Origin of the sequence: Pseudomonas sp. ES4 (assembly GCF_050586665.1) — a bacterium.
Lineage (GTDB): Bacteria > Pseudomonadota > Gammaproteobacteria > Pseudomonadales > Pseudomonadaceae > Aquipseudomonas > Aquipseudomonas frederiksbergensis.
Genome location: NZ_JBOBDO010000015.1, coordinates 1 through 57,671, shown reverse-complemented (window position 1 = coordinate 57,671; position 57,671 = coordinate 1). Strand labels below are relative to the sequence as shown.

Genomic DNA, 57,671 nt, shown 5'->3' with positions numbered 1-57,671 from the left:
TGGTCAAGTAATCGTCGGCGCCCAGTTCCAGGCCGACGACCCGATCACTGAGTTCCCCCATGGCGGTGAGCATGATCACCGGTATCGCGTATCGGATCCGCAGTTGCTGGCACAGGATCAGCCCGCTGTCCCCGGGCAACATCACATCAAGAATGATCAGGTCTGGCGGCTGTCGCTCGATGGCCGCCCACAGCGACGCGCCATCGGTGGCGACTTCGACGCTGTAGCCGTGCTGCACGAAGAATTTTTTCAGGAGATCGAGGACTTCAAGGTCGTCGTCCACAATTAAAAGGCTGTTCACCAAAGGTCACTTAAGGGGCGAATGGAACCGCCATCTAAAACCATTCACGGCAGCGCGTCATATATTTCAATCCTGTAATAAAACGTCAGCGGCGCAATAAACCAGACATCTTTGCGCAAGGCTTGGGGCTCAGCATCTCGGCGAATTCCTCCCGAGAATCGCATTCATGTTGCCTTTCAATTGTGCTCCCTGGCTGACCCGCAACACCTCGATTGCCGTGCTGGCCGCCGGGTTGGCGGGTTGCAGCAGTCAGCCGCCGGCCACCGATGTGAGTTGCGCCGACATCGCCTACACGGTGTACGACCCGGCGGAACCGTTCAACCGTGGGTTTTTTGCGTTCAATCGGGTGGTCGATGACTATGCCCTGGCGCCGGTCGCTCGCGGCTACCGCTACTCGCCGGATTTTTTCCAGACCGGTGTGCATAACTTTGTGGCGAACTTCGGCGAGCCCAAGGTGTTCATCAATGACCTGCTGCAAGGCAACCCGATGCGCTCGGCCAATACCCTGGGGCGTTTCGTGCTGAACACCACGGTCGGTGTAGTGGGCTTGATCGATGTCTCCGGCATGGCCGGCATCCCGCGTCACGACGCGGACTTCGGCCAGACGTTCGGCGTGTGGGGCATCGGCAACGGGCCGATCGTCGAACTGCCGTTGCTCGGCACTTCCAACAGCCGCGACGCGGTCGGCCGGGTGCTCGGTTTTGTGGTCGATCCGTTTGGCAGCAACAGCGACACCGTGGACACATTGGCCACGATCAGCACGGTCGGCGGCTTCGTCGATGGCCGCGCAGAAGCCTTACCGCTGACCGACAGCCTGCAAAAACTGCCGGACTACTACAGCGCGTTACGCAACGTCGTCGCCGAACATCGTGCCGCTTACGTCGCCGATGGAAAACAAGGCTCGGCACAAACAACCAAACCTCAATGCACAGGAGCACCGGCCGATGGTTTCTGAAGGCAATGGCCTGATTCTGCAGCAACGGGTCACCCAGCAAGACCCGGCCACTCTGCACTGTCGGGAAATCACCCTGCGCCTGTCGGCGGACTGTCGCCATCTGGTGCTCAGCCGCTACACCGAACACTATGGCCCGGCGCAAGTGCGATGCATCGAGCGGAGCCACACGGTGTCCGTCACAGAGCTGTTTCGCTGGCTGGTGGCCAATGGCGAGACGGATGTAATGACGGCGGGCAGCGAGCAGTTGCCTTGACTGTCAGATTCGAGCCAGTTGCGTTTCATTGACATCAGCTGCGTTATCATCGCGCGCTTCTCTGTTCCAGAAACCCGGATGTCCATGTCTTTGCCGCTGCCTGACGATCATCAATCCCTGCCCCCTGTCCTGGTCGGGCCGCTGTTGCGGCGTCTGGAGCCCACGCGGCTGGTGATGTGGCTGGTGGGGTCGCGGGCGCTGTCGCTGACGTTGCGTCTGCAAGACCGCGACGCTATCCACCTCGACGCGAGTCAGTGCACGGTCATTGCGGTGGGCGCCCGGGCCTTTGTTCATTTGATCGACGTGTCACTGGACGCCGCCCTGCCCTGCGACACGTTAATCGAATACGACCTGTTGATTGACGACGCCGGCATCGCCGATTGGGCCCCGCACTTGCTGTACGCAGACGCCCGTAGCCCAAACTTCGTCCTGCGTACACGGGCCGATCATCTGTTGCACGGTTCCTGCCGCAAACCTCACCACCCGGCCACGGACGGTTTGCTGTGCGTCGATCGTTTGCTGGAGGCGGAGCCGGATGCACACAAACGCCCGGCGCTGTTGATGATGAGCGGCGATCAGGTGTATGCCGACGATGTCGCGGGGCCGATGCTGCGAGCCATCCATGCCTTGATCAAGCGGCTTGGGCTGTTCGAAGAGCACCTCGAAGGCGCAGTGGTCAGCGACAGCGCCAAACTCTACGAGCACCCCGCCAGCTACTACCATCGTGCGGATTTGTTACCGGCGCTGGAGAGCAACAAAACCCTGCGCGAGCGATTTTTCGGTGGGGCGCGTAAGCCGATTTTCACCAGCAGCAGTGCCGACAACCATCTGGTGACGTTCGCCGAAGTCATGGCCATGTACCTGCTGGTGTGGTCGCCGATTGCCTGGACATTGATCGCCCCGCAACCGCCGGTACTGACACCGGAAAGACGCGAGCGTTATGCGCTTGAGCAAACGCGCATCGATGGCTTCAAGGCCGGCCTGGGAGGCGTCGCCCGAGCGCTCGCGCACCTGCCGTGCCTGATGATTTTCGACGATCACGACATTACCGATGACTGGAATCTTTCCGCGCAATGGGAGGAAACGGCCTACGGCCATCCGTTCTCCAGGCGCATCATCGGCAATGCACTGATTGCCTACATGCTGTGCCAGGGCTGGGGCAACAACCCGGATGCGTTCGGCGCTGTGCTGAAGAAGGCCAGCGGATTGAGCGCGACCGGACATGACCGCTACCTCGACAGTGACATTCAGGACGAGTTGATTGACGAACTGCTGAGATTTCAGAACTGGCATTACGTGCTGCCCACCAGCCCGGCCATCGTCGTACTCGACACCCGCACCCGGCGCTGGCGCAGCGAGATGAACCTCAAGCAGCCTTCGGGTCTGCTGGACTGGGAAGCCCTCAGCGAACTGCAACAGGATCTGCTCGATCACCCGTCGGCCATCATCGTTTCGCCGGCACCGATTTTCGGCGTCAAACTGATCGAAACCGTGCAGCGCGTCTTCAGCTGGTGCGGTTATCCCCTGCTGGTGGACGCCGAAAACTGGATGGCCCATCGCGGTGCAGCCCAGGTGATCCTGAACATTTTCCGACACTCGCGTACACCCGGTAATTACGTGGTGCTGTCGGGCGATGTGCATTATTCCTTCGTCTACGAAGTACTGATCCGACACCGCAAGGGCGGCCCGCGCATCTGGCAGATCACCAGCAGCGGCATCAAAAACGAATTCCCGCCCGCGCTGCTCGAGTGGTTCGACCGCCTCAACCGCTGGCTCTACTCGCCCCGCTCACCGCTGAACTGGCTGACCAAACGCCGGCGCATGCGCATTGTTCCGCATGTCCCGGAACATGCCGAAGCGGGTGAACGGCTGTGGAATTCGGCGGGGATCGGGCAAGTGTTCTTTAATGAAAAAGGACAGCCGCAGGAGATCTATCAGCACAACTCAAACGGTTCGCCGAAGACCCGGATGGTTGCGCCTGACAGCGAAGACTGACCGCTGAAGACTGAAGGCTGAAGGCTGAAGGCTGAAGGCTGAAGGCTGAAGGCTGATAGATCGTTCCCACGCTCTGCGTGGGAATGCAGCCCGGGATGCTCCGCGTCCCTTATCGAGAGCTGGAACGCGGAGCGTCCCTTGAGGCATTCCTTTGCTGCGCGTGGGAACGATCGGATTACGGCTCCCTGACATGATCGGTGTCGCTCATGAACCTCACCCGAACCCTGATCATCGGCAACTCCGGTTCTGGCAAAAGCTGGCTGGCCGAACGACTGGCCAAGTACCTGCAAGTGCCGTGGGTCGATCTCGATTCGATTCACTGGTTGTCCGATGAACACAGCATCCCCCGCCCTCGTGCCGAGGCGCTGGGCATGGCACGGCTCGCGGCAAATGAAGAACGCTGGGTGATCGAAGGCGTTTACGGCTGGATCACCAGCGAACTCTTGCCCCAGGCGACTGCATTGATCTGGCTGTGCGTTGAAGATGAGGAATGTGTTGCCAACATTCGTCAGCGAGAAGCGCAGCGGGACGAGAATGACGAGTTGTTGATTGCGTTGCTCGACTGGGCCGGCAGCTATCGGATGCGCGAAGATTCCAGCGGATTTGCCGCGCATCAGCAATTGTTCGAAGGGTTTGGCGGTTCGAAACTCAAGCTCAGGGATCGAACCGAAATCACAACATTCGCGAACACCGTGTTACAAGCCAGCTAACTCACAGTGTTTCGATCGTTCCCACGCTCCGCGTGGGAATGACTCTTGTGACGCTCTGCGTCACGCTTTTTAGGACGCGGAGCGTCCTGGGCTGCATTCCCACGCGGAGCGTGGGAACGATCAATGGTGTATCAGGCCGCGCTCACTGCCCGGCAAACCCCTCTGACAATCATCTCCACTTCCCGCTCATCAATCGTCAGCGGCGGCAGCAAGCGAATGGTCTTGCCTCGTGTCACGTTGATCAACAAGCCGTGATCCCGTGCAGCGATCGATCGTTCCCACGCTCCGCGTGGGAATGCCTCTTGTGACGCTCTGCGTCACGCTTTTTAGGACGCGGAGCGTCCTGGGCTGCATTCCCACGCGGAGCGTGGGAACGATCAATGGTGTATCAGGCCGCGCTCACTGCCCGGCAAACTCCTCGGACAATCATCTCCACTTCCCGCTCATCAATTGTCAGCGGCGGCAGCAAGCGAATGGTTTTGCCCCGTGTCACGTTGATCAACAAGCCGTGGTCCCGTGCAGCGATCAGGGTCAGGTCGCGAATCGGCTGTTTGAGTTCGATGCCGATCATTAAACCCTGTCCACGGATCTCCAGGACGTTCGGGTCGTCCGCCAATTCGATGCGCAATCTGGCGAGCAAACGTTCGCCCTGAAGTTTGGCGTTTTCCAGCAGTCCTTGTTCTTCGATGATCTCCAGCACGGTGCAACCCACGCGGCAGGCCAGTGGATTGCCGCCGAAGGTGCTGCCGTGACTGCCGGGGGTGAAGAGGTCGGCGGCTTTGCCCCGGGCCAGGCAGGCGCCGATGGGAATACCGTTGCCCAGACCTTTGGCCAGGGTCATGACGTCTGGAACGATGCCTTCGTGCTGAAAGGCAAACCACTGGCCGGTGCGGCCGATGCCGGTCTGGATTTCGTCGAGCATCAGCAGCCACGCGTGCCGAGTGCAGCGTTCGCGAATGGCTTTCAGGTAACCGGGCGGGGCCATTTGGACGCCGCTTTCACCCTGAATAGGTTCCATCAGGATCGCCACGATGCGCGGACCGTGGGCTTGTTGCACCTTGTCCAGCGCCTTCAGATCGCCGAATGGCACTTTGACGAAATCCCCCGGCAACTCGTTGAAGCCCAGGCGCACGGCCGGGCCATCACTGGCGGACAAGGTGCCCAGCGTGCGGCCGTGAAAGGCGTTCTCCATGACCACCACCAGCGGTTGTTCGATGCCTTTGTGCCATCCGTACAACCGTGCGAGTTTCAACGCGGTCTCGTTGGCTTCGGCACCGGAGTTGTTGAAAAAGGCTCGCTCCATGCCCGCCAATTGCGTCAGTTTCTGCGCCAGCCGCTGCTGCCAATCGATGCTGTAGAGGTTGGATGTGTGCAACAGCAGCCCGGCCTGTTCACTGATGGCCGAGACTATTTTCGGATGGGAGTGACCGACGTTGGTCACTGCCACGCCCGCCACCGCGTCCAGGTATTCACGACCGGCCTGATCCCACAGGCGTGTGCCCAGGCCCTTGCTGAAACTCAAGGCCAAGGGTTGGTAAGTGCTCATCAGGCAGGCGGCGGTCATGACATCAAGCTCCATCAATGGTCGGTGTTTTTGCAGTATGGTTAGCCACCTGAGCTGGATAAACGCTGCAACACTTCAATCATTTTAAAGCTGGGCTTGATAATGGATTTATTCCAGGCAATGACCGTTTACGTCCGGGTGGTAGAAAGCGGCAGCATGACCGCGGCCGCTTTGCAGTGCGATATGTCCACCACCATGGTCGGCAATCACCTGCGGGCGTTAGAGCAACGCCTGGGTGTGCGCCTGCTCAACCGAACAACGCGACGCCAGCGGTTAACGGAATTCGGCACCGCTTATTACCAGCGTTGCCTCGAAGTGCTGGGGTTGGTGGCCGACTCCGAACGGTTGGCCGAGCAGGCCCTCGACGAACCGAGTGGAACCCTGCGCATCACCGCGCCGCTGACCTTCGGCACCGAAAAGCTGGCACCCGCCCTGAGTGAGTTCACTCTGCTGTGTCCACGCGTCAAATTGGATGTGGTCCTCACCAATCGCCGTCCGGACCTGCTCGAAAACGGTTTCGACGTGGCGTTTCGCCTGGGCAATACCCAGGAGACCCACCTGATCGCCCGTCCACTCCTCGACTACAACCTGACCATGTGTGCATCACCGGAGTATTTGGCGCGCAAAGGCACACCGGAAAAACCTGATGATCTGCAACACCATGACTGCCTGTCCTTTGCCTATCCGGCCGGGGATGACTGGCAGTCGGTGGAAAAACACTGGCGCCTGACCGGTCCCGAGGGAGAAGTGGCGGTAGCGGTCAATGGACCGATGTTGATCAACAGTTCGGCAGCACTGCTTCAAGCGGCGCGAACCGGCATGGGCATCGTGGTGCTGCCTGATGCGTTGATGGAGCAGGATCTCAAGGACGGAAAACTGGTGGCATTGATGCAGAGTTACTTGCCGCCAAGCCGACCGATGAACCTGATGTATGCCCAGGATCGTTACCGTTTGCCAAAACTGCGTAGTTTCGTCGACTTTGCCTTGCAGAGATGGGGCAAGTACTAGCCGACCGAATACCCCATCGACTAATCTCCTCGACGTGCGGGTCACTTGGCTATCAGGGCGACAGGGAGTGCGGAGATGGGTGAGGCGTCGAATATCGAGCCGTTGAAGTTCAATCTGTCGGATTTGAACGAAGACATGCTGCACACCATTCTGGAACTGGTCAGCGACGGCATCTGGGACTGGAACGCCAACACCGGGTTCGTCTATCGCAACCCCGGGTGGTACGAGATGCTCGGCTACCCGCCTCATTCCCTGAATAACAACGTGTTGACCTGGGAAAACGTGATCCACCCCGACGATTACCCGCAAGTCATGGCGCTGTTCGACGACTATCTGAGTGAACGCGCGCCCGGCTATCAGGCCGAATATCGCTGCCGCATGCAGGACGGCAGCTACACCTGGATCGAAGACCGTGGCTACGTACTGGCACGCAATGCCGACGGCTCGGTGGCGCGAATGGTCGGCGCACACCGCAGCATCGACGACAAGAAGCGCCTGTACGAAGCGCTTGAACGGCGCAACCAATCCCTTGAAGCAATCGTTGAAGAACGCACCCGAGAGTTGTCTCGCGTCAATCAGCAACTGCAAATCCAACTCGAAGAAAACCGCAAACTGGCGGAAACCGACGCACTGACCTCAATCGCCAATCGCTATCTTCTGGAAAAAGCCCTGCCCCAGGAATGCGAACGCGCCCAGCGCTTTCGACAACCGCTGTCGTTGATCGCGATGGACATCGACGACTTCAAGAACATCAACGATCACTATGGCCACGCGCTCGGTGATGCAGCATTGGTGCAGGTGGTCGATAGCGTGAAGCACTGCGTGCGCGAGGGCGATCTGCTTGCGCGTTGGGGTGGCGACGAGTTCATCCTGATCCTGCCCAACACGCCACTCGCCAACGCTCGGGCGCTCGCCGAGCGTATCCGCCATGGCCTCGCATGCCTGGTGCCCGTGGGAGACTTTCCAGTAACCATGAGTTTCGGCGTGGTTCAGCGCTTTGACGAAGAACAACAGACCGGGTTGCTGGCCCGGGCCGATCAGGCGCTGTATCGGTCGAAGATCGCGGGCAAGAATGTGATTTCGGGGTAAGGGCTATGCCCGTCAACCCTTACATCCCCGCCTTCACCAACACCGGTTTTTCCTGATACCGATCCGGATAAAGCTTTTTCAGCTGCGCGACCTTCGGCAGATCGTTGATCACGATGTAGGGATAGGTCGGGTGCTCGGTCAGAAAGTCCTGATGTTCCTCCTCGGCCGGGTAGAAACCGTTGTAGGTTTCCAGCGTGGTGACAATGGGTTTGTCGAACGACCGGGCAGCGTCCAGCTGGGCGATGTAGGCCTGGGCGACACGTTGCTGTTCGCTGTTTTCCGGGAAAAGCGCCGAGCGATACTGAGTGCCGTGGTCAGGTCCCTGGCGGTTGAGTTCGGTAGGGTTGTGCGCCACCGAGAAGTAGATTTGCAGCAAGGTGCCATAGCTGACCTGACGAGGATCGAAGGCGACTTCGACAGCTTCCGCATGACCGGTATCGCCACTGCTGACCCGCTCGTATTGGGCGGTGCTTGCAGCTCCACCGGCATAACCGGAGACCGCTTTCTTCACCCCTTTCACATGCTGGAACACGCCCTGGACGCCCCAGAAGCAACCGCCGGCAAAGACTGCCCTTTCGCTGTCGGCCTGGGTGGTTTCGTCGAGGGCGGGTGGAGGAATGATGACCGCGTCTTGCGCCGCACCGAAAGAGAACGCCAGGCATTGGCCGATGACGCCGGCAGCGACCAGGCCCAACAGGGTGCGGCGCCAGGTAAACAGGGTTTTCATGAGGCTGATTCCTGAATGAATTAAATGAGTTCAACCGAACGTAGGAACGAAGCGGCGGGACGCGGCCGGGCATGGGCCTGCAAAAGTGAGTGAAAGTAAGTACCCGCGGATCAAGTTGCCTTTGGCACAAAAGTCATCGCCAGGCCATTCATGCAGTAGCGCAAGCCGGTGGGTTGGGGCCCATCGTCGAAGACATGGCCCAGATGACCGCCACAACGCCGGCAGTGGACTTCCTCACGCAGCATCCCGAAGGCGCGGTCCTGACGAGTGGCCACAGCGTTGTCCAGCGGTGCCCAGAAGCTCGGCCAACCGGTGCGGCTGTCAAACTTGGTCGCAGAAGAAAACAGCGGCAGGCCGCAACCGGCACAGGCAAACGTACCTTCACGGTGCTCGTTGTTCAGCGGGCTGCTGTAGGCCCTTTCGGTGCCCTCCTCGCGCAGGATTTCATACTGCTCGGCGCTGAGCATGGCGCGCCATTCGCTGTCGCTGTGAGTCACCTCGAACACCTCCGCAGCGCTGGCGTTACTGACCAGCGCAGAACTTGCGGCAAATTTTGGCAATACACCGATGACCAGGGCTGCAGCGCCTAGCCCGCCGCTCGCTACGAGAAACTGTCGCCGTGAAAACATGGTCGTCTCCGAAAATTCCAGGTGCCTGTCATGGAACACAGCCTAGGCTTGGGTTGATCGCCAAATCCTCACGAGAAGTTAAACAATTCGTGATAACTCAGGCCCCGGAAAACCCGCACAATGCGCTCATTGCGCCGAAGGATTGAGCTTGATGGAACAGACCAAACGCGTCCTCGTGGTCGAGGACGACCTGCATATCGCCGACCTTATCTGCCTGCATCTACGTGATGAGCAGTTCGAGGTGGTGCACTGCGCCGACGGCGATGAAGGCATGCGCCTGCTGCAGCAAGGAAGCTGGGACGCTCTGATCCTCGACCTGATGCTGCCCGGCGTCGACGGCCTGGAAATCTGCCGTCGCGCCCGCGCCATGGCCCGCTACACACCGATCATCATTACAAGTGCGCGTTCCAGCGAAGTACACCGGATTCTCGGGCTCGAACTCGGCGCCGACGATTACCTGGCCAAACCCTTTTCGATGCTCGAACTGGTGGCGCGGGTCAAAGCGCTGTTGCGACGGGTCGATGCCATGGCCCGCAATCTTAAAATGGACGCTGGCAGCCTGATCATGGACGGCCTCTCCATCGACCCGATCACGCGCGATGTGTCCCTTGACGGTCGCCGCCTCGACCTCACGCCACGGGAGTTCGACCTGTTGTATTTCTTCGCCCGTCAGCCCGGCAAAGTGTTCTCGCGCATGGACCTGCTCAACGCCGTCTGGGGCTACAGCCACGAAGGCTACGAGCACACGGTCAACACTCACATCAACCGCCTGCGGGCAAAGATCGAAGCCGATCCGGCACAACCGGCGCGCATCCTCACGGTGTGGGGGCGAGGCTACAAATTCGCGGCCAGGGAGGAGCAACCGTGAGACTGACCCTGACTCAGCGCCTGTCGCTGGTGTTCGCCGTTTTGCTGCTGGTGTGCTGCGGCACGTCGGCCTGGATGCAGGTGCGGTCCAACAAGATGCATGAGCTTGAGGTGGTGCAAGGGTTGTCGCGGGACCTGGCCCGGCACATCGCCCATGACACCGTGCTGATGGACGCCAAAGGCCTGATGCCCGACGCCGTGCGCGACCTGTTCAGCCAACTGATGCTGGTCAATCCCAGTGTCGAGGTCTATCTGCTCGACCCCGAGGGCCGGATTGTCGGCAGCGCTGCGCCCGAGGGTCGGATACGCCGGGAGCGGGTCGATCTGGCACCGATCCAGCGCCTGATCAAGGGCGACGCCCTGCCGGTTCTTGGCGACGATCCGCGTAGCGTCGATGGCCGCAAAGTGTTCAGTGCCGCGCCATTGCAGGTCGATGGTAAACAGGTGGGTTACCTCTATGTGGTGCTGTTGAGCGAAGAGCACGATCGCTTCGCCGAACGCGGCGCCACCAGCGCCGCCCTGAATACCGCGCTGTTGTCCATCGGGCTGGTGGCGTTGCTGTGCCTGATTGCCGGTCTCACGGCGTTCGCCCTCATTACCCGACCTTTGCGCCGTTTGACCGAAACCGTCAGCCGGTTCGACATTGATAGCGCTCCGGTAACGCCGCCTGTATCCGCACCGGTGGAAAAAGCCGCCAGCCACGATGAAATTGCCATACTCGACGCGACTTTCCGGCAGATGCAGGCGCGCCTCGGCGAGCAATGGCGTTCGTTGACCCGCCAGGATCAGGAACGCCGCGAACTGGTGGCGAATATCTCCCACGATCTGCGCACGCCTCTGGCCTCGCTGCACGGTTACCTGGAAACCTTGTCGCTCAAGGACGCCACGTTGTCACCCGCCGACCGCCGCCGTTACCTGGGCATCGCGCTGGACCAAAGCCGCAAGGTCGGTGGGCTGGCGCAATCGCTGCTGGAACTGGTGCGCCTGGAACATGGTTTCGTGCAACCGGTGCTGGAGCGTTTCTCACTGACCGATCTGGTGCAGGACATTTTCCAGAAATTCGAACTGACGGCCGAGGCGCGCCAGGTCGAACTGAAGGCCACTTTTGCACCCAATGTTTCGGCGGCCTGCGCCGACCTTGGATTGATCGAACGGGTGCTCACCAACCTGTTCGACAACGCCCTGCGCCACACCCCGCCAGGAGGAGAAATCGAGCTCAGCCTGCGCCCTCAAGGACCGTTTATCGAAGTCACCGTCAGCGACACCGGCCCCGGCATTGCTGCCGAATTGCGCGAAGGTCTGTTCCTGCGCCCGTTCAACATTGGCGGCGCACGGCGTGATGGCGGACTGGGATTACGGATCGTGCACCGTATCCTGCAATTGCATGGCCGCGAGATCCAGCTGATTGAGGTTCCTGGCAGGGGCGCGACCTTCCGCTTTTCGTTGGCGGTGGATCAGCAAACAGCCGAACAATTGGCGGTTCGGTCGATGAATCTGAATTCGCTGGGGAAATAGTCGGCTGCCTGAGCCACAACAACGACTAATATCCCGGCTCCCATTTCGGCAAGGATGCTGCGCGATGCTCAATACCCTGCAAAACACCCCATTGTGGGTTTACGCGATATTTCTGCTGCTGTGCTACTACGGTGTCAAAGCCCTGTCCCCGAGCCGTGAAAGCAAAACTTCATTGCTCGTCACGGCGCCGATCTTGCTGGGCTGGTCACTGTATTCGCTGAACCTGACGCTGAATCCACTGCTATCGGTCAGCTGCTGGCTGGCCGCCGTCATCCTGGGCAGCCTCGCGGCGTTGCTGGTTTTCCCACGCAAGGGCATCGAGCTGGATGCTCCGCAAACCGGCCTGATCGTGCCGGGCACAGCAAAAACCCTGGTGCTGTATCTGCTGTTTTTTGCGGTGAACTATTACTTCGGTTACCAGGATGACGTTCACCCGGAAATGACCGCCACCCTTGAGATGTTGCTGCTCAAGGCGTCGGCTTCCGGCTTTGTCTGTGGGCTGATCAGCGGTCGGGCGTTGACGTTTTATCGTTTGCTGCTGTCACTTCAGGCAAAACGCCCCCCGATAGCCACCGGTTAAAAGCCGCTGTACCAAAAATGATGACCAGCCGCCTGTTCATCCGTGACAACGCCGCCTCGGTCCAATAGATTAGGCGGCCTGAAAAGGCCCAGAGCTTTCTCGCCTCAATCCAAGTTAAAAGAAGTAGTGAAATTTCAATGTCCGATTCCAATACCGCTGAATCCGTAGTCACCTTGTCGTCCAAAGCGGAATACGAAAACTCCATCAATCTTTCACAGCACGTGCCCCAGGCCAAGACCATCAGCGAGATGGTCCTGGACGCTTTCCAGTCCACCCGGGAAAGCGACCAGATCCGCGAGCTGCGCGCCGCGATTCGCCAGGCTCATGACAGCTTCGACGACGATAAAGCCTACGAATTGATGGGTGAGCTCAAGCAGCTCAAGGACGCCGAAGCTGCCGACATTGCTGCCCTGGAAGACTTGAGCAGCAAATTCCCGATCAGCCGGATTCTCTCCAGCTTCAAGGATGATCCGGCATTTCAGGAATTGGTCTATGGCCTCGCACTGAAAGTGCTGAACCAGACCCACCAGGCCATCAGCAACCCAAGCAGTGGCAAAAGCAAAGTGGCTCGCGCCAAGAAAGATGTCGAAGTGTTCACCATCAGCAAAGACGGCATCAGCGTCACACTGCCGTTGCGCACCCCGCGTTCGCGACTGAACGTTGACCGTGAAGCGTTGGAATTCCTGGGCTTCACCTTCGTCGGCGAAGGCGAAGAAGCGGAGCTGGAAAGCGAGACCTTCCTGGACAATGCCGGGGCCGAACAAGCGGTTAACCGCAAGAACATCATCACCGCGCTTCAGCAACAAACCGCGTTCGATGGCTACAGCATCGCCGCTCAGTAACACGCACCATCAGCGGCGCTTCGGCGCCACTGACCCAAGAGCCCCGCCCTAGAGCGGGGCTTTTTATTGCCCGTGGTTTTACAAAACCCACAATTTCCTTTCCTGTCATCGCCGCCCACACCGCGACAGTTGCAAAGTGCCACCCCGTTCGGCAATCAATGCCCACAGGCACTCATGCCACGGTGATTCGGCGCCAAAAAAACACTTTTCCTTAACCCTTCAGCACCACGGGTCCGCCTGCAGGGAGCGTCAACTCACTTTCCAGCCCAAGACTTCAGTGGTGCGATTGCTGAGGTCATCATGAACACAACTCCCCTTTACCGTCAGTTGGCCAACCACTACCTCGACGCGATCCGCAGCGGCACCTTGAAAACCGGTGAACGATTCCCCTCCATTCGGCTGATGATGGAAAAACATGCCGTTAGCCTGTCGACCGCCGTGCAGGTTTGCCGGGAACTCGAGGACTGTGGCGTGCTGGAAGCCCGGCCGCGCTCCGGCAACTACATTCGCCAGCCCGATACGTTGCGCAAACCCGTCCCGATCGCTCCCCCGCCGCCGCTGGACACCGGTGTCTATGTCGGCATTCACGAGCAGGTGTCATCAGTACTCAAGGCCAGTCAGCGCGCGACGATCAAGGTCAATTTCGCCAGTGCCTTCTGCGCGCCGGAACTCTATCCGTTGAAGATCCTGCAAGACCATATGATCAAGGCACTGCGTCACGATCCGCACTTGCTCGGTGCGGCGGGTTCCACCTGTGGCAATAGCACGTTGCGCAGTATTCTTGCGCGACGGGCGCTGACCACAAAGGCCAACCTGCCAGCGGAAAAAATTGTGATCACCAACGGCGCGACCGAAGCGATCAACCTGGCTTTGCGCGCAGTCACTCAACCGGGCGATACCGTCGCGGTGGAGTCGCCGACCTTTTATGGTTTGCTGCAAATTCTTGAAAGCTTGAATCTACGGGTACTGGAAGTACCGGCGACTTCGCATGCCGGCATCAATCTGTTCGCCCTCGAACAATTGCTACAAGGCCCCGAACGGATTCAGGCGCTGATCGTCATTCCCAATCTGCAAAATCCGCTGGGCAGCATCATGCCCGACGCCAACAAGGCGCGGCTGGTGCAGCTGTGCGCCGAGCATGCCACGGTGCTGATCGAAGACGACACCTATGGCGATCTGGTGGATACCGAACAGCCGCTGTCCACGCTCAAGCACTGGGACCGCACCGACAACGTGATCTATTGCGCCTCCCTGAACAAAACCCTGGCACCGGGCATTCGCCTGGGCTGGATCAGCGCGGGGAAATGGCACGACCGCGTGGAAATGCTCAAACACACTCAATCCCGGGGATGTGAGGCGCTGTCGCAACTGGCGGTCAGTGCGTTCATGAAGACACCGTCCTACGAACGTTACCTGCGCCGCTTGCGGAAAATCCTGACTCACCAACGCCAGCAAATGAGCGCTGCGATCCTTCGCTATTTTCCCGCCGGCACCAGCGTGACCACCCCTCGGGGCGGTACGTTGTTATGGGTGGAATTGCCGCGCCAGCATTCATCCATGGCGTTTTTCCATGAGGCATTGAAGGCCGGCATCCAGATTGCACCTGGGGATATCTTTTCCAATGCCCAGCGTTTCAATCACTTTGTGCGCATTGGTTGCGGTGCGCCGTATTCACCGCGGATTGAGGAAGCGCTGGCGACCCTCGGCCAACTCCTCAAAAACCAGGACTGAACACATCCTTGTAGCAGCTGCCGAGCCTGCGAGGCTGCGTTCGGCTGCGCAGCAGTCGTAAATCCTGCCATTTCGGTTTACCTGAAACACCGTAGTGGATGGTTTTACGACGGCTTCGCCGCCGAACGCAGGCTCGGCAGCTGCTACACGGTTTAGTGTTGGGTTCAGAGGGGGCTTTGGTGCAGGCAAATGATGTGCGGATCGTTATTCCAATGCGGGAAACGTTCAGCGATTAGAGGATCATGGCCGGGGATGACGTGATCTTCGCCGTCGGCAAGGCTGTCGATCAAGCTGAATGCTTCAAGCGTCTGCGCCAGATCATCCAGAATCGGAAACGGACTGCGCTGACGGATGTTCGCCCACAAGTGCGCGGCATCCGAGGCCAGGACAATCCACCCGCGCTCAGTGTTCACCCGCACCACTTGGCTACCCGGTGTATGCCCGCCCACGGGGTGCAACGTCACACCGGGAATCACCTCGACCGTGCCGGTGTGCAAACGCATCCGGCCTTCAAACAATGGCGGAAGCGCCGACATCACGTCGTCGACCTCGTAGGTTTTGTTAACCGTGTGATGGGCCATTTTCGGCCCGGTGCAAAAGCGCAGTTCCGCTTCTTGCAAATGCACCATGGCCTTGGGGAAAAGCCCCAGGTTGCCGGCATGGTCCCAGTGCAAATGGGTGAGGATCAGGTTGTCGACCTGCGCCGGATCAATATCCAGTTGGCGCAGGGATTCTTCCGGCAGGCGATACATCTGACGGTTGCGCCGATCCGCCGTGGCAGGTTGAAAACAGGTGTCGACCACGATCGCTTGCTGCTCGTTACGAATGACCCAGAAGTAATAATCCAAGGGCATCGACGCATTCGGATCACCGCAGCAAGCGTCGTAGAGAAAGTTCTCCCGGGCGGTGCGCTGGGCATTGGCGCCGACACGGATCGCGAACACTTCGTACACAGGAACGGACATATTCACCTCCGGGTTCAGGCCGCTGCGGTGGCTTTGAGGGTCGGACGAAAGTCGAAATCAATCTCGTCGCTGATGCCCAGATCCTGGGCCAGACGATGCAGGCCGCTGTAGTCACGCATGATCGTGGCGTTCTTGTTGCTCTCCCGGGTGTCAGCGATGATCACCGCGGCGTCCTCGACCCCAAGCTGCGTGAGAATTGCCTCCCACATCGAGTAGTCCTGGGCGACAAAGGCACTCAGCGCCACCGACAACGTGCGAGCAAAAAACGCCCGATGGGTCGGCTGCATGTTCGCGTACATGACCTTCGCCACTTCCGCGAGAATCTTGCTGTGGGCATATTCATCGCGGTTATGCAGTTCGGCCACGCGGCGGTTTTGCGGTTGAATGCTCCGGTCGTCGGCCAACAGATCCAGATAGGCGTTGACGCTGATCTCGGCCACCACCGCAAAGGTGATCGCCGCGAGGTCGCGCTGCCACTGCTCCGGCAGTTCTTCGCGAAGGGCGATCAGCCGCAGATAGGTGACTGACGGCGGCAACTCCAGATCCTGATCGAGTGCCCGCTCCTGCTTGGTCCGTTCGATGGCCCGCAGGTGCATGAGCGTGTGGTAGTGCTCGTCGATCAACGTCTGTTGCATGGCCTCGCGAAAATGCCAGTCGTCCTTGCCCAGGTATTGATTGGCGATGACGCTCAGCGCCGGGTTCACCACGTGTTCTTCGGCGGTCACCGTGCGCAGGTTGTAGCCGATCCAGCCCCAGGTCACCACGGTGCTCTTGAGTTCATCGCTCAGTGCCTGGAACTTCGGGTGATGGAAAAACGGCACCATGCACTCCGGGTAATCCGGGCGCGCCGGATCGAACGCTTCGCTGGCCTCGGCCTTGTCCGGTGCGCACACCGTGGCTCTCTTGGTCCAGGCCTGATTGAGCCGCACGACCAGTTGATGATCGACCTTGGCGATCTCGATTGCTGTTTGCATGACGCGATACCTGTAGGACGCGTACCCGATGACGGGTACGCCAATGAAATTAAGGGCGACGGATGAATCAGGCCAGCCAGTAGCGGGTCAGGTTTCGCGCCGGGTCAGTGTATCGGCTGCGGGCATGGATCATCCGCCAGTTGTCCCAAATCAGCAGGCACCCATCGGGAATCAGCACCGGTGTGTTGTGCTCAATGAAATACGCTTCGCCCAGGACTGCAAACCTGGCCAGTGGCGACGAGCTGTTGGCGACTTGCGAGTGAAGCAGATCGTCCTTGGAAGGATTCACATCACCGTAGTGAAACTGGTTGTAGCTGAAGCGGAAAATGTCCCCGTCCTCTGTAGGCGTCAGGATGTATTCCTTGACCCGGCGTTGCGCGGCCTCACCGGGCTTGGCGGTGGCGACAAACTCCACAGGCGTGTCGTCGATCCATTCACGCAGCTCGGGATCGGTGCGCTCAAGGAACGCCAGCAATTCATACCCGTCCACCAACCCCGTGTGTCCGCCACCGCACGTGGCCTGTTGATGACAATGCAACGCCAGGTAGCGCGGCGGCGGACCGTACACTGGCGCTTCGGTGTGTGGGCCGATGCCGTTCATGCTCTGGGAATACGGCAAGTCTTCGTACCCCGGCTTGCGGGTGATGGCGAATGCGGTCTGCCCGTTGAATTGTGGTATGACCGAGCCGAACGCTTGCAGCGTGCCGAGCACATCGTCGGCGAACTCATCCGACGTCAACACCGTCCAGCCTCGCGCCGACAATTCTTCGTGGCGGTGGCCCAGTGAAACGTAAGGTTTGGACGCGACAATCCCTTGATCTGACATGGTGAGATTCCTGGCTGTTTATCAGGCGTTGACGGTTGAGGTGTAGGCGGCAATGAAGTCGCGACAGGCGTTGCCCGGTCGATAGCGATGTTCATCGATGAGCTGCACGGGGGTGATTTCGGCAGCGGTACCGGTGAGAAAACACTCGTCGAAGTCGCCAAGCTCCGTAGGAACAATGGTTCGCTCGACCACTTGGTAATCCAGCGCCTTAGCGAGTTCGATGACGGTCTGACGGGTAATGCCGTTGAGGAAACAATCCGGCACCGGGGTGTGCAACGTCCGACCCTTGACGAAGAACACGTTGGCGCTGGTGGCTTCGGCAACGTTGCCGCGCCAGTCGAGCATCAAGGCGTCGTGATAGCCGTTGTTTTCAGCATCGTGCTTGCTCAGGGTGGCGATCTGATAATGCCCGGATGCCTTGGCTTCAAACGGGCTGCAGCTCGGTGGCGGACGACGCCACTCGGCGGTCTTCAAGCGAATGCCGGCCATGTGCCCGGCCGGGTCGAAATAGCTCGGCCATTGCCAGCAGGCGATCGCCACGTGGACGCTGTTGAAGCGGGCCGAGGTGGAAATCATTTCACTGCCGCGCCAGGCCACTGGCCGCAGATAACCGTCGACCACGTTGTTGCGCTGCAGCAGTTCATGGCTGGCCGCTTCCAGCTCGGCCAGCTCATAGGGAATGACGAAATCCATCAACCGGGCCGAGCGATACAAACGCTCGCTGTGTTCGCGCAGTTTGAAGATCTTGCCGTTGTAGACACGTTCCCCTTCATACACCGTGCTCGCGTAGTGCAAACCGTGGGTCAGCACATGCAGCCGAGCCTGGGACCACTCGACGAACTCGCCGTCGAGCCAGATGTAACCTTCTCGCTGATCAAACGGAATACCGCTCATGTCCATATCTCCTGATGAATCGTCCTACGCCGTTTCGAGCAGAACCGGTATTAATTCGGGCGCCGACGCAACCACACGATCAGGCTCGGACTGAAAGAAGAACGAGCGCTCACCGAACGCCGGCCGCAACTCATCGAACCAGGTCGCTTGCGGATCGAAGCGCGCGTAGAACGTGCGCAACACCCATCGCGGATCGCGAGCCTGGAGAAACTGCAGCACGAAGACTTTCTCCCCGGCCACGGTTTCGATGCCGTTGATCAATACCTTGCCGTAGAAGGTGCTCATGGACGGACCGCGAACCGTGCGCGCCAACCCGGACACCGAGCGATACGCCGCCTGAAAGATCTCGAATGCCCGGGCCAGCGGCATCGCGAAGTAATGACTGGGGCCGGTATCGCGCTCGACAAACATGTAATAAGGCACTGCGCCGAGCCGCACGCCTTCGGTCCAGAGCGCCGCCCAATCCGCGGGGTTTTCGTTGATGTACCGAATCACTGGAGCCTGCATGCGCAACGTCGCACCGCTGGAACGAATACGTTCGATGGCTTGGCGGGCGATGGCCTGGCGGATCTCCACCGGGTGGTTGTAGTGCCCCATGATCGAAAGGTTTTTCCCCGCCGCGACGATTCGCTTGAACAGCTCCAGCAACTCGGGCGCGTCCTTGTCGCTGACAAACCGTTGCGGCCAATACGCCACGGATTTGGTGCCGATGCGGATGTTTTTCAGGTGGGGCAAGTCCAGCAACGGCTCGATGTAACCGGCCAGCGAACGGGTGTTCATGATCATCGGATCGCCCCCGGTGATCAGCACGTCGGTGACCTCGGTGTGCACCCGCAGGTAACTCACCAACTCCTGGGATTCGCGCGCATTGAACTTGAGTTCTTCTTCGCCGATGAACTGCGCCCAGCGGAAACAGAACGTGCAGTAGGCGTGACAGGTCTGACCGGCACCGGGGAAAAACAGCACGGTTTCGCGGTACTTGTGCTGTATGCCCGGCAGGACCTTGCCATCAAGAGTCGCGCCGTTATGCGTCAGTTGCCCGGCCGGATGCGGGTTCATGCGCAACCAGATCGCCTCGATCCGCCGCTTGATGGCGGCAGTGTCATCCAGGTCGATCAGTTGCTTGAGCGAGGCGTATTCGTCCGGCAGCAGCATGTCCTTGTGGGGAAAGGTCATGCGGAAAATCGGATCGTCCGGGATGTTGCTCCAGTCGATCAATGTGCCCAGTACGTATTCATTGGTGCGAAACGGCATGACCCGGGCCACGACGGTCATGGCTTCCTGCAACGCCGGCGTGAGTTTCTGCCAGTACGGCGTGTCTCGAATGGTGCGTGAGTTATAAGGCTTGTATCTTTCCTGCTCCGACATTCCCTGCATGACAGCGCTCCTGGTGATTGGCTGGCAGTTCTTACTGGATGGCCGGCGCTGCGCGCTCTATGTCCATCCATGCCCGAACACTGTCGCGATCCCACTGGCGGCGGACGTACGCGGCGAGTCGGGAGGGAACCTCATCACCATTGGCGACCAGTCGGTTGAGCATGATTGCCAAGTCGGTGTCGGCAATGCTCCAGTCACCGAACAGATGCTCGGCGCCGCCCTCCAGCAACCGATCGGCGACAAAAAATAACCGGTCGACGGCGGCCAGGGCATCGTCGGACAGCGGGGTATCTTTTTTGCCGAAATAAATAAGATCCGCCGGGCGTTCTTTGCGAATGACCAACAAATCACTGCGCAACCAGGCCTGGAGTTGACGGGCTCGGGCGCGCTGCTTGATGTCCAGCGGCAATAGTCGGTTATGCCCCGGCGCTATTTCTTCCAGGTATTCGGCAATGGCCGAAGATTCCGACAATGCGAAGCCCTGGTGAATCAGCGTGGGAATCTTGCCGGTGAGAGACAGATCACGATAGTTCGCTTGATAGTTCTCGCGCGCTTTCAAATCCAGCGTGACAAGTTCAAATGAAAGTTGCTTTTCCTTGAGTGCCACAAAAGCCGACATCGCAAAAGCACTGACAAAATCTGCACCGACATAGAGTTTAAGCTTTGTACTTTCCATAGAACGCTCCCTTGCACTAACCACATTAATCCGTTGCCTTGGAAGTGATCGTAGTTAGTTGCTCAAGCGCTGAACAGATACAGAAATTATCTGTTTCTATCGATACAGAAAGTTAAAAAGCGCAGAACGCCGGGAGGATTTGACAGGGCCGCAGAAAAGAAAAAGGGAGTCAGCGAACGCTGACTCCCTGGTGTGCAACGAAGGGAAAGTGATGGTTGGACAGTGATCAGGCCTGGCGATCGTCCAGGCTGGAGAGCGACGCCATTTGCGGCATGTTGCTCATATTGAGCATCGCCAGCGGCTCGTCGTCGCTGGTGTTGACGAAGCCGTGTCGGGTCCATGCCGGCACCAGCAGCACATCGCCAGTGCTGACGCTTACTTCATCGGCATCCCCCAGGGTCAAGGCGCCGCGGCCGGACTGAATGATGAACAGGTGCCACCACGAATGAGCATGCCCATTCAACACCGCACCCGGTTTCAACCATTGCATGGACACCGCCATCCCTGGGGTCAACTTGCAACCTTCGATGCTGTTGTCGTGAGCCAGCGCAACAATATCGACGTCGCTGGCCTCGAGACTCTGCCGCATGTCTGTCAGTTCGCCCCTCTTCCACACCTGTGCACTGACCGACGGCTGATGCAAACTCTGGCGAAAGTCCTTATAGGAAAAAAACGCACCTTGAACATTATTCATCGCGAGTTCCAACTTATGTTGTCGACTTGATTGGCCGAACCTTAGGCCAACTATTCAACACTGTAAAGCCGAACAACCAACACTTATAACGCCGACGGTTTCAGCGCCACAATCATGTCAACTTCTATCGCGGCATTTTTCGGCAATTGATAAACACCCACGGTCGTTCGGGTATGTTTACCGGCGTCCCCCAGCACATGGCTGAATACATCCGACGCACCGTTGGCCACTTCACTGAGATCAACAAAGTCCGCCGTGGATTTGACATAGACCGTTATTCGTACCAGCGACTTTATTTTATCCAGCGAACCAATCGCATCAACGATCAGCGCCAGCCCGCGCATCGCGCTGATGCTGGCTGCGGTTTGCGCATCTGCCATGTTCAATTCCAGGCCGACTCTGCCGGGGTTCTGGATCTTGCCGTTCATGCGCGGCACCAGGCCACTGATGTACAGCTCGTCATGATGCCGAATCAGCGGGGCGTAATGCCCGCCAGCGGTGTTCTCGCCGTAGATGTCATAGCCAAGCTCTTTTGCCAGGTCGATGAAACGCTCATCACAGCTCTTTTGCTCAATCATTTACCAAACCCTCTGAATCAATCATGCAAAAAAACGCAGGTCCCGACGGCTCAGCCAAAGGCCCTCGTCGCCGGGGCCAGGCAGGTGACCTCGACGCGAGACTCGATCGCTTCTGCCAGCCGCAACAGGTTGTCGCTGAGTTGTCCGTAGTCCTTGCTGAACAACACGATGTGGCCGATGAATGAGGTGTTGTCCTTCACCAATGCCATGACCGAATCACCGACGCGCTTGGCATACACCGCTTCCACCAGTTCAATGTTCAGTTTCCGGGCCAGCGATTCGATGTCTGGCGTGGCGCGCAAAATACCGTCAGCCGGCGCTCTGAACAGACGGATGCCGCAATAACCCCGGGCGACGGGATCCCGGTGTTCGGCCTTGCCTTCCACCGCCCATCTGACCCATTTTTCCCACGGATCGAAATCCACGAACGCCAGGCGGGCCAGGTCCCAGATGTGCATGCCGCCGGGGCGCATGTTGGTTTCCACGGCAGAGGTCAGCCCGCCGGAGCGCAGGAACACTTCGTTGTGGTAGGCGCCGTTATCCACCGAGACCAACGCCGACATGTGCCGACCCGCTGCCGACAATCGAGCCTGCACGTCGGCCGTCAACGGCGCGGGCACTACCTGCTGGATTTCCGCGCGATAGGCGCCTTCGGTGGTGGTTTTTTCGGTAACCCAGGTGCTGCCGGCCACGTAATCCCAGCTGTATTCCCGAGCGTTCTGGATCAGCTCTTCAAGGACGATCCCGCCTTCGCGATACGGCTTGAGTGCGTGCCAGGCCTCGTCGCATTCGGATGGATGATGAATGACCCGACAACCTCTGCTCGCCCCTTCACAAGCGGGCTTGATAAAGGCTTTGCCGCCCAGCTCGATGACCCTCTGGCGCAGTTCGGCCAGGCTCGCGATGCGTGCGGAAAACACCGGACGGTAATGCTCCGGTGAAGTACTGGCAGCCGCTTCCAGCTTGCGAAAGATCTGCTTGTCCAGCCCGGCCCGCGCCTCGTCCGGGGTGATACCGGGCAGGCCGAAATGGCTAGCCAGTGCGGCACCGAGTAACACGCCACGGTCGGAAAATGGCAGAACGCCGATCAGCTTCCATCGATCGGCATTCAAGCATCCCACCACCAGCTCGAGGGAGGCCGCTACCTCTTCGGGCGCCAGTGAAGTGCTGCAGACGTGATCGGCCACTTGCTCGTCAGCGGGCTGAATCTGATCGACCACCAGGATAAGCCGGGCGTTATAGAGCGTCTTGCAGAGCTCGCGCAGTTTCTGGATGTCGTGCACCCGATTGCCGTTGTACCCGACCACGACTACGCATGATGTCGTATTCATGAAGCCTCCGACCTGTGAAGTGAGTAACGCAACCGAGATGAGTCAGTCGTGCAACGACGCATTGGATTTACGGTTGAGGTAGTACCAGGCGAGGATCCCGCCCGCGCCAATGGCGGCCAGCACCAGTGCGTTGTACGGCGGCGGCACGACCCGCATGATCAGCACCGTCAGGCCTGCGCCGACACCGAGGGAGACTTCCTTGACGAACATGTTGTTTTGTTTGACGGAGAAGTAATCGAGGTAGCTGAACGCACATTCGGCGAGGGACAGCAGCGCCACCCAGATCAACGCGCCGACGAGGGTTTCGACGTGAAAAGCGGCCGGAGACGAAAGCACCGCAAAACCGCCGACGATGATCCCGATCACCGCGACCACCTTGAATCGCCCGGTGCGTTCGATCAGCTTCATCATCGGCACCTGAGCGAACACCACCACCGCGCTGTTGAGGATCAGCATCAGGCCGTACCAGGCAGGTAATTCGCCGGTTTCGAGCAGGATGGCTTGCGGCAGGATCGAGAATACGCCAAACAGTTTGATCCCCATGATGATGCCGGCGATCACCCACGGCAGTTTGTTGCGCCAGCCGCTGCCGTCGTGGGTCACCGGGTGGGCCACGACCGCTTGAGTGGTGAACGTCGCCCCCATGGCGATGGGCAGGCAGAGCAGCACGAAAGCGGCAGCGCCGAGGAAAAACATGGTTGGGGTCAACAAGGGCGACAGCAGGATCAACCCCGCCAACAGGCTGCCCATGTTCATGGCGACCCGGTTGTAGGCTGCGCCCTCTTTGGTCTGGGCCGCTTCGCTCTTGATCAGGTAGCCGGCGATGGCAATGCCGTAGGCAAACAACGCAGCGGCAAACATCACCATGCCCTGGTTGCTGGTGACCGCGAGCAAGACCAAGCCGAGGGCGGCGCACAGCAACGTAACGCTCAGCGAACGCCGGCCCAACACCAACAAGGTCAACGGCAACAGCAACAGCAAGGCCCGATAGCCGAGGGCGAGGATGCTGTTGGTGGCGGTGTCGAGCCAGACGTTGGCCTTGCCCAACACGGCAAACAGCGACACCGCCGTGATGATCCGGATTGTGAACAGGCGAATGTTAATCACCGGTTTGGCGATGGCGACCGTTGTTTCTACACTCATGCAACACCTCTGGAACCAAGCGATTGCCGAGGCCACAGCGCCGACAATCAAGAAAGTCTGTAAGGTGATGGTAGTGAGAGACGCTTGTTTTCATCAGAGCAAGTTCGTATAGAATCCAACGAACTTTACTGCCGGAGTGACCAGTAAAATGCAGGTTCAGCGCGCAGTGATCGCCGCTATCGAGTTCCAGCAGGGGGTACCGCTGGTTCAGCAGATCGTCGATCAATTATCGGAGGCAATCAGCCACGGAGGCCTGCCTCACGGCTCCCGGCTGCCGCCGATTCGCGAACTCTCCGAGTTGCTGAACGTGGGCAAATCCACGGTGGTGGATGCTCTGGACCGCTTGCGGGCCAAGGGTTTGGTGGTTTCACGCCAGGGCTCGGGGCATTACGTGCACCGTTCCAGCATCACGATCAAGACCGATGCCGGCCCGGACCTGCAACCTCAAGACACGCTCAGCGTGGTCCGCCGCGCGGTGCTGCTGGACAACGGGGCGCTACGCCCTGGGGCCGGTTTCCTGCCGTCCTCGTGGCTGCCGGCTGACGAGTTGCTGAAAGCCGTGCGCAGCACGTTGCGCGCCACCTCCCTGCGCATGGGCGAATACGGCGTCGCTGGCGGTTACCTGCCGTTGCGCGAGGCGTTGCGGGTCAAGCTGTCGGCCTTGGGCATCGAAGTGCCGGTGGAGCAGATCATCACCACGGCCAACACCGTGCAGGCCATCGACATGCTGATGCGCCTGCTGGTCAAGCCCGGCGACACGGTGCTGCTCGACGATCCGTGTTACTTCACCATGCACACCAATCTGGCCCTGCATGGTGTCAGGGTGGTCACCATCCCCCGCGGGAGCGACGGCATGGACCTCGAGACCTTCGAGCGACTGCTGATTGCCCATCGTCCCGTGCTCTACATGACCAACAACACCTTGCACAACCCGACCGGGCATTCGTTCTCCCCGGCCCAGGTTTATCGCTTGCTGGAGTTGAGTCACCGTTATGGTTTCCACATCGTCGAAGACGATTTGTATTGCGACTTGCAGCAACGAAGCACGCCACGCCTGGCAGCGGGTGGGCTGGACAATGTCAGTTACGTGTCCGGTTTCTCCAAGACCCTGACGGCTAACAGCCGCGTCAGCTACGCAGTGCTTTCACCGCAACTGGCCGCACGGCTGGTCACACTCAAGATGGCCGCTGGTGGCATGACCTCAGAACTGGCGGAGCAGATTATCTGCACGATGCTCAGTGATGGCAGCTATGCCAAACATACCCGGCGCACGGTGGATCGGCTTTACGAGTCGAGCAGTCGGGTGTCGAGTTGGCTGGTGGAGGCGGGTTGTTCCGTTTCTTCGCTGCCGCATGAAGGGTTGTTCATCTGGACGCGCCTGCCCGAAGGGCTGCATGCCGAAACACTGGCAAGGAAAGGCCTGGAAATCGACCTTGTACTGGCACCGGGCACCCTGCTCAGCAAAGCGCCGGACGCTAGCCGTTTCCTGCGTTTCAACGTGGCGCATAGCGATAACAGCCAAGTGCGTGAGCGGTTTTTCCGGTTGCTTGATAGCTGAGTTTTCTCTCGGATAAACCGCGGTGCGGCCTTCGCGATCAATGCATACAAAAAAGCCCCGCTCTTCTCTCGAAGGCGGGGCTTTTTGTGCAGAGTCTGAACCTTAAGGCGCGTAAGTCAGCAACAGCTCACCCGGCACTTTGAAGTCCAGCGACATCATCACGCTCAACGCGGTAATGGTGAAGATCGAGAACACGAACAGCTTGCGTGCCCAGACCGTGTCATCCACTGCCTTGTAGCCGGTCCAGGCCATGTACAGCCAGTACATGCCCATGGCCGCGGCGACGGCGAGGTAGCTCATGCCGGCGTAGCCGCTGAAGGTCAGCATTAAGGTCGCCACGAGGAACGCCAGGATGTAGAGCAGGATGTGCTTCTTCGCCACTTCAATCCCGCGCTTCACCGGCAACACCGGAATCGATGCGGCCAGGTAATCGTTGAAGCGGAAGATCGCGATGGCGTAGGAATGCGGCATCTGCCACAGGCTGAACATCACCAGCAACGTCAGCGCGGCCATGTCGAAGCTGTTCGTCACAGCCACGTAGCCAATCACCGGCGGCATGGCGCCCGACAGACTGCCCACCAGCGTGCCGTGAACCGACTTGCGCTTGAGGTACAGGCTGTAGAAGCCGACGTAGATGACAAAGCCGATCACCGCGAACAAAGCGGCCAACGGGTTGGCCACTGTGTACAACAGGGCAACGCCGAAAACACCCAGGACGGTCGCAAAAGCCAGGGCCAGTTTCAGGGAGATCAAGCCCTGGACCAGCGCCCGGTTTTTGGTGCGTTCCATCTTAAGGTCGATGTCGCGGTCGATGCAGTTGTTGAACACGCAACCGGAAGCCACCACCAGCGACGTGCCGATCATGGCGGCCAGGAAAATGGCCAGATCGACATGCCCTTTCGAGGCCAGGAAAAATCCGCCTGCCACAGAAAGCACGTTACCGAAAATGATCCCCGGTTTGGTGATTTGGATAAAGTGCTTAAAGGACATCCGGACTTTCCTCAGTGCGCCATCATGTTGGTGTGGATGCTGAACATGATCCACAGCGACAGGCCTACCAGCAGGACAATCACGATCGCGGCGAAAACAAACGCAATCACGTTGTTACGCTGCGCGGCCGAACGGTCCAGGTGGAGGAAGTACACCAGGTGCACCAGCACCTGGATGACTGCGAAGGCCAGTACGATCCACAGGGTCATTGCTTTGGGCAGCGATGGGTACATCACCAGGCCGAAAGGAATGACGGTCAGGATCACCGACAGAATGAAGCCGATCGCGTAGGACTTGACGCTGCCGTGGCCGGCGTCGTGGCCATCGTGGGAGTGTGCGTTAGCCATTTACATAGTCCCCATCAGATAAACAACGGTGAATACGCAGATCCACACCACGTCCAGGAAGTGCCAGAACAGACTCAGGCAGCTCAGACGGGTCTTGTTGGTCGCCGTCAGGCCGTTCTTCTGCACCTGGTACATCATGATCGCCATCCAGATCAGACCGCTGGTCACGTGTAGACCGTGGGTGCCGACCAAGGTGAAGAACCCGGACAGGAAGCCGCTGCGGCTAGGACCGAAGCCCTCGGAAATCAGTACGTGAAACTCGTTGATCTCCATGCCGATGAAGCCGGCGCCGAACAGGAAGGTCATGCCCAGCCAGCCCAGGACCTGGTTCTTCTTGCCTTTGAACAACGCCAGCATGGCGAAGCCGTAGGTGATCGAACTGAACAGCAGCAGAGCGGTTTCGCCCAGTACGTACGGCAGTTCGAAGATGTCGTGGCCCGACGGGCCACCCGCTACGTTGTTAACCAGTACCGCGTACGCTGCGAAGATCGACGCAAACAGGATGCAGTCGGTCATCAGGTAGAGCCAGAAACCGAATACGGTCATCTCGCCCGAGTCGTGGTGATGGTCGTCGTGCCCATGGTCCGTGCCATGGGCGTGTCCAGCAGTGGTCACTAAGTTCGACATGGTTTAAGCCTGTTCCAACGAGGTTTCAACACGGGTGGCGGTGGCTGGAACTTTCCCGGCCGCTACCAGACGCTTGTGCTGCTCGGCTTCGATGCGCTCGATCACGTCGACCGGCACCATGTAGCCTTGATCATCACGGGCAGCGTGGATCACGAAATACACCACGGTGCCAACCAGGCCAACGATGGCCAACCACCAGATGTGCCAGATCATTGCGAAACCGAACACGGTCAACAGAGCACCCATGACCACACCGGTCGCGGTGTTGTTTGGCATGTGGATCGGTTCGTACCTGGCCGGAGCCTTGTACGCGGTGCCGTTTTCCTTGGCTTCGGTGAACGGGTCGATGGTTTCCGCTTTTGGCAGCACGGCAAAGTTGTAGAACGGTGGTGGCGACGAGGTCGACCATTCCAGCGTGTGGGCATTCCACGGGTCACCGTGTTCGCACATGTTTTCCGGCTTGTTGCGATCACGCACGCTGACGTACAGCTGGATCAGCTGGCAGGCGATACCGACCGCGATCATCACCGCACCGAACATGGCGACGTACAGGTACGGCACCCACTCAGGGTTGGTGGTGGCGTTCAGACGACGGGTCATGCCCATGAAGCCCAGTGCATAGAGCGGCATGAACGCGACGAAGAAGCCCGAGATCCAGAACCAGAACGCTGCCTTGCCCCAACCTTCGTGCAGCTTGAAGCCGAACGCTTTAGGGAAGTAGAAGCCGAAGCCTGCGATGTAGCCGAATACCGCGCCGCCGATGATCACGTTGTGGAAGTGAGCGATCACGAACAGGCTGTTGTGCAGGACGAAGTCCGCACCCGGAATGGCCAACAGTACGCCGGTCATGCCGCCGATGGCGAAGGTCACCATGAAGCCCAGGGTCCACAGAACCTGGCTGGTGAAACGCAGACGCCCTTGGTAAATGGTGAACAGCCAGTTGAATAGCTTCACCCCCGTCGGGATCGAAATCAGCATCGTCGCCAGACCGAAGAAGGCGTTGACGCTGGCACCCGAACCCATGGTGAAGAAGTGGTGCAGCCAAACCATGAAGCCCAGGATCGAGATCGCGCCCGATGCGTAGACCATCGAGTGGTGGCCGAACAGACGCTTGCCGGTGAAGGTCGAGATGACTTCGGAGAAGATCCCGAACGCCGGCAGAATCAGGATGTAAACCTCGGGGTGACCCCAGGCCCAGAACAGGTTGACGTACATCATCGGATTGCCACCAAGTTCATTGGTGAAAATGTGGAAATCCATGTAACGGTCAAGCGTCAGCAGTGCCAGGGTAGCGGTCAGGATCGGGAACGAGGCCACGATCAGGACGTTGGCCCAGGTGCAGGTCCAGGTGAAGATCGGCATGTCCATCAGCTTCATGCCCGGGGTACGCATTTTCAGCACGGTGGCCAGGAAGTTGACCCCCGTCAGCGTCGTACCCAACCCGGATAGCTGTAGCGCCCAGATGTAGTAATCCATCCCCACGCCCGGGCTGTATTGCAGGCCCGACAGCGGCGGATAGGCAACCCAGCCGGTCTTGGCGAATTCGCCGACGCCCAAGGACAGGTTGATCAGCACCACGCCAGACACCAGCAGCCAGAAGCTCAGGGAGTTCAGGAACGGATAGGCAACGTCACGCGCGCCGATCTGCAGCGGCACTGCAAGGTTCATCAGGCCGGTGAAGAATGGCATCGCCATGAAGATGATCATGATCACACCGTGAGCGGTGAAGATCTGGTCATAGTGTTCAGGCGGCAGGTAGCCAGGCGAACCCTCGGTGGCCATGGCCAACTGGGTACGCATCATGATGGCGTCGGCAAAACCGCGCAGCAGCATGACCATGGCAACGATGATGTACATCACGCCGATTTTCTTGTGGTCGACCGAGGTCAGCCACTCGGTCCACAAATACGTCCACTTCTTGAAGTAGGTGATTGCAGCGAACAGCGCCAGACCACCGAGCGCGATCATGGCGATGGTAATCATCACGATCGGTTCGTGGAACGGGACCGCTTCCCAACTTAATTTACCAAACATCGTTTACTCCTCTGCCCCGGCAGCTGAATGCGAACTCATGTCCATCCCTTCCATGGCGGCCATTTCGTGCTCTTTCTTCTCGTGGTGCATCGGCTTGCCCGGTTTCATGCCTTCGTACTTGTCGACGATGATCTGGAACAGGTTCGGCGTGACCGAGGAGTAGAGCTCGACTGGGTTGTTCTGGCTTTGCTTGGACAGGGCTGCGTATTCAGCTTGTTCAAGCTGTTTAGGTGCCTTTTTGACTTCGCTGACCCAGGCGTCGAAATCTTCCTGAGAGGTGGCGATAGCTTTGAATTTCATGCCGGTGAAACCAGCGCCGCTGTAGTTGGCGGAGATACCGTCCATTTCAGCGTTCTGGTTGGCGATCAGGTGCAGCTTGGTCTGCATGCCGGCCATCGCGTAGATCTGGCCGCCGAGGGCCGGGATGAAGAACGAGTTCATCACGGAGTCCGAAGTCACCTTGAAGTTGATCGGGGTATGCGCCGGGAACACGATCTTGTTGACGGTGGCGATGCCTTGCTCTGGGTAGATGAACATCCACTTCCAGTCCAGCGCGACCACTTCAATGGTGATCGGCTTGACGTCGGATTCCAGCGGCTTGTAAGGATCCAGCGCGTGGGTCGACTTGTAGGTGACGTAGCCCAGGGCAATGATGATCAGCACTGGAACAGCCCACACCGCGATTTCGATCTTGGTGGAGTGCGACCATTTCGGCGTGTAGACGGCGTCGGTGTTGGACGCGCGGTATTTCCAGGCGAACAGGAAAGTCATGACGATGACCGGAACCACGACCAACAGCATCAGCAGCGTTGCGGTGATGATCAGGTTTCGCTCGTCCAGGCCGACCTGGCCCTTGGGATCGAGCAAGGTCATGTTGCAGCCTGACAGCAACAACGTGCCGATCAGCGGCAATAAGCCTAGTAGTCTGGGGTACCTGTTTTTACTCATCTCACGACCTCTAAAGCAGCTTGCGCAATGCAGTTGGGTTTTGATCGCCAACACTTCACCCTGCCAAGGGTTGGCATTTTTCTTGGATTGAATAAGTGGCTGCCCGTCGCGCGTCAGACGCTGCTCGACAAATCCTGGGCCAGCGTTGAGTTCTTATTCGAATTCGTGGTCAAAGGCCTTGTTACAGACCAATTCCATTTGGTGCGGATAATTGGAAGGCGCCGACACCTGGGAGTCGCATGAAGCCTAAGAGCCTCTCGACGCCCTATTCCTGCTCAGGGATGAGCAGTGCCGGGAATTCAGTGCGGGCGATTGTAGATATGTAACGTTTTATAAACCATGTCTCATCCCGAAATAATTTTTATCCATTCCAGCAACAATCATTAACGGTATTTGCAAAAGTGCGCCATGGTATCGAAATTCATTCTCAACAAAAACACCAAAAATTGTAGGTCTACCTCAGGCAGTTCAGACAGTATCGAAGGCTCTGCGACCACCTTCGACCCTGCCAAAGCCCCCATGTGACAAGGGCTTCGCCAATTCGCCAGGCCCTGTTAAAACTGCCTGTTCCGGATTTTTGGGGCTGAAGTTGCCCGACGTTTGAAAAGGCCAATTTTGTTGCGCGACCGTGTACCAATTCGGCGCCTGGAAATGCCTTGCGACACTCGCGCTGTGACAACATGTCGCACACATGCCGCGCCCAGACTTGTCGCGCATCAAGGTCATTTCACCCGAGCCCTGAAATGCAAAACGCCCCGGCCTCCTCAACGAGGGCCGGGGCGTTTTTTTTGTCGGCAGCGGTGCGGCGGATAACCTCAGCGCAGGGCTTTGCGGTTACGCGAAGTGAGCAGCGGCACCAGCACCACGATCAGCACAAAGGCCAGCAACGCCCATTGGGCAAGCGACAAACCGAGGATCGGCGGGTACGGCGTGGAGCAGAAGCCGTCGACCTGAAAGCCCAGCGGGAAGATCTTCGCCAGTGGCAAACCGTCGACGATCGGTTGCAGTACATCGATGCCGCAGCTGACTGCCGGATAGAACTGGGTATAGACGTGATGCCCGGCCACCCCGACGCCTGCAATTGCGCAGATCACCACCAGGGTTTCAAAAACCGTGATGCTGCGGCGGGTGCGCATGGCCGCGCCGATGAACGCGAAGAGCGCAATCAGCAACAACGCATAACGTTGCAGGATACACAGCGGGCATGGCGCCTCACCCAGCACAATTTGCATGTACAGCGCGCCACCAATCAGGCCCAGGCAGATGATGCCCAGCAACACCAGATAGCGCCGTTCACGGCCCAACCGCATCGTTTCCTCGCTCATTGCGTTTCCCTTCTAAATATCGATTGCCCGCAAGTCTACACGCTGGCCCTGACCTTTGAGAGTCCGGCAGGCGCAGCGGGGTATCGGGGAATAGACGACGGGCCGGTTAAGAAGGGATTAAATTCGGGCTATTTCCAGAGATGATTTGCATGATCCCGCGACCGCATCGCCAGCAGGCTGGCTCCCACTTTGGATTGCATTCACAGGCTGGCCCATTTTGGAATGCATTCGCAGGTTGGCTCCCACTTTGGAATGCACTCACAGGCTGGCTCACTTTGATTGCATCCACAGGCTGGCTCACTTTGGAATGCAGTCAACTGTGGGAGCCAGCCTGCTGGCGATGGGATTGATCAGTCGCCGTAGATATCGGACTTGAAGTACTTATCCGAAATCTTCTGGTATTCGCCACTGGCGCGAATGCCGTCGATGGCCGTGTTCAGCTCGGAGACCAACTCGGTGTTGCCCTTGCGCACCGCAATCCCGGCGCCCTCGCCCACGTACTTCGGATCCTTGAGCTCCGGCCCGACAAAGGCATACCCCTTGCCACGCGGCATCGTCAGGAAGTCATTCAGCGGGATGGTGTCGGCAAAAATGGCATCGAGGCGACCGGCCGCCAGATCCATGTAGATCTCTTCGTTGTTGCTGTAACGCTTGACGTTGATACCTTTGGGCTCAAAAACCTCGGTGGCATAACGGTCAGTGGTGGTTGCGCGTTGCACGCCAACTGTCTTGCCCTTGAGGCTGGCGTACTGATCATCCACTGTCGCGCCTTCCTTCATTACCAGACGCGATGAGGTGAAGTAATACTTGTGGGTGAAATCCACGGACTTCTTGCGGTCTTCGTTGATGGTCATGGACGACAGCGCCATGTCGATTTTCTTCACTTTAAGGGAAGGAATCAGACCGTCGAACTCACCTTCGACCCAGACACACTTGACCTTCATCTGTGCGCACAGGGCATTGCCGATGTCGTAGTCGAACCCGACAATCTCACCTTTCTCGGTTTTGGAGGCGAACGGCGGATAAGCCGCTTCGATACCAATGCGCAGGGTTTTATCGGCGGCAAACAGGGAACTGCACGCCAACAGGCTTAGAGCCAGACCGGTGATGAGGGGGAATTTCTTCATATTCGTTCTCTCGCGGGTTGTTGTTGGTTTGGCAAGACAGAAGAAAGAGCAGAAACGGGGGAAGCGCTTTTTTGTACTTATAAATCCATACTGGACTTTTATGTATTAATCGTCAATCGGGGCGATCGAGGATGTGTGGCCCGGTGGTCGGGCGGTGAGTATTGGGAGTTTTGGTGTTGCTTGTGGCCTCTTCGCGAGCAGGCTCGCTCCCACAGGGAATCTATGTCGTACACAGCATTTGTGTGGGAGCGGGCTTGCTCGCGAAGGCAGACGGCCTGTCAATGAAGAACCAACTGGCTGTTTACCGCTTCCAGCGATCCGCCGCCGCATGATCGCTGTCACGCCCTTCAACCCAGCGCGCGCCGTCAGGGGTGTTTTCTTTCTTCCAGAATGGTGCGCGGGTTTTCAGGTAGTCCATGACAAAGGCGCAGGCATCGAACGCGGCCTGGCGGTGGGCGCTGGCGGCGCCGACGAAGACGATCGGCTCACCCGGTTCCAGGGCTCCGATGCGATGCAGCACTTCAAGCTTGAGCAGCGGCCAACGCTGCTCGGCTTCTGTGGCAATCCTGGCGAGGGCTTTTTCGGTCATGCCCGGGTAGTGTTCAAGGAACATCCCGGCGACGTCGAGTCCGTCATTGAAGTCGCGAACATAGCCGACGAAACTCACCACCGCCCCAACGCCCACATTGGCGGCGTGCATGGCATTGACTTCAGCACCCGGATCGAACGCCGTGGATTGCACGCGAATCGCCATGGCTCAGCCTCCGGTCACGGTCGGAAAAAAGGCCACTTCATCGCCATCGCTCACCGGCTCATCGAGCTGGCACAGGTCTTCGTTGCGGGCGCACATCAGGTTTTGCTCGCTCAACACTTCGGCACCGTCACGCCGGGCCAGCAGCGCACGCACATCGTCGACCGTGGCGAAATCACCTTCAACCTTCACCGAGTCCACGCCGAGCGCTTCACGATAACGGGCAAAAAACTTCACGGTGACGTTCATGGCTGATCCGCCTGGAAATGGCCGCTCTTGCCGCCGAGTTTCTCCAGCAGCCGCACGCTTTCAATGGTCATGCCGCGATCCACGGCTTTGCACATGTCATAGATAGTCAGCGCCGCGACGCTGGCGGCGGTAAGGGCTTCCATCTCGACACCGGTCTGCCCGGACAACTTGCAGCGCGCGACGATGCGCACGGTGTCGTCGCCTTCGGCACTGAGCTCGACCTTGACGCCGGTGAGCAGCAGCGGATGGCACAGAGGAATCAGATCGCTGGTTTTCTTCGCCGCCTGAATGCCGGCGATACGCGCCACGGCGAACACATCACCCTTGGGGTGACCGCCGCTGACGATCATCTGCAGGGTTTCGGGCAGCATGCGCACAAGCGCCTGGGCCGTTGCTTCACGGAACGTCATGGCTTTTTCAGTGACGTCGACCATATTGGCGCGACCTTGGGAATCGAGATGAGTCAGCACAGGGATACTCCTGATCAGGAGCCCCGATTGTAAACCTGTGGGTCAAAATTCCGCACGCTTGATTATCAGACCACCACATGGGATTTGTGTGAGCATAAAAAACCGGGCGACTTTGAGGTCGCCCGGTTCTTGTGAAGGGTTTACAAATGCGATTCGGCGTATTCGGCCAGAATCGAGCGTGGCACCCCTTGCAGGGTGATGTGCACACCGTTGGGGAAATCCTTGAAGCGTTCTGTCAGGTACGTCAGCCCGGAACTGGTCGCGGACAGGTAAGGGGTGTCGATCTGCGCCAGGTTACCCAGGCACACCACTTTGGAACCGGCGCCGGCACGGGTGATGATAGTTTTCATCTGGTGCGGCGTGAGGTTCTGGCATTCATCGATAAGGATCAGACTCTGCTGGAAGCTGCGGCCTCGAATGTAGTTGAGGGATTTGAACTGCAACGGCACTTTGCTGAGGATGTAATCGACACTGCCATGGGTGTTTTCGTCATCCATGTGCAAGGCTTCGAGGTTGTCGGTGATGGCGCCCAGCCAAGGCTCCATTTTTTCCGCTTCAGTGCCGGGCAGGAAACCGATCTCCTGGTCCAGGCCCTGCACGCTTCGGGTCGCGATGATCCGGCGGTAGCGTTTGCTGACCATGGTCTGCTCGATCGCCGCCGCCAGTGCGAGGATGGTTTTACCGGAACCGGCTGCCCCGGTCAGGTTGACCAGGTGAATATCCGGGTCGAGCAAGGCGTACAGCGCCAGGCTTTGATAGATGTCACGCGGTTTCAGGCCCCAGGCTTCCTGGTGCAACAGGGGTTCCTGATGCAGGTCGAGAATCAGCAGCTTGTCTTCCTCGATCTCCTTGATCCAGCCGACAAAGCCCTGTTCATCGATGATGAACTCGTTGACGTGTACCGCCGGCAGGTTGTCGATCAACTGAACCTGGTGCCAGGTGCGGCCATGGTCCTGACGGGTATCGACATTCCTCACCCGGTCCCAGAAGGAGCCGGTCATGTTGTGATAACCGTTGGGCAGCAGCGATACGTCGTCGACCAGTTGGTCGGTGCTGTAGTCCTCGGCCGCGATCCCGCAAGCCCGGGCCTTGAGGCGCATGTTGATGTCTTTGGTGACCAGCACCACAGGCAGTTCCGGTTCCCGTGCGTGCAGGTCGATCAACTGGTTGATGATGATGTTGTCGTTCAGGTGCTCGGGCAGAATGAGGTTCGGTTCTGCTCGCTTGCTCATCAGAATTGACAGCAAACCCTTCGGTCCGCTTTTGCCGCGCTGGATCGGGACGCCGAGCTCGACGTCTTCAGGACTGGCATCGCCCAGGGTCTTGTCGATCAGGCGAATCGCCTGACGGCATTCCGCAGCCACGCTGTGATGCCCGCTCTTGAGCTTGTCGAGCTCTTCAAGCACGGTCATCGGGATGGCGACGTGGTGTTCTTCGAAGTTAAGAAGGGCGTTTGGATCGTGAATCAATACGTTGGTATCGAGTACATAAAGGATTGGCTGGTTGGAGGAAAAGCTACGTCCGTGATCATCCATACTCGGTCACCTTTGTGGGAGCCAGTCGACGCAATACCGTGACAGTGCTGCGCCTCGAAGTGGCCACCGAATTCACCTGCGAGGACTCAAGTGAATTGCACACAAATGGGGGTCTTGGAAGACGCCACCTGTCTGCAGGTTTCGGCGGTCTGTCTTCGTAATACTCCAAAACCTGTGACAGAAAAAAGTACTTTGACGTTTTTTTGAAGTTTATTTTTCAGAGTGACCAATAGCACTAGGCGGATGGCCATCACCCCGTTAAAGTCGGAAGTCCGCCTGCACCGAATTCTCGTCCAAAATCACCCTTTCCCCAATGTTTACGGCCTTTCGTCGTTTTCAGCGAAACGCGTCCTGACAGTCTTCCCAGCCGATTCCACTTTGCGCCGTTTGCGTGATGAGCCAGGGCATCGCCGTTTTCAGCGCATCCTGCTTCACGTTGAAGTTGATCACCCCGTGGCGCCACAACAACATCAGGCTCAACACCCGTTGCCCGCTCTGATTGGCTTTCAGCTTGCCGGCACCATCCTGGGCATCGATATCCCACAGCGCCACCTGCAAGCCCTGGGATTTGAAGAATCTTTCAGCGTCAGACCGACGCTGACCATCGGGCGGGCGAAACAATGGCACGTAGTTCTCGGGCAGTTTGCTTTTGACCAGTTCGACGCTGCGTCGCACCGAGTCCTGCCAGTCCTGCCAGTGGCTGTGGGAGCGAAATTCCCAGCCTTGCGCGCCAATGCACTGCTTCGAGTACGTCGCTTGCAGGCTGGCTACCGAACGATCGGCCAGACGGGCCTGGATGTCCTTGCCGAGGACGAAGAACGTGCCACTCATGTTCGACTTGCGCAGGTATTCCGCGGCCCAGGCAGTGTTATCCGGCACGGCATTGGCGCCGCTGTCGAAGGTCAGCAGAAACAGCCGGTCATGCATCTGATCGCCGTTACGCTCATAGTCGCCAAAACGATCGACTTCGCTGCTGGTTTGCGGAAACAGCGCGGCCTTGCGCAATTGCTCGTCCAGGTACTGGGCGTGGAACAGTCGGCTCGGTTCGGCCCACTTTATGTAGTAGCTCTCATCGCTGACCTGAAACTTGGCGGCTTGCTGGCGCAGGGTATCCATATCCTCGACCAGGAAACAGAAGGAAGCATCCTGATCGCAGCTCTGCTGGGCGTAGTTGTAGTTGCTCAGCAGGCGCTGCCACATGCGCTGGCGCAGGTTGTTGATCGATTCCAGATTGATTGTGCGCAACCCCAGGCGCTGGGCCAGGCTCGCTTCATCCAGGGATTCGCTGGCCAGCAGGACGCGAGAAAACATCAGGATTTCGGCCCGTGATGCCACATCGAACAGGGTTGGGCTGTTGAGCTGTTCAGGCCAAGTGCTGCGATCAAGCGTTGCCACATCGCCCGGCGCCGCCATGGCACCGAAGCTCAACAGCCAGGCCGAGAATAGAAAAACGATACGCAATGGGATGTCTCCATAACAAAACCCGCGCGGCACTATAGCTGATCCGACTGACATGATCGTTCCACCGATCATCACCTATGGACTTGATAGCTGGAGTCAACAAGGACAACCCCCTAGAATCGCCCCACGATTAAAGGAGACGACTTCATGCTGATGGTGATTTCCCCCGCCAAGACCCTCGATTACGAAACACCGCCGGCGACCCAGCGCTTCACCCAGCCACAATACCTCGACCATTCCCAGGAGCTGATCCTGCAATTGCGCGAGCTGGCCCCAGCGCAGATCAGCGAGTTGATGCACGTCTCCGACAAGATCGGCGGGCTCAACGCCGCGCGTTTCGGCAGCTGGACACCCGCCTTCACTCCGGAAAATGCCAAACAGGCACTGCTCGCCTTCAAGGGCGACGTCTACACCGGGTTGAATGCTCAAACCTTCAGCGAGGCCGATTTCGATTACGCCCAGCAGCACTTGCGCATGTTGTCCGGCCTGTATGGCCTGCTGCGCCCACTGGACCTGATGCAGCCGTATCGACTGGAGATGGGCACCAAACTGGCGAATGCCCGTGGCAAGGATTTGTATGCCTTCTGGGGCACACGGATCAGCGAATGGCTGAACGAGGCACTGGCCGATCAAGGCGATGACGTGCTGCTGAACCTGGCCTCCAACGAGTACTTCTCGGCAGTCAAACGCAATGCCCTGAATGCGCGCATCATCAATACCGAATTCAAGGACTTGAAGAACGGCCAGTACAAGATCATCAGTTTCTATGCGAAAAAGGCCCGCGGCATGATGAGTCGCTTCGTCATAGAAGAGCGCATCAATGACCCGCAAGCTCTCAAGCAGTTCGATGTACAAGGTTATCGCTACAGCGCCGAGCATTCCAAACCCGACAATCTGGTGTTCCTGCGCGATCACGCATCCGAGTAAACAGTCGGTTGGCGCACGCCTCATTTAAGGTCGTGCGCCACGCCTGTAGACCAACAATTCTCCGCGCTATTCGTCACTTCGCTGACGTCAAAAACCAATCACTCGATTTCCTAACTTTAGTTTCACTCGACTTCGCTGATTTTTTTCAGTAGTGGCACCAAATTTTTTTATCAGTAGTGGCAAATAACTATCTAGCCCGAGAATAACCCTATGTATCAAGGGCGAAACAGGTGTTGCTATCAATATGAAAGCAGTGCCATCTTTTTCAATATTTCAAGAAATTTCAGAATTCGCGATGGGCGGACAGGAACTATGTCCAGATGCGTCGCTCATACCACCGGTAACCATTCTCTCTGAGCTTGTACGAGATAACTTACACAGAGAAGAGATCCACATAGCAAAGTTGTCACATTAACTTCTGCTTACTGATCCCTGATTTGGGCAACACATGAAGGATAGGAGATAAGCCTCATAAATATCCCCTACAAGGCCAAGGCCGCGCCCCTATAAACGTGCTCACGTGAGCACTCAAGCGCTTGATTTACGGGCTTCTGGCCTGGCATTGAGCGCGCAAGACCTTTGCACGAATGTCTTCTGATTAGAAGATCAGCTGCATAACAGGGCACGCCATAACAATAAAAGCCTAGTTGCGCACATTTTGAGTGCACTTATTTAGACACTCGGAACTTATATGCCTGCACGCGGCATTGTGACGCCTTTAAGGCGCACTTCCGAGTGCACTACGACCGCTGAACACCATTAACTCCGGCCATGTTATGGCTTGATAAACACAGAGGTAATTGCGATGCGCATCAGCATATTTGGTTTGGGTTACGTCGGCGCAGTATGTGCCGGTTGCCTGTCTGCACGGGGCCATGACGTCGTTGGCGTCGATGTTGCCAAAGACAAAATCGATATGATCAACGCCGGTAAATCGCCGATCGTTGAACCGGGTCTGGGCGAACTTCTGCAGAAGGGTATCGAGACGGGCAAACTGCGCGGCACGACCAACTTCGCCGAAGCGATTCGCGACACCGACCTGTCGATGATCTGCGTCGGCACGCCGAGCAAGAAGAACGGCGACCTGGAGCTGAACTACATCGAAGCCGTGTGCCGCGAGATCGGTTTTGTCCTGCGTGACAAGACCACTCGTCACACCATCGTGGTTCGTAGCACCGTCCTGCCAGGCACTGTGGCAAACGTAGTGATCCCGATCCTCGAAGACTGCTCCGGCAAAAAAGCCGGTGTCGACTTCGGCGTTGCAGTGAACCCTGAGTTCCTGCGTGAAAGCACCGCGATCGCCGACTACGACCTGCCGCCAATGACCGTCATCGGTGAGTTCGACAAGGCTTCGGGCGACGTACTGCAATCGCTGTACGAAGAACTCGACGCTCCGATCATCCGCAAGGACATCGCAGTGGCCGAGATGATCAAGTACACCTGCAACGTGTGGCACGCCACCAAGGTGACCTTCGCCAACGAGATCGGCAACATCGCCAAGGCTGTCGGCGTCGATGGTCGCGAAGTGATGGAAGTGGTCTGCCAGGACAAGACGCTGAACCTGTCCCAGTACTACATGCGCCCTGGTTTCGCGTTTGGCGGTTCCTGCCTGCCGAAGGACGTTCGCGCCCTGACCTACCGCGCCGGCTCCCTGGACGTGGAAGCACCACTGCTCAACTCGCTGATGCGCAGTAACGAGTCCCAGGTGCAGAACGCTTTCGACATCGTCACCAGCCACGGCAAACGCAAAGTCGCCCTGCTGGGCCTGAGCTTCAAGGCCGGTACTGATGACCTGCGCGAAAGCCCGCTGGTTGATCTGGCGGAAATGCTGATCGGCAAGGGTTACGACCTGAGCATCTACGACACCAACGTCGAATACGCCCGTGTCCACGGTGCGAACAAGGATTACATCGAGTCGAAGATCCCTCACGTCTCGTCCTTGCTCAACGCTAACTTCGACGACGTGATCAATAACGCCGACGTGATCATCCTCGGCAACCGTGACGAGAAGTTCCGCGCCCTGGCGCAGAACGCTCCACACGGCAAGCAAGTGATCGACCTGGTCGGTTTCATGTCTCAAGCCACCAGCGTTAGCGGTCGCACCGAAGGCATCTGCTGGTAATGCGGTCGTAGGAGCTGCGTAGGAGCTGTCGAGTGAAACGAGGCTGCGATCTTTCCAGATCCACTTGAGTTTCAAACGAAAGATCCAAAGATCGCAGGCTTCGCCAGCTCCTACAGGATTTCTGGCGTCATCCACACCGGATGTCGCCAGTTTTCGTAAGCCTGCCTTAACCCCATCGGGCCACCCCACAGGCTCGCCCGAGATAGAGACGGATGCAGATTATGCACAGGCTAAAGCACGGCCTACTTCAGGTCGCCGGTTGGCTGTTTTACTTAAGTATTTTGATGGGCATCGCCATGGCGTTGCCTGCGTCCACGTTCGACTCCGAGTCGAAGGACTTCATCTTCCTGATCGGTATCGTCGGTATCTGGCGCTACTCGATGGGTGCTACGCACTTTCTGCGCGGCATGCTGTTTCTGTACGTGGTCTACCCGCACCTGCGGCGCAAAGTGCGCAAGCTGGGTGAAGCGGCAAACCCGTCCCATGTGTTTCTGATGGTCACCAGTTTCCGTATCGACGCGCTGACCACCGCCCAGGTCTACGCCTCGGTGATTCGCGAAGCCATCGACTGCGGCCTGCCGACCACCATGGTCTGCTCCATCGTGGAAATGTCCGATGAGAAGCTGGTGAAAAGCCTCTGGACCAAAATGAATCCACCGGCTCGCGTCAAGCTCGACTTCGTGCGCATTCCCGGCACCGGCAAGCGCGATGGCCTGGCCTACGGTTTCCGCGCCATCTCCCGCCATTTGCCGGACGACCGCGCCGTGGTTGCAGTGATCGATGGCGACACCGTGCTTGCCGAAGGCGTCGTGCTCAAGACCGTGCCGTGGTTCCAGCTGTTCGGCAATGTCGGCGGCCTGACCACCAACGAGTTCTGCGAAGTGCGCGGCGGCTACATCATGAGCGAGTGGCACAAACTGCGCTTCGCCCAGCGTCACATCAACATGTGCTCGATGGCCCTGTCCAAGCGCGTGCTGACCATGACCGGGCGGATGTCGGTATTCCGCGCCACTGTGGTGACCAACCCGGACTTCATCGCCGACGTGGAAAGCGATTCGCTGCAACACTGGCGCCTGGGTCGCTTCAAGTTCCTTACCGGTGATGACAAGTCGAGCTGGTTCAGCTTGATGCGCCTGGGCTACGACACGTTTTATGTGCCGGACGCCGCCATTCACACCGTGGAACACCCGCCGGAAAAAAGCTTCATCAAGGCCAGTCGCAAACTGATGTTCCGCTGGTACGGCAACAACCTGCGGCAGAACTCCCGCGCCCTGGGCCTGGGGATGAAACGTCTCGGCCTGTTCACTTCGGTGGTGCTGTTCGACCAGCGTGTGTCGATGTGGACGTCGCTGCTGGGCCTGACCGTCGCGCTCATCGCCACCTTCAAGTACGGCGCCGCGTTCATCCTGGTTTACCTGCTGTGGATCGGCATTACCCGCCTGATCCTGACCGTGCTGCTGTCTTTGTCCGGTCACACGATCGGCCCGGCCTACCCTGCGATTCTCTATTACAACCAGATCGTCGGCGCGCTGGTGAAGATCTACGTGTTCTTCCGCCTCGACCGACAGTCCTGGAGTCGCCAGCCCACTTCCCTGACCCGTGATCTCGCCAGCTTTCAAGGTTGGTTCAACACTTGGTCGTCTCGGACCATGACCTTCTCCGCCGGCAGCATTTTTGTTGCCGTGCTGCTGATGATGGTCTGACCGAACTCGCCTGAATTAACTAGGAAATCGTCCATATGAATACCGCCGTCAACGCCAACGTAGTGCATGAATCAGAAGCCCAGCGCCAGCATGCCCGGGTAAAAATCCCGGCCAAGCTGCGCTTCTTCGGCCCTGACCGGACCCCGGTAGAAGCTCGGGTCATCGACCTCTCCGCTGGCGGCCTGGCGTTCAACGCCGGTCAGCTGCCATTGAAGATCGGCGACGTGTACAAGGCGCGTTTGCAGTTCGTCATCGATAACCTTGGCCTGGCCATGGACGTCGAGTTACTGGTGCGCTCCCACGACCGCGAAACCGGTCGTACCGGTTGCCAGTTCCAGAACCTCGAATCCCAGGACATTTCCACCCTGCGCCACCTGATCACTTCTCACCTGGCCGGCGACATCGTCACCATGGGTGAAGTGCTGGCCACCCTGCAACGCGACAACTTCACCAAGGCGCGCAAGAACAAGGATGGCGGCCACGGCATGACCCCGTTCGGTCGTCTGCGTGCCGTGACCTTCAGCTTGGCGATCTTTCTCGTCGGCCTGACGGCATTCGGCTTCATCTTCAAGTCGGTGTACGGCATGTACTTCGTCAGCCACGCCCAGGCCGGTCTGGTCAGCGTAGCGGGCATGAACATCACCATGCCGCGCGATGGCACCGTGAAGAGCCTGATCAAACCCGACGGCGTTGCCGCCAAGGGCGCGCCGCTTGCGACCTTCAGCACCAGCATGCTCGATGTGCTCAAGGGCCATCTTGACGACAATCAATTGCAACCGGCCAAGGTTGAAGAACTGTTCGGCAAGCAAATGACCGGCACCCTGACGTCGCCGTGCGATTGCACCGTAGCGCAGCAAATGGTCGCCGACGGTCAGTACGCCAACAAGGGCGACGTGATCTTCCAACTGGTGCCGCGTAACAGCGAAGCCAACATTGAAGCGCGCTTCTCCTATCGCCAGTTCGGCGACGTGCTGCCAGGCAGCTCGGTCAGCTTCCAGATTGCCGGCGAAGACAAAACCCGCTCCGGCACGATCGTCAGCAGCACCAGCCTGAAAAGCGCCGACCTGTCGTCCGACATCCGCGTGCTGATCAAGCCTGATGAGCCGCTGGACAGCAAATTCGCCGGTCGCCCGGTTGAAGTCAACGCCAACCGCGGTCCGAACCTGAACTGGCTGATCGATAAAGCCATGGCCGCCGGTCGTTAAAAACAAGAGGACATGCCCCGTGACTAGCCCACTCAGAATCCTGCCAGTCCCGCTGACTCTGGCCATGGCAATCGCCCTGGCCGGCTGCGCAGGCCTGCCCGACCAGCGTCTGGCCAACGAAGCCCTCAAGCGTGGTGATACCACGCTGGCGGCGCAGAATTACCAGCAATTGGCAGACCTGGGCTACAGCGAAGCACAGGTTGGCCTCGCCGATATCCAGGTCGACAGCCGTGACCCGGCGCAGATCAAGAAAGCCGAGGCGACTTATCGCGCCGCGGCCAGCGTCTCGCCGCGAGCCCAGGCTCGCCTGGGTCGCCTGCTGGTGGCCAAACCTGGCTCCACCGAAGCCGAGCAGCACGAAGCCGAAGGCCTGTTGAAGAAAGCCACTGCCGCAGGCGAAGGCAACACCTTGATCCCGCTGGCGATGCTGTACCTGCAATACCCGCACAGTTTCCCGAACGTCAATGCGCAACAGCAGATCAGCCAATGGCGCGCCGAAGGCAAGCCGGAAGCGGGCCTGGCCCAAGTGCTGCTCTATCGCACCCAGGGCACTTACGACCAGCATCTGGACGAAGTGGAAACGATCTGCAAAGCCGCGTTGAACACCACCGACATCTGCTACGTCGAACTGGCCACGGTCTATCAGAAAAAAGCCCAGCCAGAGAAACAGGCCGAGCTGATCAAGCAAATGCAAGCCGGTCAGGCTCGCGGCGTGGTTTCCGCCCAGCGGGTGGACAGCGTGGCTCGCGTACTGGGCGATGCATCCCTAGGCACCACCGACGAGAAAACCGCCCAGTCGCTGCTCGAAGGCATCGCACCCGGCTACCCCGCTTCCTGGGTCAGCCTGGCGCAATTGCTCTACGACTTCCCGGAACTGGGTGACGTCGACACGATGATGAAGTACCTGGACAACGGCCGCGCCGCCGACCAGCCGCGCGCCGAACTGTTGCTGGGCAAACTCTATTACGAAGGCAAAATGGTGCCGGCCGACGCGAAGCTCGCCGAAGAACACTTCAAGAAAGCCGTCGACAGAGAAGTGGCCGCCGATTACTACCTCGGCCAGATCTACCGTCGCGGTTACCTGGGCAAGGTCTATCCGCAAAAAGCGCTGGACCACCTGCTCAAGGCTGCGCGTAACGGCCAGAGCAGCGCCGACTTCGCCATTGCCCAACTGTTCTCCCAAGGCAAGGGCACCCGGCCCAACCCACTTAACGCTTATGTCTTCAGCCAATTGGCCAAGGCCCAGAACACCCCGCAAGCCACCGAGCTTGCGCAAACACTCGAAACCCAACTGCCGCCTGCCCAGCTCGCCGAGGCCCAACGCCTGTTGAAACAAGAACAGGCCGTTCGTGGTGCCTTGAGTCAGAACACGCTGGAACTGCATGCCCTGGAAGAAGAAGACGGCGAGGAATCCCTATGAAGTTGAATCCATTCGTTAAGGCCGGTATCGGCCTGTCATTCGCCCTGCTGTGGTCGTGCCCGACCCTGGCGGCCCTGACTGAAAGCAAGAACTACGGCCTTGACGTGAAAGTCACCGCCCAGTCCGAAGACGACACCGACCTCGGTACGCAGAGCGGCGGCGACGTCAACGGCGTAGGCCTCGACTTGCGTCCATGGATTTATGGCGAGAGCGGCGCATGGAGTGGCTACGCCATGGGTCAGGCGGTGACGTCCACCGACATCATCGAGACGGACACCCTGCAACAGTCCGACAGCGATGGCACCCAGGCCACCGACAGCGGTGATCGCAAAAGCAAGAAAAACTACCTGGCGATGCGTGAGTTCTGGGTCGGTTACAGAGGCCTTACGCCGTATCCCGGCGAGATGCTCAAGCTCGGTCGCCAGCGTCTGCACAATGACGATGGCCAATGGCGCGACACCAATATCGAAGCCCTGAACTGGACCTTCGACACCACTCTGTTGCGCGCCAACGCCGGTATTGCCGAGCGCTTCAGCGAGTACCGCACTGACCTTACAGAGCTCGCCCCCAAGGACAAGGATCGCCTGCACGCTTTCGCCGATGCGGCGTACCAGTGGACCCCGGGCAACTGGGTCGGCATTCGCGGTCATCACACCCACGATGACGGCAAGCTCGACTACGCGCAGCCGGGTGTTCCCGCCGATTCCCTGGACAAGAAAGAGAACGGCGACATCAGCTGGATCGGCCTCACCGCCGACAGCGATGCCTACAACTGGCGCAACACCAACACCGTCAATTACTGGGGCAGCGTCACCGGCATGAGCGGCGACCGCGACAAGGTCAACCCGCTCAACGCCGATGGCACCGCTCCAGCACAAGCCAAAACCAGTGGCGATGTCGATGGCTGGGCCACTGACCTGGGCGTGCGTCTGCGCCTCGATCCGCAATGGCAAGTCGGTGCAGCCTATGCCCGTGCCAGCGCCGATTACGAACAGAACGGCCTGGAAAGCAACCGCTCGAACTACACCGGTACTCGCTCGCGGGTTCACCGTTTCGGCGAAGCCTACCGTGGCGAAATGCAAAACATGCAGTCCGCCACTCTGTTCGGTTCGTGGATGCTCAACGACGAATACGACGCCAGTGTGATCTACCACAAATTCTGGCGCGTAGACGGCAACAAGCCTGTCGGCAGCAACGGCATTAACGCCGTCGAGAACAACACCGACGACGCGACCGGCGCAATTCTTTCCACCACGTCCCTGCCGCTGGAAGATGGCAACAAAGACCTCGGCCAGGAAATGGACGTGGTCGTCACCAAGTACTTCAAGCAAGGCCTGCTGCCCGCGTCCTTGAGCCAGTCAATCGATGAGCCTTCGGCCCTGGTGCGCTTGCGTGGCGGTGTGTTCAAGCCCGGCGACGCGTATGGCAAAGGCGTCGACTCGTACATGCACCGCGCGTTTGTCGACGTGATCTGGCGCTTCTGATGCGAACCGCTAAGGGAGTTCCTGACATGAACAGTCCGAAGAGAGGCTCGATGACCTTGCTGGCCGGCGCATTGTTGCTGGCCAGCACGGCAGCCTTCGCCTCAGTGGAGCCGGCCTCGCCCGTTCAAAAAGGGCAACCGGCGACCATTGCCAAAGGGTTGCAACAGGCCAAGACCTACACCGTCAGCAGCGCCCCGACCGCGCCGCTGGAGCTGGCCGCGCCGAAACTGCCGGACACTTCAGGCTACACCGCCGAAGCCATCGCCGCGAAAATCGTGCGTAGCAAGCCCGGCAAAATCAGTGTGCGCCGGATGATGCAGGAAAACGCCCTGAAGGACTTCATTGGCGGCGATAACAAGATGGCCGAATGGGTCGTGCGTCAGCACGGTATCCCGCAGGCGATCTTCATCGACGACGGCTACATGAACCTCAAGGATCTGGCCAAGAAAGTACCCAAGCAGTACTTCAGCGAAACTTCGCCGGGTGTGTTCCTGGCGAAGCTGCCGATCGTGGTGGGTGAGAAAGGCATCCTGGAAATCGACAAACAGACCCAGGAACTGCGCCTGTCCCAAGAGGGCGGTTCGTTCCTGGTCAATGACGGCCAGTTGTTCGTGCGTGATACCAAAATCACCGGCTGGAGCGAGAAAGCAAACGGCCCGGCGGCCTTCAAGTCGGCGAAGGAATTCCGTCCGTTCCTGCTGTCCTGGGGCGGCACCCAGACCTACATCGCCAACAGCAAGATCGCCAGTTTCGGCTACGCCAACAGTAAGTCCTACGGCGTGAGTATTTCCCAATACACGCCGAACATGGCCAAGGTACTCAAGCGTCCTGAACCGAGCGGCTGGATCATCGACTCCGAATTCTCGGACATGTGGTACGGCTTCTACTGCTACGAAGCCCGCGACTTTGTGGTCAAGGGCAATACCTACAAAGACAACATCGTCTACGGCATTGACCCGCATGACCGTTCCCACGGTCTGATCATTGCCGACAACACGGTGTACGGGACCAAGAAGAAGCACGGGATCATTATTTCCCGTGAAGTGAACGACAGCTTCATCTTCAACAACCGCAGCTACGACAACAAGTTGTCGGGCCTGGTGATCGACCGTAACAGCGTCAACAACCTGATCGCCTACAACGAGATCTACAAGAACCACACCGACGGCATCACCCTCTACGAGAGTGGCGACAACCTGCTGTGGGGCAACAAGGTGATCAGCAACAAGCGCCACGGCATCCGGATTCGTAACAGCGTGAACATCCGCCTCTACGAAAACCTGTCCATGGCCAACGGCTTGACCGGTGTCTACGGGCACATCAAGGACCTGAGCGACACCGACCGTGACATCAAGCTCGACCCGTTCGACGCCCAGGTGTCCCTGATCGTGGTCGGCGGCGAACTGGCCGGCAACGGCAGCGGCCCGCTGTCCATCGACTCGCCGCTGAGCGTCGAGTTGTATCGCGTGTCCATGCTCGCACCGACCAAATCCAGCGGCATCAGCTTCTCGGGGATTCTCGGCGAGCGCCAGGATGAAATTCTCGACCTGCTGGTACGCCAGCAGAAAGCCGTGCTGATCGACCCTGTCGAACGCCAGACCGAAATGCGGGACTGAGGATAATTTTATGCACCCACACTTGATCAAATTACTCAGCCTGTCGGCCCTGACCGCCGGCATTCTCGCGGCCAGCACCGGTGTTCGCGCCGCTGACGCCGCCAGCGCAAGCGCACCGACATTCAAGGCCGATGATTGCTGCAATCTTTGCCCTGAAGCCCACGACCCGAAGAACTACACCACGCGTTACCAGCAGAACTTCACCACGCTGGTGCAGGCTCAGGGCGATTGGCTGTTCCGTACGCAAGAAGACTTGCGCACCGAGTTCAACACCACCCCCGCCGGCTACAAGCGCATGAAAGAGCTGCACGATGCGTTCAAGAGCAAAGGCGTGGAACTGGTCATCGTTTACCAGCCGACCCGTGGCCTGGTGAACCGCAACAAGCTCAACCCGGCAGAGAAGGCGAGCTACGATTTCGACAAGGCGTTGAGGAACTACAAGACCATGCTCGGACGTTTCGAGCAGATGGGCTACGTGGTGCCTGACCTGTCGCCGCTGACCAACGAATCGCTGCCCGAAACCCTGCCCGCCCACGACTTCTACTTCCGCGGCGACCAACACTGGACGCCGTATGGCGCCCAACGCACGGCGAAAATCGTTGGCGAGAAAATCAAGCATTTGCCGGCGTTTGCCGACGTGCCGAAGCGCGAGTTCGAGAGCCATAAGTCGGGTCGCATGGGCAAGACCGGAACGTTACACAACATGGCTGGTCAACTCTGTGGCACCAGCTACGCGATCCAGTACATGGATCAGTTCACCACCGAGCCGAAAGGCGAAGCAGCTGATGGCGATCTGTTCAGTGATTCCGGAAATCCGGAGATCACCCTGGTCGGCACCAGCCACAGCGGCAAGAACTACAACTTCGCCGGTTTCCTCGAAGAGGCCATCGGCGCCGACATTCTCAACGTGGCGTTCCCCGGCGGTGGCCTGGAAGGTTCGATGCTGCAGTACCTGGGCAGCGAAGAGTTCCAGACCAAGCCACCGAAGATTCTGATCTGGGAATTCTCGCCGCTCTATCGCCTCGACCAGGAAACCATCTACCGCCAGATGATGGCGCTGCTGGACAACGGTTGCGAAGGAAAGGATGCACAGCTGACCGGCAGCACCACGTTGAAACCGGGCAAGAACGAATTGATGGTCAACAGCAAGAACCTGAACCTGCAAAACAGCAGTCACCAGGTTGATATCCGCTTCGCCGATCCGTCGGTGAAAAATCTACAAGCCACCCTCTGGTACATGAACGGTCGCCACGAGGACATCAAGATCGAAAAGCCGGAAACCTCCGACACCGACGGGCGTTTCGCCTTTGAGTTGCGCACGGACGAAGACTGGGCCTCGCAGAATCTGCTGGCCGTCGAAATCCAGGGTCCTGAAGCAGGTGCCGCGCCACAGAAAGTCGAAGCGAAAATCTGCAAACGCAACGTGTTCCCTGGCGCTGGGCAGCGTACCGCTCAAGCCGGGCAATGAGGCAACCTCTATGACATGCATGCAAACCCGAACTTTGAAAAGATTGATCGCGCCCTCCCTGCTGACTCTGGCGATGTTCGCCGGAGCCACCCAGGCCGCCGCACCACTGCGCCCGCCACAGGGGTATTTCGCGCCGATTGAAAAAGTCAAAACCGGCGACAAGAGCGAAGGCTGTGACGCGATCCCGACGCCGTACACCGGTTCGCTGCAATTTCGCAGCAAATACGAAGGTTCCGACAAGGCCCGTTCGACCCTGAACGAGGCCTCGGAAAAAGCCTTCCGTGACACCACGGCCGACATCACCAAGATTGAACGCGGCACCAGCAAGCGCGTGATGCAGTACATGCGTGACGGTCGTCCGGAACAGCTGGAATGCACCCTGAATTGGCTGACCGCCTGGGCCAAGGCCGATGCGTTGATGTCCAAGGACTTCAACCACACCGGCAAGTCCATGCGCAAATGGGCGTTGGGCAGCATGGCATCGTCCTATATCCGCCTGAAATTTTCCGACTCGCATCCGTTGGCGAACCACCAGCAAGAGTCGCAGTTGATTGAAGCCTGGTTCAGCAAAATGGCTGATCAGGTGGTCAGCGACTGGGACAACCTGCCACTGGAAAAAACCAACAACCACTCGTACTGGTCCGCCTGGTCGGTGATGGCAGCCTCCATCGCCACCAACCGCCGTGACCTGTTCGACTGGTCGGTGAAGGAATTCAAGGTCGGCGCCAATCAGATCGACGCCCAGGGTTTCCTGCCTAACGAGCTCAAGCGCGAGCAACGCGCCCTCGCCTACCACAACTACGCCCTGCCGCCGCTCGCGATGATCGCCAGTTTCGCTCAGGTCAACGGTGTGGACTTGCGTCAGGAAAACAACGGCGCATTGAAACGCCTCGGTGATCGAGTGCTCGCGGGTGTCGAAGACCCGGAAGAATTCGAGAAGAAGAACGGTAAGGAACAGGACATGACCGATCTGAAAGACGACTCGAAATTCGCCTGGCTCGAACCGTTCTGCACGCTCTACACCTGCTCGCCGGATGTGCTTGAGAAAAAGCACGAAATGCAGCCGTTCAAGACTTTCCGCCTGGGGGGTGACCTGACCAAGGTCTACGACCCGGCGAATGCAAAAGGCAACAAAGGCTCTTAAGACTTAACACTTTCCATTGTGGCGAGGGGGCTTGCCCCCGTTGGGTGCGCAGCACCCCAAAAACCGAAAAACGCGGTGAATCAGGCAAAACGCGTTTGCTGGTTTTACGACTGCTTCGCAGCCGAACGGGGCGATGCGGCGTTCCGACAAGCCCCCTCGCCACAGGGTCTGTGCTAGACGCAAGTTTTTGTGTGATGTGTCCCCCGGTTTTCGGTGGGGGGTTTGGGGGGGCTGCGGCCCTTGACTGTTGTTAAACATGGAGAGACCGGGATGGTATTTTCATCCAACGTGTTCCTGTTTTTGTTCTTGCCGATCTTTCTCGGCATGTATTACTTGAGCGGAATACGCTATCGCAACCTGCTGCTGCTGATCGCCAGCTACGTGTTCTATGCCTGGTGGCGTGTGGACTTCCTTGCGCTGTTCGCAGCCGTCACATTGTGGAACTACTGGATCGGCCTCAAAGTCGGTGCCGCAGGCGTTCGGACCAAACCGGCACAACGCTGGTTGCTCCTGGGCGTGGCCGTCGACCTGTGCATTCTGGGCTACTTCAAGTACGCCAACTTCGGCGTCGACAGCATCAACGCGATGATGACCTCCGTCGGTCTGTCGCCGTTCATCCTGACCCACGTGCTGTTGCCGATCGGGATCTCGTTCTACATCTTCGAGTCCATCAGCTACATCATCGACGTCTACCGTGGTGACACACCGGCGACCCGCAACCTGATCGACTTTGCCGCGTTCGTGGCGATCTTCCCGCACCTGATCGCCGGTCCGGTGTTGCGCTTCCGCGATCTCGCCGACCAGTTCAACAATCGCACCCACACCCTCGACAAGTTCTCCGAAGGTGCGACGCGATTCATGCAGGGCTTCATCAAGAAGGTCTTCATCGCCGACACCCTGGCGGTCGTGGCGGACCATTGCTTTGCCTTGCAGAACCCGACCACTGGCGATGCCTGGCTCGGCGCACTGGCCTACACCGCGCAGCTGTATTTCGACTTCTCCGGTTACAGCGACATGGCCATCGGCCTGGGCTTGATGATGGGTTTCCGCTTCATGGAAAACTTCAAACAGCCGTACATCAGCCAGTCGATCACCGAGTTCTGGCGTCGCTGGCACATCAGCCTGTCCACCTGGTTGCGTGACTACCTGTACATCACGCTGGGCGGTAACCGCAAAGGTACGCTGATGACCTATCGCAACCTGTTCCTGACCATGCTGCTCGGTGGTCTGTGGCACGGCGCGAACATCACGTACATCATCTGGGGCGCCTGGCACGGCATGTGGCTGGCGATCGAAAAAGCCCTCGGCCTGAACACCTCGCCGCGCAGCATCAACCCGATCCGCTGGGCGCTGACCTTCCTGCTCGTGGTCATGGGCTGGGTGATCTTCCGCTCGGAAAACCTGCACGTCGCCGGTCGTATGTACGGCGCGATGTTCAGCTTCGGCGAATGGTCCCTGTCGGAACTCAACGCGGCCAGCCTCACCGGCCTGCAAGTGGCGACCCTGGTGGTGGCTTACATGACCCTGGCGTTCTTCGGCATTCGTGACTTCTACAGCAACCTGCCGCCTGAGAAGACCAAGCCTGCTGCGAACGTCGAGGCCGATGGCCCGGCTGCCGCAACACCTGGAATGATCAAAGCCGTACCGGGCGACAACCCGGGCAGCATCCACCAGCCTGGCTACACCGTCGGCGTTGAAGCGACTGTGCAACCGGCCTACTGGACCGCGGACTGGTCTCGTTACGTGATGCGCACGCTGGTACTGGTGCTGTTCATCGCCTCGATTTTCAAACTCTCGGCGCAAAGCTTCTCGCCGTTCCTTTACTTCCAGTTCTGAGGGATCTGACTATGACCCGCTCATTACGCATCCTCTACATCGGCCTGTTCATGGTGACGCTGTTGGTCCTGGGCTTGTGGTCCACGCGCAGCTTCCTGGGCTTCAGCACCTCTGCGGAAACGACGGTGCTCAACGGCCGCTGGGCCAAAGCCGTGGAGACGCACTACGACGAAGAGTTCCCGATCAAGCGCCTGGGCACCAACCTTTGGGCCGCGCTGGATTTCAAACTGTTCAACGAAGGTCGTCCGGGCGTCGTGCTCGGTCGCGATCAGTGGTTGTACAGCGATGAGGAATTCAACCCGATCGTCAACGAAGAGCTGAACCTGCAAGGCAACTACGCGCTGGTTGAAGGCGTGCGCCAGGAACTGAAGGCCAAAGGCGTGAAACTGGTCATGGCGATCGTGCCGGCCAAGACTCGCCTGTACCCGGAACACCTGGGTGAAGTGAAGCCTTCGAGCATCCACGCCAACCTCTATGAAGACTTCCACGCTCGTGTGGCGGCCAACAAGATCCTCGCTCCCGACCTGTTCGGCCCGATGTTGAAAGCCAAGCTGGACGGTCAGCAAGTGTTCCTGCGCACCGACACTCACTGGACCCCGGAAGGCGCGCAAATCGCTGCCGAAACCCTGGCGAAAACCATCGCCGAAAAAACCCCGTTGAACGGCGAGCCGCAACACTTTGTCACTGAGCCTGCGGAGAAGGTGACTCACAAGGGCGACCTGCGGTTGTTCCTGCCGCTGGACCCACTGTTCGAAAACCTGATGCCCAAGACTGAGCCGTTGCAGAAGCGCAACACCGTTGCGGCGCAAGACCAGCCAGCCGGTGATGACGCCCTGTTCGCCAACGCTGAAGTGCCGGTGGCCCTGATTGGCACCAGCTACAGCGCCAACCCCAACTGGAACTTCGTCGGAGCGCTGAAACAAGCGCTGAACAGCGACGTGGTCAATTACGCCGAAGACGGCCATGGCCCGATTCTGCCGATGCTCACCTATCTGAAAAGCGATGCTTTCAAGAACAGCCCGCCACAGGTGCTGATCTGGGAGTTTCCTGAACGTTATCTGCCTGTGAACAACGAAATCGGCGACGCCGACCCGAAGTGGGTCGCAGAGCTCAAAGAAGCCGGCGCGCGCCAACAAAACGTAGCAGCAAACACTAAATCCGAGACGCCCGACCGGGCGCAAAACTGAAAGAGAGGTACACCATGACTTTCACTACTACTCCTCGCCGTCTCGCCAAGACCTTCGCACTCGTTGCAGGCATGAGCGTTCTGTCGATGTCCGCCTTCGCAGGCGACGCCGCGCTCTACGGCCCGACCGCACCGAAAGGCTCGAGCTTCGTGCGTGTCTACAACGCCGGTAACGCTGAAGTCAGCGCCACCGTCGGCACCACCAACCTGGCCGAAGTCGCGCCGCTGTCCAGCACCGACTTCAGTTTCATGCCGGGCGGCGACTACAGCGCCAAGGTCGGTAGCCAGTCCCTGCCGGTGAAACTGGCGGGTGATCACTATTACACCCTGGTCAACAACGCGAGCGGCGCACCGCAACTGATCGAAGAGCCGCCGTTCAAGAACAAGCAGAAATCCCTGGTCCGCGTGCAGAACCTCAGCGACAAGGCCCTGACCCTGAAAACCGCTGACGGCAAGACCGAAGTGGTTCCGTCCGTAGCGGCCAAAGGTCGTGGCGAGCGTGAGATCAACCCGGTCAAGGTCAGCCTGGCACTGTACGACGGCGCCACCAAAGTCGGCGACGTGAAACCAGTTGCCCTGGAACGAGGCGAAGCCGCAGTGCTGTACGTCACCGGCAGTGGCAGCAGCCTGTCGCCAGTGTGGGTAAAACGCCCGGTTTCGACGCGCTAATACATTTGCCTGATTAACGCTGTTCCCTGTGGGAGCGAGCCTGCTCGCGATTGCGATCCGACATCCAGCATCGATGTCGACTGACACTCAGTCATCGCGAGCAGGCTCGCTCCTACAGTGGATCGAGGCGTCAATTGGGACACGGAACAAGAACAAGAGTGAAACGACAGAACGCAGTAGCTCTGACCCAATCGATTTAAAGGAGTAACAACATGATTCCGGTGATCTTGTCAGGTGGTAGTGGCTCACGTCTTTGGCCGCTTTCGCGCAAGCAATTCCCTAAGCAGTTTCTCGCCCTGACCGGCGAACACACGCTGTTCCAGCAGACCCTGGAGCGCCTGGTGTTCGAAGGCATGGACACCCCCATCGTGGTCTGCAACAAGGAACACCGTTTCATCGTCAACGAGCAACTGAGTGCCCGTAACCTGGACACCCAGCGCATCCTGATGGAACCGTTTGGCCGCAACACCGCACCAGCCGTGGCCTTGACCGCACTGATGCTGGTCAACGAAGGTCGCGATGAATTGATGTTGGTGCTGCCAGCCGACCACGTACTGGAAGACCAGAAAGCCCTGCAACGCGCGCTGGCCCTGGCCACCGTCGCTGCCGAAAACGGCGAAATGGTGCTGTTCGGCGTCCCGGCCACCAAACCGGAAACCGGCTATGGCTACATCAAGTCGACCAATGATTCCCTGCTGCCAGAAGGCGTCAGCCGCGTTTCGCACTTCGTCGAAAAACCAGACGTGAAGCGCGCCACCGAGTTCGTCGAATCCGGCGGTTACTTCTGGAACAGCGGCATGTTCCTGTTCCGCGCCAGCCGTTTCCTCGAAGAGCTGAAAAAGCACGATCCGGACATCTACGACACCTGCGTACTGACCCTGGAACGCAGCGTACAAGATGCCGATACCGTCGACATCGACGCCGCCACCTTCGCTTGCTGCCCGGACAATTCCATCGACTACTCGGTGATGGAAAAAACCCAGCGCGCCTGTGTTGTACCGTTGACCGCGGGCTGGAGCGATGTCGGCTGCTGGTCGTCGCTGTGGGAAGTGAACAAAAAAGACGCCAACGGCAACGTCACCAAAGGCGATGTGATCATCCAGGACAGCAAAAACTGCATGATCCACGGCAACGGCAAACTGGTGTCGGTGATCGGCCTGGAAAACATCGTGGTCGTCGAAACCAAGGACGCCATGATGATCGCCCACAAGGACAAGGTCCAAGGCGTGAAACAGATGGTCAACACCCTCAACGAACTGGGCCGCAGCGAAACCCAGAACCATTGTGAAGTCTATCGTCCGTGGGGTTCCTACGACTCGGTGGACATGGGCGGTCGCTTCCAGGTCAAGCGCATCTCGGTCAAGCCGGGCGCGTGCCTGTCGCTGCAAATGCATCACCATCGCGCCGAACACTGGATCGTGGTCAGCGGCACTGCTGAAGTGACCTGCGACGAAAACGTGTTCCTGCTCACTGAAAACCAGTCGACCTACATCCCGATCGCCTCGGTCCACCGCTTGCGCAATCCGGGCAAGATCTCGCTGGAAATCATCGAAGTGCAATCGGGCAGCTACCTGGGCGAAGACGATATCGAGCGGTTTGAAGATATCTACGGTCGCTCCAACCCGATCGAACGCGGCGTGTCGGTGAAAACCATCGCGCAGTAAGCGTTCAGCAAAACAAGAAGCCCTCGTCCAGCCCGCTGCGTTTTCCCTATCCGCAGCGGGTTGGGTGGGGGCTTTTTTTTATCCATTGACCCGTTTATTCGCCGTAACCACCTGCTTGGCCATGGTCTTTCTGATCTTCGTCTGTGAATAAACGGAAACAGCAGCGTTCGAGCGACTGAACAAACCTGTTTTGCCCGGCGCGTAGCGTTCGATACTGCTCGCCCCTTGAATAGTCTGATAGTGAATATTCCAGACCTGTTGTTTTCGATCGTATTTCATAAAGGCGAAGCCGGTTGTGACCTGTTCCTGTTGGCCTTGCTCGTTCGAGGCATATCCGTAGTCCTGAAACTCCATCGCCGCGCTGAGCCCCATCCCATGCTCCCCAGAAGAAAGTTCATTGTATTGCGCGTTCTCCTTCGAACCCTCCACGTGTCGAACGCGAAGCACGTTGTCGTTTAGTTGATCCACCGTCAGGGAACAACCACTAAAACCTGGCGTGAACACATGATCAGGATCGGTTCCCGTGGGTTTTAGAGGTATATCAACATAACCGCCCTGAGGAGCCCAGAAACCTGATACCGCATTGTCTTTGTCAGGTATCTCGCCTTTCGGAATATCGACGATTCTTAATGCATTGAACGCCCCTTTGCTCTCTCCTGAATAAGTGAGTTTATCCATTGTGAAGATAAACTCGCTCCCGCCACTTTTTTTGTTCACCCCTGAAACAGTAGTGCCCGAATAGCGACCGGGGACCGGGTCCAGGAACTTGGTGCTAACCTCCACCCGGCTAAACTCGCCTATCCCCAGAGCGTTATGAATGTTGGTCGGTTTACCGGTCGCCGGCACACTCAATTTTGGTTTGCCGCTATCGATATGTCGCGCGCCCGGAATATCGCGCGCAGCGCCCGCTGCAATGACCGGCTCCCACAATCCGTTGGCCAGCTTTTGTCGCGTGATGGCTCCATCATCATCAATAAAGGTAACCGGGTTGTTCAGGGCCATCCGATACAGATTGAGCCCATCGATTGCCCCGGCAGGATCCGGATTCAGCCAACGCTGCAACCAGGGTATGTAGTACCGAAATCCATAGTAATAAAGCCCCGTCGCATCCCGTTCCTTGCCCGAATAGCGAATGGTTTTGTAATCCCCATCGGTGTCGTTCGGGCCGGCAGACCAGGCTGTTGTACCAAACGGATGATAAGTTTCCTGGCTGATGACTCGCGCATCATCGGCGAGTTCCAGCGTGCAGGAGTTCAGATGATCCACCAGGCTGTAACGGTACTGATCGTTGCTCACGCCGGACGGCGGATCGGTTTCCCAATGCAATACCCGAACACTGTTGAGCCCGGCCTGCGCGGTGATGACCTCTAGTACCTTTCCGGTGCCGCTGTCGGCGCGAATTTCCACCCCAGGTAAATAACGCACTTCAGCCACCACGGTTCGGATATTGGTTTGTAACGAGCGGATTTTGCGCACGCGCTGACCACCGCCATCGTAGACATAGGACTCTTGATCATTGAGCCCCGAGTCGCGCTCCACTGGGCTGATCGACTGCAACTGGTTACGCAGGTCCCACCTCAA

52 protein-coding genes (1 of these 52 running past the window's edge) are annotated in these 57,671 nt (G+C 58.6%); 25 read left to right on the top strand and 27 right to left on the bottom strand.

Annotation, left to right across the window (positions count from 1 at the left end):
- Window positions 1-301, bottom strand: partial view of a response regulator gene (locus ACQ4OB_RS17430; RefSeq protein WP_074880485.1) — the start only. 410 nt of this gene lie to the left of the window's left edge; the window shows 301 of its 711 coding nt (coding positions 1-301); it begins with the start codon at window positions 299-301; its stop codon lies off the left edge, out of view.
- 166 nt (window positions 302-467) lie between these two features.
- Between ACQ4OB_RS17430 and ACQ4OB_RS17425 the strand changes: the two genes are divergently transcribed.
- From ACQ4OB_RS17425 to ACQ4OB_RS17410, 4 genes are all read left to right on the top strand, one after another.
- A complete protein-coding gene (locus ACQ4OB_RS17425) occupies window positions 468-1,256 on the top strand; it encodes an MlaA family lipoprotein (RefSeq protein ID WP_430956114.1) in 789 nt (262 codons plus the stop codon).
- Window positions 1,246-1,509, top strand: coding sequence for a hypothetical protein (locus ACQ4OB_RS17420; RefSeq protein ID WP_074873924.1), 264 nt, complete (start codon window positions 1,246-1,248; stop codon window positions 1,507-1,509). Before ACQ4OB_RS17425 ends, ACQ4OB_RS17420 begins: the two co-directional genes overlap by 11 nt.
- 78 nt (window positions 1,510-1,587) lie before the next feature.
- A complete protein-coding gene (locus tag ACQ4OB_RS17415; RefSeq protein WP_430956113.1) occupies window positions 1,588-3,504 on the top strand; it encodes an alkaline phosphatase D family protein in 1,917 nt (638 codons plus the stop codon).
- 206 nt (window positions 3,505-3,710) lie between these two features.
- Window positions 3,711-4,214 (top strand): adenylate kinase, encoded by a 504-nt coding sequence (locus tag ACQ4OB_RS17410; protein WP_076028547.1) that lies wholly within the window; start codon window positions 3,711-3,713, stop codon window positions 4,212-4,214.
- A 388-nt stretch (window positions 4,215-4,602) separates the two neighbouring features.
- Here the strand turns inward: ACQ4OB_RS17410 and ACQ4OB_RS17405 are convergent, their stop codons facing one another.
- Complete coding sequence (locus ACQ4OB_RS17405; protein ID WP_430956112.1) at window positions 4,603-5,778, bottom strand: aspartate aminotransferase family protein; 1,176 nt, start codon at window positions 5,776-5,778, stop codon at window positions 4,603-4,605.
- A gap of 102 nt (window positions 5,779-5,880) precedes the next feature.
- Here ACQ4OB_RS17405 and ACQ4OB_RS17400 point away from each other — a divergent pair, with 102 nt between their 5' ends.
- Complete coding sequence (locus ACQ4OB_RS17400) at window positions 5,881-6,786, top strand: LysR family transcriptional regulator (protein WP_430956111.1); 906 nt, start codon at window positions 5,881-5,883, stop codon at window positions 6,784-6,786.
- A gap of 75 nt (window positions 6,787-6,861) precedes the next feature.
- Window positions 6,862-7,875, top strand: a complete 1,014-nt coding sequence (locus ACQ4OB_RS17395) for a sensor domain-containing diguanylate cyclase (protein WP_430956110.1) — start codon at window positions 6,862-6,864, stop codon at window positions 7,873-7,875.
- A 19-nt stretch (window positions 7,876-7,894) separates the two neighbouring features.
- Here the strand turns inward: ACQ4OB_RS17395 and msrA are convergent, their stop codons facing one another.
- Window positions 7,895-8,602, bottom strand: coding sequence for a peptide-methionine (S)-S-oxide reductase MsrA (msrA, locus tag ACQ4OB_RS17390; protein ID WP_430956109.1), 708 nt, complete (start codon window positions 8,600-8,602; stop codon window positions 7,895-7,897).
- 110 nt (window positions 8,603-8,712) lie between these two features.
- Window positions 8,713-9,231 carry a peptide-methionine (R)-S-oxide reductase MsrB gene (msrB, locus tag ACQ4OB_RS17385; protein ID WP_074873917.1) on the bottom strand — a complete coding sequence of 173 codons (519 nt, stop codon included), beginning with the start codon at window positions 9,229-9,231 and terminating at the stop codon, window positions 8,713-8,715.
- 151 nt (window positions 9,232-9,382) lie between these two features.
- Between msrB and ACQ4OB_RS17380 the strand changes: the two genes are divergently transcribed.
- The 5 genes from ACQ4OB_RS17380 (at window position 9,383) to ACQ4OB_RS17360 (ending at window position 14,766) form a co-directional block, all read left to right on the top strand.
- Window positions 9,383-10,099, top strand: a complete 717-nt coding sequence (locus tag ACQ4OB_RS17380; protein WP_074873916.1) for a response regulator transcription factor — start codon at window positions 9,383-9,385, stop codon at window positions 10,097-10,099.
- Window positions 10,096-11,613 (top strand): HAMP domain-containing sensor histidine kinase, encoded by a 1,518-nt coding sequence (locus tag ACQ4OB_RS17375; protein WP_430956108.1) that lies wholly within the window; start codon window positions 10,096-10,098, stop codon window positions 11,611-11,613. The genes ACQ4OB_RS17380 and ACQ4OB_RS17375 overlap by 4 nt, the downstream gene beginning before the upstream one ends.
- A 64-nt stretch (window positions 11,614-11,677) precedes the next feature.
- Window positions 11,678-12,193: a hypothetical protein gene (locus ACQ4OB_RS17370; RefSeq protein ID WP_430956107.1), complete on the top strand. Its 516-nt coding sequence runs from the start codon at window positions 11,678-11,680 to the stop codon at window positions 12,191-12,193.
- Between the two features lie 137 nt (window positions 12,194-12,330).
- On the top strand, window positions 12,331-13,035 hold the full coding sequence (locus tag ACQ4OB_RS17365; protein WP_074873913.1) for a hypothetical protein: 705 nt from the start codon (window positions 12,331-12,333) through the stop codon (window positions 13,033-13,035).
- Between the two features lie 300 nt (window positions 13,036-13,335).
- A complete protein-coding gene (locus ACQ4OB_RS17360) occupies window positions 13,336-14,766 on the top strand; it encodes a PLP-dependent aminotransferase family protein (protein ID WP_074873912.1) in 1,431 nt (476 codons plus the stop codon).
- A gap of 164 nt (window positions 14,767-14,930) precedes the next feature.
- On the opposite strand, the gene ACQ4OB_RS17355 is transcribed toward ACQ4OB_RS17360, so the two are convergent.
- The 10 genes from ACQ4OB_RS17355 to ACQ4OB_RS17310 form a co-directional block, all read right to left on the bottom strand.
- Window positions 14,931-15,731, bottom strand: coding sequence for an N-acyl homoserine lactonase family protein (locus ACQ4OB_RS17355; protein ID WP_074873911.1), 801 nt, complete (start codon window positions 15,729-15,731; stop codon window positions 14,931-14,933).
- Window positions 15,732-15,745: 14 nt separating this feature from the next.
- Window positions 15,746-16,705 carry a diiron oxygenase gene (locus ACQ4OB_RS17350; RefSeq protein WP_102615020.1) on the bottom strand — a complete coding sequence of 320 codons (960 nt, stop codon included), beginning with the start codon at window positions 16,703-16,705 and terminating at the stop codon, window positions 15,746-15,748.
- 67 nt (window positions 16,706-16,772) lie between these two features.
- On the bottom strand, window positions 16,773-17,531 hold the full coding sequence (locus ACQ4OB_RS17345) for a TauD/TfdA family dioxygenase (RefSeq protein ID WP_430956106.1): 759 nt from the start codon (window positions 17,529-17,531) through the stop codon (window positions 16,773-16,775).
- A gap of 21 nt (window positions 17,532-17,552) precedes the next feature.
- Complete coding sequence (locus ACQ4OB_RS17340; protein WP_102615022.1) at window positions 17,553-18,425, bottom strand: branched-chain amino acid aminotransferase; 873 nt, start codon at window positions 18,423-18,425, stop codon at window positions 17,553-17,555.
- 24 nt (window positions 18,426-18,449) lie between these two features.
- On the bottom strand, window positions 18,450-19,802 hold the full coding sequence (locus ACQ4OB_RS17335; protein ID WP_430956105.1) for a KamA family radical SAM protein: 1,353 nt from the start codon (window positions 19,800-19,802) through the stop codon (window positions 18,450-18,452).
- Between the two features lie 31 nt (window positions 19,803-19,833).
- Complete coding sequence (yfcF, locus tag ACQ4OB_RS17330; RefSeq protein ID WP_074873906.1) at window positions 19,834-20,478, bottom strand: glutathione transferase; 645 nt, start codon at window positions 20,476-20,478, stop codon at window positions 19,834-19,836.
- 226 nt (window positions 20,479-20,704) lie between these two features.
- Window positions 20,705-21,172: a cupin domain-containing protein gene (locus ACQ4OB_RS17325; RefSeq protein WP_102615025.1), complete on the bottom strand. Its 468-nt coding sequence runs from the start codon at window positions 21,170-21,172 to the stop codon at window positions 20,705-20,707.
- Window positions 21,173-21,255: 83 nt separating this feature from the next.
- Window positions 21,256-21,750, bottom strand: a complete 495-nt coding sequence (locus ACQ4OB_RS17320) for a RidA family protein (protein WP_074873904.1) — start codon at window positions 21,748-21,750, stop codon at window positions 21,256-21,258.
- Between the two features lie 50 nt (window positions 21,751-21,800).
- Window positions 21,801-23,081, bottom strand: a complete 1,281-nt coding sequence (locus ACQ4OB_RS17315) for a biotin carboxylase (RefSeq protein ID WP_430956104.1) — start codon at window positions 23,079-23,081, stop codon at window positions 21,801-21,803.
- Window positions 23,082-23,123: 42 nt separating this feature from the next.
- Window positions 23,124-24,224, bottom strand: coding sequence for a hypothetical protein (locus tag ACQ4OB_RS17310; RefSeq protein ID WP_074873902.1), 1,101 nt, complete (start codon window positions 24,222-24,224; stop codon window positions 23,124-23,126).
- Between the two features lie 148 nt (window positions 24,225-24,372).
- On the opposite strand from ACQ4OB_RS17310, the gene ACQ4OB_RS17305 reads away from it, so the two are divergent.
- Entirely contained in the window at window positions 24,373-25,782 is a 1,410-nt protein-coding gene (locus ACQ4OB_RS17305) for a PLP-dependent aminotransferase family protein (RefSeq protein WP_074873901.1), read from the top strand.
- A 102-nt stretch (window positions 25,783-25,884) separates the two neighbouring features.
- On the opposite strand, the gene cyoE is transcribed toward ACQ4OB_RS17305, so the two are convergent.
- From cyoE to ACQ4OB_RS17245, 12 genes are all read right to left on the bottom strand, one after another.
- Window positions 25,885-26,772, bottom strand: a complete 888-nt coding sequence (gene cyoE / locus ACQ4OB_RS17300) for a heme o synthase (RefSeq protein ID WP_430956103.1) — start codon at window positions 26,770-26,772, stop codon at window positions 25,885-25,887.
- A gap of 11 nt (window positions 26,773-26,783) precedes the next feature.
- The gene (gene cyoD / locus ACQ4OB_RS17295; RefSeq protein WP_074873899.1) at window positions 26,784-27,119 is read right to left on the bottom strand and encodes a cytochrome o ubiquinol oxidase subunit IV; all 336 of its coding nucleotides are present in this window, start codon (window positions 27,117-27,119) and stop codon (window positions 26,784-26,786) included.
- Entirely contained in the window at window positions 27,120-27,746 is a 627-nt protein-coding gene (locus tag ACQ4OB_RS17290; RefSeq protein WP_074873898.1) for a cytochrome o ubiquinol oxidase subunit III, read from the bottom strand.
- A gap of 3 nt (window positions 27,747-27,749) precedes the next feature.
- Window positions 27,750-29,780: a cytochrome o ubiquinol oxidase subunit I gene (gene cyoB / locus ACQ4OB_RS17285; protein WP_074873897.1), complete on the bottom strand. Its 2,031-nt coding sequence runs from the start codon at window positions 29,778-29,780 to the stop codon at window positions 27,750-27,752.
- A 3-nt stretch (window positions 29,781-29,783) separates the two neighbouring features.
- On the bottom strand, window positions 29,784-30,728 hold the full coding sequence (cyoA, locus tag ACQ4OB_RS17280; RefSeq protein ID WP_074873896.1) for a ubiquinol oxidase subunit II: 945 nt from the start codon (window positions 30,726-30,728) through the stop codon (window positions 29,784-29,786).
- Between the two features lie 815 nt (window positions 30,729-31,543).
- On the bottom strand, window positions 31,544-32,053 hold the full coding sequence (locus ACQ4OB_RS17275; RefSeq protein WP_074873894.1) for a disulfide bond formation protein B: 510 nt from the start codon (window positions 32,051-32,053) through the stop codon (window positions 31,544-31,546).
- A gap of 350 nt (window positions 32,054-32,403) precedes the next feature.
- Complete coding sequence (locus ACQ4OB_RS17270; protein ID WP_074873893.1) at window positions 32,404-33,180, bottom strand: ABC transporter substrate-binding protein; 777 nt, start codon at window positions 33,178-33,180, stop codon at window positions 32,404-32,406.
- Between the two features lie 301 nt (window positions 33,181-33,481).
- Window positions 33,482-33,934 (bottom strand): molybdopterin synthase catalytic subunit MoaE, encoded by a 453-nt coding sequence (gene moaE, locus ACQ4OB_RS17265; protein ID WP_074873892.1) that lies wholly within the window; start codon window positions 33,932-33,934, stop codon window positions 33,482-33,484.
- Between the two features lie 3 nt (window positions 33,935-33,937).
- The gene (gene moaD / locus ACQ4OB_RS17260) at window positions 33,938-34,180 is read right to left on the bottom strand and encodes a molybdopterin converting factor subunit 1 (RefSeq protein WP_074873891.1); all 243 of its coding nucleotides are present in this window, start codon (window positions 34,178-34,180) and stop codon (window positions 33,938-33,940) included.
- Complete coding sequence (gene moaC, locus ACQ4OB_RS17255; protein ID WP_074873890.1) at window positions 34,177-34,650, bottom strand: cyclic pyranopterin monophosphate synthase MoaC; 474 nt, start codon at window positions 34,648-34,650, stop codon at window positions 34,177-34,179. The genes moaD and moaC overlap by 4 nt, the downstream gene beginning before the upstream one ends.
- A gap of 140 nt (window positions 34,651-34,790) precedes the next feature.
- Window positions 34,791-36,185, bottom strand: a complete 1,395-nt coding sequence (locus tag ACQ4OB_RS17250) for a PhoH family protein (RefSeq protein ID WP_074873889.1) — start codon at window positions 36,183-36,185, stop codon at window positions 34,791-34,793.
- Window positions 36,186-36,521: 336 nt separating this feature from the next.
- On the bottom strand, window positions 36,522-37,646 hold the full coding sequence (locus ACQ4OB_RS17245; protein ID WP_430956102.1) for a polysaccharide deacetylase family protein: 1,125 nt from the start codon (window positions 37,644-37,646) through the stop codon (window positions 36,522-36,524).
- 147 nt (window positions 37,647-37,793) lie between these two features.
- Between ACQ4OB_RS17245 and yaaA the strand changes: the two genes are divergently transcribed.
- The 13 genes from yaaA (at window position 37,794) to ACQ4OB_RS17180 (ending at window position 56,090) form a co-directional block, all read left to right on the top strand.
- Window positions 37,794-38,573 carry a peroxide stress protein YaaA gene (yaaA, locus tag ACQ4OB_RS17240; protein ID WP_076028565.1) on the top strand — a complete coding sequence of 260 codons (780 nt, stop codon included), beginning with the start codon at window positions 37,794-37,796 and terminating at the stop codon, window positions 38,571-38,573.
- Between the two features lie 805 nt (window positions 38,574-39,378).
- Window positions 39,379-40,695: a nucleotide sugar dehydrogenase gene (locus tag ACQ4OB_RS17235; protein WP_102615028.1), complete on the top strand. Its 1,317-nt coding sequence runs from the start codon at window positions 39,379-39,381 to the stop codon at window positions 40,693-40,695.
- 221 nt (window positions 40,696-40,916) lie between these two features.
- Window positions 40,917-42,398, top strand: coding sequence for a mannuronan synthase (gene alg8, locus ACQ4OB_RS17230; RefSeq protein ID WP_371916898.1), 1,482 nt, complete (start codon window positions 40,917-40,919; stop codon window positions 42,396-42,398).
- A gap of 35 nt (window positions 42,399-42,433) precedes the next feature.
- Window positions 42,434-43,603: an alginate biosynthesis protein Alg44 gene (locus ACQ4OB_RS17225; RefSeq protein WP_102615029.1), complete on the top strand. Its 1,170-nt coding sequence runs from the start codon at window positions 42,434-42,436 to the stop codon at window positions 43,601-43,603.
- Window positions 43,604-43,667: 64 nt separating this feature from the next.
- Entirely contained in the window at window positions 43,668-45,023 is a 1,356-nt protein-coding gene (gene algK, locus ACQ4OB_RS17220; protein ID WP_074873883.1) for an alginate biosynthesis TPR repeat lipoprotein AlgK, read from the top strand.
- Complete coding sequence (locus ACQ4OB_RS17215; RefSeq protein ID WP_430956101.1) at window positions 45,020-46,507, top strand: alginate export family protein; 1,488 nt, start codon at window positions 45,020-45,022, stop codon at window positions 46,505-46,507. The genes algK and ACQ4OB_RS17215 overlap by 4 nt, the downstream gene beginning before the upstream one ends.
- Before the next feature lie 26 nt (window positions 46,508-46,533).
- Complete coding sequence (algG, locus tag ACQ4OB_RS17210; RefSeq protein ID WP_074873881.1) at window positions 46,534-48,123, top strand: mannuronan 5-epimerase AlgG; 1,590 nt, start codon at window positions 46,534-46,536, stop codon at window positions 48,121-48,123.
- Window positions 48,124-48,133: 10 nt separating this feature from the next.
- On the top strand, window positions 48,134-49,591 hold the full coding sequence (locus ACQ4OB_RS17205; RefSeq protein ID WP_074873880.1) for an alginate O-acetyltransferase: 1,458 nt from the start codon (window positions 48,134-48,136) through the stop codon (window positions 49,589-49,591).
- A 10-nt stretch (window positions 49,592-49,601) separates the two neighbouring features.
- Entirely contained in the window at window positions 49,602-50,735 is a 1,134-nt protein-coding gene (locus ACQ4OB_RS17200; RefSeq protein WP_102615030.1) for a mannuronate-specific alginate lyase, read from the top strand.
- A gap of 270 nt (window positions 50,736-51,005) precedes the next feature.
- Window positions 51,006-52,571, top strand: coding sequence for an MBOAT family O-acyltransferase (locus ACQ4OB_RS17195; protein ID WP_102615031.1), 1,566 nt, complete (start codon window positions 51,006-51,008; stop codon window positions 52,569-52,571).
- A gap of 11 nt (window positions 52,572-52,582) precedes the next feature.
- Complete coding sequence (locus tag ACQ4OB_RS17190) at window positions 52,583-53,758, top strand: alginate O-acetyltransferase (protein ID WP_430956100.1); 1,176 nt, start codon at window positions 52,583-52,585, stop codon at window positions 53,756-53,758.
- 14 nt (window positions 53,759-53,772) lie between these two features.
- Window positions 53,773-54,426, top strand: a complete 654-nt coding sequence (locus ACQ4OB_RS17185; protein WP_074873876.1) for an alginate O-acetyltransferase AlgF — start codon at window positions 53,773-53,775, stop codon at window positions 54,424-54,426.
- A 212-nt stretch (window positions 54,427-54,638) separates the two neighbouring features.
- Window positions 54,639-56,090 carry a mannose-1-phosphate guanylyltransferase/mannose-6-phosphate isomerase gene (locus tag ACQ4OB_RS17180; protein WP_102615033.1) on the top strand — a complete coding sequence of 484 codons (1,452 nt, stop codon included), beginning with the start codon at window positions 54,639-54,641 and terminating at the stop codon, window positions 56,088-56,090.
- A gap of 78 nt (window positions 56,091-56,168) precedes the next feature.
- Here ACQ4OB_RS17180 and ACQ4OB_RS17175 read toward each other — a convergent pair.
- Window positions 56,169-57,671 (bottom strand): RHS repeat-associated core domain-containing protein (locus ACQ4OB_RS17175; RefSeq protein ID WP_430956099.1); only part of this gene is annotated, 1,503 nt, incomplete at its 5' end.

Bases quoted from the DNA above. Each gene is read 5' to 3' on its own strand.
- ACQ4OB_RS17425 (WP_430956114.1), top strand. From the start codon at position 468: ATGTTGCCTTTCAATTGTGCTCCCTGGCTGACCCGCAACACCTCGATT.
- ACQ4OB_RS17420 (WP_074873924.1), top strand. From the start codon at position 1,246: ATGGTTTCTGAAGGCAATGGCCTGATTCTGCAGCAACGGGTCACCCAG.
- ACQ4OB_RS17415 (WP_430956113.1), top strand. From the start codon at position 1,588: ATGTCCATGTCTTTGCCGCTGCCTGACGATCATCAATCCCTGCCCCCT.
- ACQ4OB_RS17410 (WP_076028547.1), top strand. From the start codon at position 3,711: ATGAACCTCACCCGAACCCTGATCATCGGCAACTCCGGTTCTGGCAAA.
- ACQ4OB_RS17405 (WP_430956112.1), bottom strand. From the start codon at position 5,778: ATGACCGCCGCCTGCCTGATGAGCACTTACCAACCCTTGGCCTTGAGT.
- ACQ4OB_RS17400 (WP_430956111.1), top strand. From the start codon at position 5,881: ATGGATTTATTCCAGGCAATGACCGTTTACGTCCGGGTGGTAGAAAGC.
- ACQ4OB_RS17395 (WP_430956110.1), top strand. From the start codon at position 6,862: ATGGGTGAGGCGTCGAATATCGAGCCGTTGAAGTTCAATCTGTCGGAT.
- msrA (WP_430956109.1), bottom strand. From the start codon at position 8,602: ATGAAAACCCTGTTTACCTGGCGCCGCACCCTGTTGGGCCTGGTCGCT.
- msrB (WP_074873917.1), bottom strand. From the start codon at position 9,231: ATGTTTTCACGGCGACAGTTTCTCGTAGCGAGCGGCGGGCTAGGCGCT.
- ACQ4OB_RS17380 (WP_074873916.1), top strand. From the start codon at position 9,383: ATGGAACAGACCAAACGCGTCCTCGTGGTCGAGGACGACCTGCATATC.
- ACQ4OB_RS17370 (WP_430956107.1), top strand. From the start codon at position 11,678: ATGCTCAATACCCTGCAAAACACCCCATTGTGGGTTTACGCGATATTT.
- ACQ4OB_RS17365 (WP_074873913.1), top strand. From the start codon at position 12,331: ATGTCCGATTCCAATACCGCTGAATCCGTAGTCACCTTGTCGTCCAAA.
- ACQ4OB_RS17360 (WP_074873912.1), top strand. From the start codon at position 13,336: ATGAACACAACTCCCCTTTACCGTCAGTTGGCCAACCACTACCTCGAC.
- ACQ4OB_RS17355 (WP_074873911.1), bottom strand. From the start codon at position 15,731: ATGTCCGTTCCTGTGTACGAAGTGTTCGCGATCCGTGTCGGCGCCAAT.
- ACQ4OB_RS17350 (WP_102615020.1), bottom strand. From the start codon at position 16,705: ATGCAAACAGCAATCGAGATCGCCAAGGTCGATCATCAACTGGTCGTG.
- ACQ4OB_RS17345 (WP_430956106.1), bottom strand. From the start codon at position 17,531: ATGTCAGATCAAGGGATTGTCGCGTCCAAACCTTACGTTTCACTGGGC.
- ACQ4OB_RS17340 (WP_102615022.1), bottom strand. From the start codon at position 18,425: ATGAGCGGTATTCCGTTTGATCAGCGAGAAGGTTACATCTGGCTCGAC.
- ACQ4OB_RS17335 (WP_430956105.1), bottom strand. From the start codon at position 19,802: ATGCAGGGAATGTCGGAGCAGGAAAGATACAAGCCTTATAACTCACGC.
- yfcF (WP_074873906.1), bottom strand. From the start codon at position 20,478: ATGGAAAGTACAAAGCTTAAACTCTATGTCGGTGCAGATTTTGTCAGT.
- ACQ4OB_RS17325 (WP_102615025.1), bottom strand. From the start codon at position 21,172: ATGAATAATGTTCAAGGTGCGTTTTTTTCCTATAAGGACTTTCGCCAG.
- ACQ4OB_RS17320 (WP_074873904.1), bottom strand. From the start codon at position 21,750: ATGATTGAGCAAAAGAGCTGTGATGAGCGTTTCATCGACCTGGCAAAA.
- ACQ4OB_RS17315 (WP_430956104.1), bottom strand. From the start codon at position 23,081: ATGAATACGACATCATGCGTAGTCGTGGTCGGGTACAACGGCAATCGG.
- ACQ4OB_RS17310 (WP_074873902.1), bottom strand. From the start codon at position 24,224: ATGAGTGTAGAAACAACGGTCGCCATCGCCAAACCGGTGATTAACATT.
- ACQ4OB_RS17305 (WP_074873901.1), top strand. From the start codon at position 24,373: ATGCAGGTTCAGCGCGCAGTGATCGCCGCTATCGAGTTCCAGCAGGGG.
- cyoE (WP_430956103.1), bottom strand. From the start codon at position 26,772: ATGTCCTTTAAGCACTTTATCCAAATCACCAAACCGGGGATCATTTTC.
- cyoD (WP_074873899.1), bottom strand. From the start codon at position 27,119: ATGGCTAACGCACACTCCCACGATGGCCACGACGCCGGCCACGGCAGC.
- ACQ4OB_RS17290 (WP_074873898.1), bottom strand. From the start codon at position 27,746: ATGTCGAACTTAGTGACCACTGCTGGACACGCCCATGGCACGGACCAT.
- cyoB (WP_074873897.1), bottom strand. From the start codon at position 29,780: ATGTTTGGTAAATTAAGTTGGGAAGCGGTCCCGTTCCACGAACCGATC.
- cyoA (WP_074873896.1), bottom strand. From the start codon at position 30,728: ATGAGTAAAAACAGGTACCCCAGACTACTAGGCTTATTGCCGCTGATC.
- ACQ4OB_RS17275 (WP_074873894.1), bottom strand. From the start codon at position 32,053: ATGAGCGAGGAAACGATGCGGTTGGGCCGTGAACGGCGCTATCTGGTG.
- ACQ4OB_RS17270 (WP_074873893.1), bottom strand. From the start codon at position 33,180: ATGAAGAAATTCCCCCTCATCACCGGTCTGGCTCTAAGCCTGTTGGCG.
- moaE (WP_074873892.1), bottom strand. From the start codon at position 33,934: ATGGCGATTCGCGTGCAATCCACGGCGTTCGATCCGGGTGCTGAAGTC.
- moaD (WP_074873891.1), bottom strand. From the start codon at position 34,180: ATGAACGTCACCGTGAAGTTTTTTGCCCGTTATCGTGAAGCGCTCGGC.
- ACQ4OB_RS17250 (WP_074873889.1), bottom strand. From the start codon at position 36,185: ATGGATGATCACGGACGTAGCTTTTCCTCCAACCAGCCAATCCTTTAT.
- yaaA (WP_076028565.1), top strand. From the start codon at position 37,794: ATGCTGATGGTGATTTCCCCCGCCAAGACCCTCGATTACGAAACACCG.
- ACQ4OB_RS17235 (WP_102615028.1), top strand. From the start codon at position 39,379: ATGCGCATCAGCATATTTGGTTTGGGTTACGTCGGCGCAGTATGTGCC.
- alg8 (WP_371916898.1), top strand. From the start codon at position 40,917: ATGCACAGGCTAAAGCACGGCCTACTTCAGGTCGCCGGTTGGCTGTTT.
- ACQ4OB_RS17225 (WP_102615029.1), top strand. From the start codon at position 42,434: ATGAATACCGCCGTCAACGCCAACGTAGTGCATGAATCAGAAGCCCAG.
- algK (WP_074873883.1), top strand. From the start codon at position 43,668: ATGGCAATCGCCCTGGCCGGCTGCGCAGGCCTGCCCGACCAGCGTCTG.
- ACQ4OB_RS17215 (WP_430956101.1), top strand. From the start codon at position 45,020: ATGAAGTTGAATCCATTCGTTAAGGCCGGTATCGGCCTGTCATTCGCC.
- algG (WP_074873881.1), top strand. From the start codon at position 46,534: ATGAACAGTCCGAAGAGAGGCTCGATGACCTTGCTGGCCGGCGCATTG.
- ACQ4OB_RS17205 (WP_074873880.1), top strand. From the start codon at position 48,134: ATGCACCCACACTTGATCAAATTACTCAGCCTGTCGGCCCTGACCGCC.
- ACQ4OB_RS17200 (WP_102615030.1), top strand. From the start codon at position 49,602: ATGACATGCATGCAAACCCGAACTTTGAAAAGATTGATCGCGCCCTCC.
- ACQ4OB_RS17195 (WP_102615031.1), top strand. From the start codon at position 51,006: ATGGTATTTTCATCCAACGTGTTCCTGTTTTTGTTCTTGCCGATCTTT.
- ACQ4OB_RS17190 (WP_430956100.1), top strand. From the start codon at position 52,583: ATGACCCGCTCATTACGCATCCTCTACATCGGCCTGTTCATGGTGACG.
- ACQ4OB_RS17185 (WP_074873876.1), top strand. From the start codon at position 53,773: ATGACTTTCACTACTACTCCTCGCCGTCTCGCCAAGACCTTCGCACTC.
- ACQ4OB_RS17180 (WP_102615033.1), top strand. From the start codon at position 54,639: ATGATTCCGGTGATCTTGTCAGGTGGTAGTGGCTCACGTCTTTGGCCG.